At 35.9% G+C, this 57,671-nt stretch carries 43 protein-coding genes and 1 tRNA gene (1 of these 44 running past the window's edge); 4 read left to right on the top strand and 40 right to left on the bottom strand.

The window, feature by feature from the left end:
• Positions 1-199: 199 nt before the first annotated feature.
• The 4 genes from G634_RS0105185 to G634_RS0105200 form a co-directional block, all read right to left on the bottom strand.
• Positions 200-2,452, bottom strand: a complete 2,253-nt coding sequence (locus G634_RS0105185; protein WP_026504395.1) for an AAA family ATPase — start codon at positions 2,450-2,452, stop codon at positions 200-202.
• Between the two features lie 67 nt (positions 2,453-2,519).
• Positions 2,520-4,034, bottom strand: coding sequence for a hypothetical protein (locus tag G634_RS0105190; RefSeq protein ID WP_026504396.1), 1,515 nt, complete (start codon positions 4,032-4,034; stop codon positions 2,520-2,522).
• A 31-nt stretch (positions 4,035-4,065) separates the two neighbouring features.
• On the bottom strand, positions 4,066-5,523 hold the full coding sequence (locus tag G634_RS0105195) for a glucosyltransferase domain-containing protein (RefSeq protein WP_026504397.1): 1,458 nt from the start codon (positions 5,521-5,523) through the stop codon (positions 4,066-4,068).
• A gap of 143 nt (positions 5,524-5,666) precedes the next feature.
• On the bottom strand, positions 5,667-5,966 hold the full coding sequence (locus tag G634_RS0105200; protein ID WP_026504398.1) for an ATP-dependent Clp protease adaptor ClpS: 300 nt from the start codon (positions 5,964-5,966) through the stop codon (positions 5,667-5,669).
• Between the two features lie 661 nt (positions 5,967-6,627).
• Between G634_RS0105200 and G634_RS20175 the strand changes: the two genes are divergently transcribed.
• Complete coding sequence (locus tag G634_RS20175; RefSeq protein WP_051233698.1) at positions 6,628-8,355, top strand: methyl-accepting chemotaxis protein; 1,728 nt, start codon at positions 6,628-6,630, stop codon at positions 8,353-8,355.
• Positions 8,356-8,832: 477 nt separating this feature from the next.
• On the opposite strand, the gene G634_RS0105210 is transcribed toward G634_RS20175, so the two are convergent.
• The 6 genes from G634_RS0105210 to G634_RS18100 form a co-directional block, all read right to left on the bottom strand.
• The gene (locus G634_RS0105210) at positions 8,833-9,528 is read right to left on the bottom strand and encodes an epoxyqueuosine reductase QueH (protein ID WP_026504399.1); all 696 of its coding nucleotides are present in this window, start codon (positions 9,526-9,528) and stop codon (positions 8,833-8,835) included.
• 342 nt (positions 9,529-9,870) lie between these two features.
• Positions 9,871-13,089, bottom strand: coding sequence for a carbamoyl-phosphate synthase large subunit (gene carB / locus G634_RS0105215; protein ID WP_026504400.1), 3,219 nt, complete (start codon positions 13,087-13,089; stop codon positions 9,871-9,873).
• A 96-nt stretch (positions 13,090-13,185) separates the two neighbouring features.
• A complete protein-coding gene (locus G634_RS0105220) occupies positions 13,186-14,391 on the bottom strand; it encodes a carbamoyl phosphate synthase small subunit (protein ID WP_026504401.1) in 1,206 nt (401 codons plus the stop codon).
• Positions 14,392-14,518: 127 nt separating this feature from the next.
• On the bottom strand, positions 14,519-18,322 hold the full coding sequence (locus G634_RS0105225) for a phosphoribosylformylglycinamidine synthase (protein ID WP_035799022.1): 3,804 nt from the start codon (positions 18,320-18,322) through the stop codon (positions 14,519-14,521).
• Positions 18,323-18,401: 79 nt separating this feature from the next.
• Positions 18,402-19,001: a TetR/AcrR family transcriptional regulator gene (locus G634_RS0105230; protein WP_026504403.1), complete on the bottom strand. Its 600-nt coding sequence runs from the start codon at positions 18,999-19,001 to the stop codon at positions 18,402-18,404.
• 29 nt (positions 19,002-19,030) lie between these two features.
• Positions 19,031-19,492, bottom strand: coding sequence for a hypothetical protein (locus G634_RS18100; protein ID WP_035799025.1), 462 nt, complete (start codon positions 19,490-19,492; stop codon positions 19,031-19,033).
• A gap of 395 nt (positions 19,493-19,887) precedes the next feature.
• Here G634_RS18100 and G634_RS18105 point away from each other — a divergent pair, with 395 nt between their 5' ends.
• Entirely contained in the window at positions 19,888-20,406 is a 519-nt protein-coding gene (locus G634_RS18105) for a VanZ family protein (RefSeq protein WP_051233699.1), read from the top strand.
• 324 nt (positions 20,407-20,730) lie between these two features.
• Here the strand turns inward: G634_RS18105 and G634_RS18110 are convergent, their stop codons facing one another.
• From G634_RS18110 to G634_RS0105265, 5 genes are all read right to left on the bottom strand, one after another.
• A complete protein-coding gene (locus G634_RS18110) occupies positions 20,731-21,546 on the bottom strand; it encodes an HAD family hydrolase (protein ID WP_051233700.1) in 816 nt (271 codons plus the stop codon).
• Positions 21,547-21,557: 11 nt separating this feature from the next.
• The gene (locus tag G634_RS18115) at positions 21,558-23,141 is read right to left on the bottom strand and encodes an alpha-amylase family glycosyl hydrolase (RefSeq protein WP_051233701.1); all 1,584 of its coding nucleotides are present in this window, start codon (positions 23,139-23,141) and stop codon (positions 21,558-21,560) included.
• Positions 23,142-23,215: 74 nt separating this feature from the next.
• Complete coding sequence (locus G634_RS0105255; protein ID WP_051233702.1) at positions 23,216-24,097, bottom strand: sugar ABC transporter permease; 882 nt, start codon at positions 24,095-24,097, stop codon at positions 23,216-23,218.
• The gene (locus G634_RS0105260; RefSeq protein WP_026504405.1) at positions 24,097-25,524 is read right to left on the bottom strand and encodes a carbohydrate ABC transporter permease; all 1,428 of its coding nucleotides are present in this window, start codon (positions 25,522-25,524) and stop codon (positions 24,097-24,099) included. The genes G634_RS0105255 and G634_RS0105260 overlap by 1 nt, the downstream gene beginning before the upstream one ends.
• A gap of 116 nt (positions 25,525-25,640) precedes the next feature.
• Positions 25,641-26,990, bottom strand: coding sequence for an extracellular solute-binding protein (locus tag G634_RS0105265; RefSeq protein WP_026504406.1), 1,350 nt, complete (start codon positions 26,988-26,990; stop codon positions 25,641-25,643).
• Positions 26,991-27,507: 517 nt separating this feature from the next.
• Here G634_RS0105265 and G634_RS18120 point away from each other — a divergent pair.
• Positions 27,508-28,593 (top strand): LacI family DNA-binding transcriptional regulator, encoded by a 1,086-nt coding sequence (locus tag G634_RS18120; RefSeq protein ID WP_081676506.1) that lies wholly within the window; start codon positions 27,508-27,510, stop codon positions 28,591-28,593.
• 141 nt (positions 28,594-28,734) lie between these two features.
• On the opposite strand, the gene G634_RS0105275 is transcribed toward G634_RS18120, so the two are convergent.
• From G634_RS0105275 to G634_RS0105380, 22 genes are all read right to left on the bottom strand, one after another.
• Positions 28,735-28,806 (bottom strand) — tRNA-Trp (locus G634_RS0105275).
• Positions 28,807-29,150: 344 nt separating this feature from the next.
• Positions 29,151-30,326: an iron-containing alcohol dehydrogenase gene (locus tag G634_RS0105280; protein WP_026504407.1), complete on the bottom strand. Its 1,176-nt coding sequence runs from the start codon at positions 30,324-30,326 to the stop codon at positions 29,151-29,153.
• A gap of 85 nt (positions 30,327-30,411) precedes the next feature.
• Positions 30,412-31,794 carry a DNA repair protein RadA gene (gene radA, locus G634_RS0105285; protein ID WP_242826770.1) on the bottom strand — a complete coding sequence of 461 codons (1,383 nt, stop codon included), beginning with the start codon at positions 31,792-31,794 and terminating at the stop codon, positions 30,412-30,414.
• 38 nt (positions 31,795-31,832) lie between these two features.
• Positions 31,833-33,572: a helix-turn-helix domain-containing protein gene (locus G634_RS0105290; protein WP_026504409.1), complete on the bottom strand. Its 1,740-nt coding sequence runs from the start codon at positions 33,570-33,572 to the stop codon at positions 31,833-31,835.
• Between the two features lie 96 nt (positions 33,573-33,668).
• Positions 33,669-34,139, bottom strand: a complete 471-nt coding sequence (locus G634_RS0105295; RefSeq protein ID WP_026504410.1) for a hypothetical protein — start codon at positions 34,137-34,139, stop codon at positions 33,669-33,671.
• A gap of 203 nt (positions 34,140-34,342) precedes the next feature.
• Positions 34,343-34,753, bottom strand: coding sequence for a hypothetical protein (locus G634_RS0105300; protein WP_026504411.1), 411 nt, complete (start codon positions 34,751-34,753; stop codon positions 34,343-34,345).
• 312 nt (positions 34,754-35,065) lie between these two features.
• Positions 35,066-37,648: an ATP-dependent Clp protease ATP-binding subunit gene (locus G634_RS0105305; RefSeq protein WP_026504412.1), complete on the bottom strand. Its 2,583-nt coding sequence runs from the start codon at positions 37,646-37,648 to the stop codon at positions 35,066-35,068.
• A 30-nt stretch (positions 37,649-37,678) separates the two neighbouring features.
• On the bottom strand, positions 37,679-38,053 hold the full coding sequence (locus tag G634_RS0105310) for a GntR family transcriptional regulator (protein WP_026504413.1): 375 nt from the start codon (positions 38,051-38,053) through the stop codon (positions 37,679-37,681).
• 119 nt (positions 38,054-38,172) lie between these two features.
• Positions 38,173-39,675, bottom strand: coding sequence for an SH3 domain-containing protein (locus G634_RS0105315; RefSeq protein WP_026504414.1), 1,503 nt, complete (start codon positions 39,673-39,675; stop codon positions 38,173-38,175).
• A gap of 151 nt (positions 39,676-39,826) precedes the next feature.
• Complete coding sequence (gene purD / locus G634_RS0105320) at positions 39,827-41,107, bottom strand: phosphoribosylamine--glycine ligase (RefSeq protein WP_026504415.1); 1,281 nt, start codon at positions 41,105-41,107, stop codon at positions 39,827-39,829.
• Between the two features lie 11 nt (positions 41,108-41,118).
• Positions 41,119-41,742: a phosphoribosylglycinamide formyltransferase gene (purN, locus tag G634_RS0105325; protein ID WP_026504416.1), complete on the bottom strand. Its 624-nt coding sequence runs from the start codon at positions 41,740-41,742 to the stop codon at positions 41,119-41,121.
• On the bottom strand, positions 41,736-42,767 hold the full coding sequence (gene purM / locus G634_RS0105330; RefSeq protein WP_026504417.1) for a phosphoribosylformylglycinamidine cyclo-ligase: 1,032 nt from the start codon (positions 42,765-42,767) through the stop codon (positions 41,736-41,738). The genes purN and purM overlap by 7 nt, the downstream gene beginning before the upstream one ends.
• A 49-nt stretch (positions 42,768-42,816) precedes the next feature.
• Positions 42,817-43,323 (bottom strand): 5-(carboxyamino)imidazole ribonucleotide mutase, encoded by a 507-nt coding sequence (gene purE, locus G634_RS0105335; protein WP_026504418.1) that lies wholly within the window; start codon positions 43,321-43,323, stop codon positions 42,817-42,819.
• A gap of 81 nt (positions 43,324-43,404) precedes the next feature.
• A complete protein-coding gene (locus G634_RS0105340; protein ID WP_026504419.1) occupies positions 43,405-45,495 on the bottom strand; it encodes an aminopeptidase in 2,091 nt (696 codons plus the stop codon).
• Positions 45,496-45,671: 176 nt separating this feature from the next.
• A complete protein-coding gene (locus G634_RS20180; RefSeq protein WP_051233703.1) occupies positions 45,672-46,103 on the bottom strand; it encodes a DUF6142 family protein in 432 nt (143 codons plus the stop codon).
• Positions 46,100-46,252 carry a hypothetical protein gene (locus G634_RS21340; protein WP_026504420.1) on the bottom strand — a complete coding sequence of 51 codons (153 nt, stop codon included), beginning with the start codon at positions 46,250-46,252 and terminating at the stop codon, positions 46,100-46,102. The genes G634_RS20180 and G634_RS21340 overlap by 4 nt, the downstream gene beginning before the upstream one ends.
• 20 nt (positions 46,253-46,272) lie before the next feature.
• Complete coding sequence (pyrE, locus tag G634_RS0105355; protein WP_026504421.1) at positions 46,273-46,959, bottom strand: orotate phosphoribosyltransferase; 687 nt, start codon at positions 46,957-46,959, stop codon at positions 46,273-46,275.
• Positions 46,960-46,975: 16 nt separating this feature from the next.
• Positions 46,976-47,902, bottom strand: coding sequence for an orotidine-5'-phosphate decarboxylase (gene pyrF, locus G634_RS0105360; RefSeq protein WP_026504422.1), 927 nt, complete (start codon positions 47,900-47,902; stop codon positions 46,976-46,978).
• 220 nt (positions 47,903-48,122) lie between these two features.
• Positions 48,123-48,677: an ANTAR domain-containing response regulator gene (locus G634_RS0105365; protein ID WP_026504423.1), complete on the bottom strand. Its 555-nt coding sequence runs from the start codon at positions 48,675-48,677 to the stop codon at positions 48,123-48,125.
• A gap of 32 nt (positions 48,678-48,709) precedes the next feature.
• Complete coding sequence (gene glnA / locus G634_RS0105370) at positions 48,710-50,029, bottom strand: type I glutamate--ammonia ligase (RefSeq protein WP_026504424.1); 1,320 nt, start codon at positions 50,027-50,029, stop codon at positions 48,710-48,712.
• Positions 50,030-50,307: 278 nt separating this feature from the next.
• Positions 50,308-50,538, bottom strand: a complete 231-nt coding sequence (locus tag G634_RS0105375) for a hypothetical protein (RefSeq protein ID WP_026504425.1) — start codon at positions 50,536-50,538, stop codon at positions 50,308-50,310.
• A 57-nt stretch (positions 50,539-50,595) separates the two neighbouring features.
• Entirely contained in the window at positions 50,596-53,637 is a 3,042-nt protein-coding gene (locus G634_RS0105380; protein WP_026504426.1) for a response regulator, read from the bottom strand.
• Positions 53,638-53,868: 231 nt separating this feature from the next.
• Between G634_RS0105380 and G634_RS0105385 the strand changes: the two genes are divergently transcribed.
• Positions 53,869-55,332: a methyl-accepting chemotaxis protein gene (locus tag G634_RS0105385; protein WP_026504427.1), complete on the top strand. Its 1,464-nt coding sequence runs from the start codon at positions 53,869-53,871 to the stop codon at positions 55,330-55,332.
• 77 nt (positions 55,333-55,409) lie between these two features.
• Here the strand turns inward: G634_RS0105385 and G634_RS0105390 are convergent, their stop codons facing one another.
• The 3 genes in view from G634_RS0105390 to G634_RS18130 are tightly spaced (at most 52 nt apart) and all read right to left on the bottom strand, a layout consistent with a single transcriptional unit that may run on beyond the window.
• Positions 55,410-56,252: a MetQ/NlpA family ABC transporter substrate-binding protein gene (locus G634_RS0105390; RefSeq protein ID WP_026504428.1), complete on the bottom strand. Its 843-nt coding sequence runs from the start codon at positions 56,250-56,252 to the stop codon at positions 55,410-55,412.
• Between the two features lie 52 nt (positions 56,253-56,304).
• Entirely contained in the window at positions 56,305-56,994 is a 690-nt protein-coding gene (locus G634_RS0105395) for a methionine ABC transporter permease (RefSeq protein ID WP_035799039.1), read from the bottom strand.
• A 3-nt stretch (positions 56,995-56,997) separates the two neighbouring features.
• On the bottom strand, positions 56,998-57,671 hold the 3' portion of the coding sequence (locus G634_RS18130) for a methionine ABC transporter ATP-binding protein (protein ID WP_051233704.1). Its footprint extends 409 nt past the window's final position; 674 of the gene's 1,083 nt are visible here — the last part of the coding sequence; its start codon lies beyond the right edge, outside the window — the gene reads right to left on this strand; the stop codon is at positions 56,998-57,000.

Below are 57,671 nucleotides of genomic sequence, written 5' to 3' on the forward strand. Positions count from 1 at the left end.
CTTGTCACTTACATTCAGAAACTCGCATTTACTGCGAGTTTCGTGAGAACAAAAGTCAAGTGGCAAACTGGTCCAAGGCGAAGCCTTTTTAAATGGCCAGTTTGCGTAGTTTTTGGAACGCAGTGACAAAAATCTATAATAAAAAGTTATCATATATCTAAAAAAAATAAAAAACCAGCAATATATACCGCTTAATCGTTTACTGATTTTTGCGAATTTTTCTATTTTTTGCAGACATTGTCACGAACTTTTTCTCTTTTACAGACAGTTTTATCTTGCCACCATTTTTTAATTTTCCAAATAAGATTTCATCTACAAAGAGAGGTTTAATTTCATTTCTGATAACTCTATCTACTTCTCTTGCTCCAAACTCTGCACTAATACCCTTTTCTTTTAATAAATCTCTAGCTTTTTCATCATATGTAAGTGTGATCTTACGAATAGATAGCTGACTAGAAAGTTCACCAAGCTTTTTGTCAACAACTTTAACAGCCATATCATCATTCATGCTGTTAAATACTACTATCTTATTAAGTCTGTTTCTAAATTCCGGCTGGAAAGTATTCTTAACAGCTTCTGACAAAACGCTATTATCAAGACTTGTACTATAAAATCCTATTCCGCTCTTGCCAAGCTTGTTTGCTCCTGCATTTGAAGTCATTATGATTATTACATTTCTAAAATCAGCTTTCCTTCCCTGATTATCTGTAAGAGTGGCATAATCCATTACTTGCAAAAGAACATTATAAATGTCAGCATGTGCTTTTTCAATTTCATCAAGAAGCAGTACACACGAAGGATTCTTTCTGACAGCTTCTGTAAGTATACCTCCATCTTCATATCCAACATAACCAGCTGGAGAACCAATCAACTTAGCGACTGCATGTTTTTCTCCATATTCACTCATATCAAATCTTACAAGTTTAACTCCAAGTTCGCTTGCAAGAGTTTTGGCAATCTCTGTTTTTCCCACTCCGGTTGGGCCTACAAAAAGAAGACTTGCAAGAGGCTTCCCTTCTTCTAACAGTCCAGCTTTAGAAAACTTAACAGAATTTACAACCTGAGTTATTGCTTCATCTTGACCAAAAATCTTACTCTTTATTCTATCTTCTAAGTTTTCAAGTCCCTTTACATCATCAGTTTCTACAGTTTCAATTGGAACTCTGCACACACTTGTTAAAATCTCATTTATTATCTTTTTATCAACAGTCTGAGTCTTTTTATCAGTTGGGTGAAGCTTTCTATATGAACCAGCTTCGTCTATTAAATCTATCGCCTTATCTGGAAGATATCTCTCATTTATGTATTTTGCACTCATTTTGACAGCATACTCAAGAACATTTTTAGAGTACTTTACTCCATGAAATTTCTCATATTTTGCTTTAAGGCCATTTAATATCTCCACTGTTTCTTCTTCTGAAGGTTCTTTTATCTCGATATTCTGAAATCTCCTGACAAGGCTTTTATTCTTTTCAAAATACCTTTTGTATTCTTCAAATGTAGTCGCACCGATGAATCTTATATGACCATCAGTAAGATATGGCTTTAAAATATTCGATGCATCAAAAGAGCCCTCTCCTACTGCGCCAGCTCCGGAAAGGTTATGAATTTCATCAATGTATATAATTGGTTTTTCTTCTTTGCCAATCTCTGAAAGAACCTTTTTAAATCTTTTCTCAAAATCGCCTCTATACTGTGTTCCAGCCAGCATTCCGCCAAGATCTAAAAGGAAAACTTTCGCTCCCTTTAGCGCCTCTGGTATTTTTCCTTTTTGCAGCAATTTCACAAGGCCATAGGTTATAGCAGTTTTGCCAACTCCAGGCTCACCTATATGAAGCGGATTATTCTTATCTTTTCTGCAAAGAATCTGTATAGTTCTTTCAAGCTCTTTTTCTCGGCCAATAAGTGGATTAACATCTTTAAGAGTATCATTCAAACATGGTGCATATACACTTATTCCAGATTTTTCATTAGAAGCCTTACTACTTTCATTTGTATCTTTCGCTGTCTTTTCCGAGATAATATCACTATCTTCTTCTACAACAGCCATCTGCTGCAATAGATCAACCTCCGTTATATCCTGTTGTTCCAAGTAATATGCTGCATAACTATCATCAAGATTCCAGATAGCATGTAGCAAATGTCTTATATGAATCTTGTCACAACCACTACTATATGCACTCTGTCCTGCAAAACTCATAATAAAATTTGAACCGATAGAAAATTCCACCTGTCCATCATTTGACTTTTCTACATAGGTCTGAATATACTTTGTCAACTCACTTTTAAGTATATTCAAGTCTCCGCCACATTCTTCAAAAGATTTAGAAAATAAATCATCTTCTGCAATCATAAGTAGAATCATTTCTGGAGTTACAAATTCATATTTATTAGTGCTTGCCATATTAATCGCCTTTTGAACGACAATTGAAGCTTCTTTCGAAAAATCCATATCATTCCTTTCTTGCCACTAAAGAAAACATTACTGCCGCCCAATTTGCGAATAAACAGTAATTTTTTTAATTCCTTACAAATAGGATATATTTCTGATTGAAGTTCTCAAAAAAAGCTTCTTTTACTTCAATTTCCTTATATCCACACTTTTTTATATATTCACGCCTTTTCTCTCCGTTGCCATGATCAAGTTCTGCAACAGATTTGGTGATAATAAACTTAGCCTTTTTTTCTTTAATATACTCGTTTTGACCATTTATCATTTTATCAAATTTTATATTCGTCTTACAAAAGAATCTTTCGTCTGGCATATTTCCAGATGCAAGATAAAACCCTTCATCCATAAATCCTACTATAAACAGGCTTTTGTCCTTATCTCCAAATTTCTCCATTTTGTCTGCAAACTGATATTGAAGTGTATCTGACTTGTCTGTAAGCATTAGATACCTGTTCGTCGTATTATGCCATGATGCGAATAAAGAAAAAATGCATAATGCCGCAAATGATATCAAAACGCCCTCTTTTGAAAGATTAACCCCCGCTCCTAGTCTTGAAGCTATCTTTCCAATAGCTACATATCCGAACACTCCGCATATCGATGCTACCAATGGATAATAATCATAACAATTCCCGCCAGCATATAATTCTATAAAAATGGATAGATAGACTCCAATATTCAGAATAATATGCTCATATTTTCTTTTATATGCAAGAAAAAGAATTCCAACACACATTAGAATCACAGCATATGCATTTTTATCAAAAATATGCAGTTTATACCACCACAAATAATTAATTGCTGATTTTCCATCTCCCATATTTGTGTACAAAAAAATATTATTATAAAAATATCCTTCCCACAAATATGAAAGAGATTTATTTAGTCCATAATATAGCACTACTACACATGTAGGTATACTAAAGCCTTCTGTAAGTTTTTGGAAAATTTTCAATATTTCCTTAAATCTTTTTTCTTTTACGTAATATGCAAGTACGAATATTCCTAGAAATATTGGCAATCCAACAAGAGGGAACTTAATCCAGAATATTATTCCTGTTACCAGACCTATAAGTACAGCATCTTTTTTCTTTATCTGTTTTGTTTCCAAAAAAACCAATACTTTGTAAAAGCAAAACATGTACATAGGAAGTATAAATTCTTCTGCGCTTCCTCCATGACAAAATGCCTTTGAAGAATACACAGAAAAAGCTATGAAAGGAAGCACTAATACTGCTGCCAAATCCTTGCAATATATTCTAATCATTTTATAAGAAATGAAAAGAAAAGCAAAAGCAGCTACAACTTCCAATACAAAAATACCAATGAAGTTTTTTTCGTTTATAAGTATTCCCAATAAATAGATAAAAAATATAAATGGTCCTTTTTGATCATACAAATCTCTATATGGAACCATTCCATGCAACAGTCCCTTAGACATAATAAAATAAATGTTTGCATCTCCCCAATCATTTATAGGATATAAAAACGAAGATTTCGAACATATCGCTATTGTACAAAAGCTAAGAAATAAAACAAAAATCACTAAAATTCTTTCCTGTCTTTTCATAATCTTTATCATTTTAGATTAATCCTCTACTTTATTTAGTCTTTTAATAAACACACAAATGAAGAACATTTTGGTCAAAATATAGCTGTTCTTTAGAAAAATGATTCCAATTCTTTGCATGGAAATAATCTTTCATCTTGTTTGTAATGTCTGCTTTCACATATTTTTTTCCAAGATAATAGTTAATAGCATTTACATCACTCCACTTTTCTGTAAATGAACTGACAATAAGATCTCCTCCATCATACAAATTTTCAAAGTACTGTTGACGACTATAAGGCTTAGCATCTCTATAAATAGCTATCTGAGTAACTTTGTTGCCTGTATTTTTCTCGTATTCGTTAATAATGTCTCCTATCTGGTAAATTCTGTATTCATCCAGACTATTCAATACATACTTGTCTTCATAAATGTGTGAAAAGCCAAAATATTGGAACACCAAAAATATACCAATTAGAGAAGCTATCATATATTTTCTCTTCATTGTGACAAAAACTGTGTCCCCATTTATCAAATAGTTGACAAAAAGAATTCCTGCAAAGCTCCCCAATGGATACACAACTCTTGGGGTATACCATCCACTGCTTAAAAATATGCTGATAATTGGAAGTAAATTTGAAATAGCAACAAGACTCACAAATCCTACTATAGATTTTTTCTTATCTTTAGTAGTTCCGAATATATCAAAAACATTTAGAATTATAGCTATCACCAAAACTGCCGCGTAAATTCCAGCAGGTATAATATTAAAAGTTCTAATAGTAGTTTCAATAAGACCTTTTAATGGATACTTTATGTTAAGCCCCATTTTCATACGACTAGAAACTGTGCATTTCAAAAACAGCGCATTTGCTAAATAGGTGATTCCAAATATTACAAAAACCCTGAAAAGTTTCTCTATATATTTTGATATCGTTGCTGAATAATGGTAAATAAACGGAATAGATAAAACTATATACATTGTCGACGCAGTCTGATATGTAAACGTAGCTAAAAATATACATCCCAGGATATAAATAGTATATTTATCAACAATTTTTGAACTTTTTTTCTTTAAATGCTCATGTTCAAAATATGTCCCCAGAACAGCCAAAAAGATTCCAAGCATCATGGCACCTTTTTCCATGAACATGAAATACTCAATAATGTATAGATTGGCTATTGTAACTACAGACAATATCATTACAATAAAATCTTCTGCAATGTATTCTTTTAAGATGAGTGAAAAAACATAGATAGAAGCACCTACCATAATCAATGCTACTATATTAGAACAAATAAGAAAGTTCTTTCCAGTTATTCCAAGAATATTGCATACAAGAAAAAAAGCCGCTATAACCGGTCTGCCATTTCTCGTAATCATACTATAGGCAGTTTTATTCAAGTTACCAATAGTTGCATACGTATCTGTTGCATACGAAACAAACATTATTCCACCGAACATTAAAAGTGTTACCATAAATACTAATACTGCAAGATTAATTTCTCTTTTCTCAAACATTACGTCTCCTCAAAAATCCATCTTTATGCAGTAAGAAGTCAAAAACACTTCCTGCTACCTCTTTAGCAGCAACAATATATTTAACAGCTTATTTTTGTTACTGCATGCCCTCCACAAACAGTTCCAATCATTAAAACTATATATTAAGATTCTTCCACAGTCATCCTGAATGGGAATCCTTCCTCTTTTGCTCTAGAAAGAGCAATATTCACTCTTGTAACTGCTATATCATAGGGATATTTTCCCACAACAGCCTGACCATTTTTATGAACATTCAGCATTATAGCCTCTGCACTAATCTGATCTTTATGGAAAATATCCACTAATACACTAACTACAAATTCCATGGTAGTAAAATCATCATTTATCATAATGACGTTATACTGCTTAGGCTCCTTTATCCTACTACTAGTCTTTTCTTTTGTTTGACCACTTGCCGGCATATTCCCTCCCTTGACATGAAAATAATAACATTAACTGTCACTAGCTTTTGTAACGATTTCGTACATTTAATCCAAGATTACTTACTATATACAAAAATAATAGTAAAAACCACTTTTCTAGAATATATCACTACTACCAGCAAATCAAGCAATCTTTGCCAATTCTACGTATTTATAATCTCTGTTTGCCAGTTTATAGCTATGTTCTGATAAATTATAAGTTCTTTCTAATCTTTGATTATTATATTAAATCTCAGCAAGAAGTCTTAGCATCATTCTTTATGCATTCTTTATATACACTTTATATTTGCATTTTTTGTTTATTTTATAGTCTAATTGCACAATTCTTTTACATTTAACGTATTCTTGTTTATTATGCACAAAAAAATATATATGTCACTCTACTATGCGAAAGTGAATTCGAGGAATTATTGCACAATTTTAGTTACCATTATCTCAAGCACGTTGTGCATTACGTTGCGATTGCCAAAAAAACATCGAATATGCTATTTTATTTGTCGTTCGCGAAAAAGACTATTTTTCGTCAATGAGTAACATACTTTCAAAGTAAATTTTCGACTATATTTAACTTGAACTTTGAAACAGAGAGTATTGCTGTTGTTTTTAATTATTATCATTTTCATGGAGGTTAGTTTTTTAAATGAAAGGAACAATCAAAAAATTCAGTATCAAAAACGTTAAAATCGGAGTTAAAATCACACTCCTCGTCGCACTTGGAATTTTGGGAATGTCATTAATCGGTGGAGCTGGTTATCGTGCAATGAGAAAAGCAAGCAATGATATCGACCAGATGTACAATACAAGACTTCAAGCCATTCTTCTATTAAGTGATGAATTAAACACAATGAGAAAGCTTCAATCTCGTTCTCTTGAAAGAATCGCAAGTCCTGAAGATGAACAGATTGTAAAAGATATTGATTCTCTTACAGCTAAATACAATGAAACATGGCCACAATATACTGAACTTGTAAGCTCTGTTCCTGACTTGAATGGAAAGCTTACCAAAACAGAGAAAGACTGGGAAACTTTCACAAAATTCGTTAATGAAATAGATACACTTGTTGCTAAAGGAAAGAAATATACAGCGTTAGAGTTATATCAAAATTCTAAAGCTACTCTTATCCATGACCTTATTGTTGACTTAGAAGAACTTCAGGCAGCAGCCCAGGATAGTGCTTCTGTTCTTAACGCTGATATTCAGAAAAATAATAAAAATGAAAGCATTTTCATTCTTGTTTGCATTGTTACATGCCTTGCAGCACTTTCAATTCTTTCATACCTTATCATTCGTGCAATCAACAAATCTCTTAAAGATATGATTACTGATATCGAGGATATGAAGAACGGAGATTTCCGTATTAAAGGCGAAAAAGTTGATAGACTGGATGAATTTGGACAGGTTGCAAACTCAATTTATGATATGCGTGCATCTTTGAATACACTAATGAGTGATGTTCACGCTTCTGCAACACAGCTTGCTGCTTCTTCCGAAGAGCTTTCTGCAAGTTCCGAACAGTCCGCTCAGGCTTCAACTCAGGTTGCAGCTTCTACAGAAAACGTTGTTACATCTGTTGAAAAACAGCACAATGCAGTGAATAGTAGTTCAGAAACAGTAAAAAATGTCTTAGCTTCTGTTGAGCAGATTAAGCTACAGTCAGAAAGAGTAGCCAAGAATTCCCAGGAAGCTTCTTTAGAAGCTGCTAAGGGCAATGAAGAAATTGCAAAATCTGTTCAGCAGATTAAGCAAGTTGAAGAAATCGTTGAAGAAACAGCACTTCTTGTTGATAAGCTCGGAAAACGTTCAGAAGAAATCGGAAAAATTGTTGATACTATTTCCAGCATTTCTAAAGAGACAAACCTTCTTGCACTTAACGCTGCTATTGAAGCTTCTCATGCAGGAAATTACGGAAAAGGATTCAACGTTGTTGCTTCAGAAGTTCGTGACCTTGCAAATGAATCAGCTAAATCCGCTGCACAGATTGAGTCTCTTATAAAAGCAATTCAGGATGATACAAGATCAGTAGTAGAATCTATGAACGCTGGAAAAGAAGCAGTTATAAAAGGTTCTGCAGGTGTTCAAAATCTAACTGGCGTATTTAGCAACATTAATGACCTTGTTGATAACGTATCTAATCAGATTTCAGAAGTATCTGAATCTATTAGCGGAATGTCAGAAGGCATGAGCCGAATCAGTGCAGATGTTGACTCTATCGAGAACTACGGAGTTAATGTTTCTAATGACATGAACGAAGTTTCTGCAGCTACTCAGCAGCAGTCAGCTTCCGCACAGGAACTTGCAGCAGCAAGCGAATCACTTGCTTCACTTGCTCAGGATCAGCAGTTGTCACTTTCATCCTTCAAGTTCTAAGGTGAAAACAAAAATCTATAGTTTTTTGTTTAATATAGTCCGTTTTGATGTTTGTATATTTCGTCGCAGACACGCTTTCGCTTGATTATAAACGTAATGGTTCATAAGATGCTAAAATACAGCATCTAAGAACCAACGTTTATAAACAGTTCTGCTCATGAAATATTACAAGCCATCAAAACTCAACTAATATAGATTAAAAAACAATAAAATATGACTCCTTGTCAACTTCATTCAGAAACTCGCATTTACTGCGAGTTTCGTGAGAACAAAAGTCAAGTGGCAAACTGGTCCAAGGCGAAGCCTTTTCAAATGGCCAGTTTGCGTAGTTTTTGGAACGCAGTGACAAAAATCTATAGGTTATTGTTTTCATCAGGAAAATCAAGAACCGTACCAGACCAAAATTTGTCGTTAAGACAAATTTTGTCCTGCAAAACAGGCTTCTTGCTGATGATTATCCTAAATCTCAGCAAAAAGTCATAGATTATCCCTTTCCTTCAATGCCTTTTCTCTTTGCCTTTGTGCTTTTGAAAATGCACATCCGCAGAAATCCTGTCTATACAAATCAAATTTATGCGATAGTTCTATTGATCTCTTATAACCATTTTTCTTTTTAAAATCAGATGGAAGAAAAAATGTACTATACTCTTCTGCTGCCTTGTTTCCGATTTCATTTAATGCATCAGCACTTTTCATTGGGCTTATTGTAAGAGTAGTCGTAAAAGCATCAAATCCCATTTCTTTCGTTACCCTTGCACTTTCCTCAAGACGCATTTTGAAACATACCATGCACCTTTCACCGCCTTCAGGAATATCTTCCATCCCTTTTACTTTTTCCAAATACTTTTCAGGCTCATATTTTCCTTCCAGAAAATGAATTTCTCTTGCATTCTCATCTGAGTTCATACCTTCAAAATTCTTTTCTCTAACCTGTCTGTTATATTCTGCAATCAGCCTTTTTTCTTCTTCAACCCTGTGATCATACTCTGTTTTAGAAGTAATATTAGGATTATAGTAAAACAAAGTAATATCAAAATATTGTCTTAAGTATTCAAGACAATACGATGAACACGGTGCACAACAGGCATGCAAAAGAAGTTTTGGGTAAATGCCATCTTTCTGGTACTTATTTATATACTCTTCTAATTTTTTTGCATAGTTTTCTTTATTCAAAGCTTTCCTCATTTCTTGCTTATTAATACGTTTTTAACTGATGTTCTTATTATATAAAAGCAAATTCAATATTATAATGGACTTTTTTGGATAAATCCATATTTTTGATTCAACAGAACTATTATACTGGGGTTCTATTATAAGCTCCACCCATTTTCTTTTTTTGCATAATTTAATTTTGCAAAGCTATATGTAATTCTATTTTTTCACAGTCTTGTCAATTGTTATGTCAATTCTTACATACTATGCAAGAATCAATATCATATAAAATAAGCCTCCAAAAGTTAGATTTCTAGTTCTAACTTTTGGAGGCCTGTTAAGTAATACTTTTCTGTTTTTTTATTACAGTTTTGCTACGTCTACGAGTTCAAGTCCTTCTTCATTATATGCATTCTCAAGTGATGTTACGAGTGCTCTTGCAGTATCAAGTGCTGTGATAACATTTACACCTGTCTCAATTGCTGTTCTACGAATAAGGAATCCGTCTCTACTCTTGTCGCGTCCCTGTGTAGGAGTATCAATTACAAGGTCAATCTTGTGTCCTAAGATAAGATCCATGATTGTTGGTGATTCCTGATGAATATTGTTAACTTTTCTAGCCTTTATTCCATTCTCTACAAGAACCTGATATGTTCCAAGTGTTGAATAGATAACATATCCAAGCTGTTCATAGCGTTTTGCAATATCAATGATTTCACCCTTATCTTTATCTTTAACAGTGATAATCATCTGCTTATGCTTTGGAAGATTGATTCCTGCTCCAAGGAAAGCCTTGTACAAAGCTTCATTGAATTTAGTGCTTATTCCAAGACATTCACCTGTTGACTTCATCTCAGGTCCAAGGCTTATCTCAGCTCCTCTTATCTTCTCAAAAGAGAATACTGGCATCTTGATAGCCACATGATCTGCTTCTTTCTGAAGTCCAGGTGTATATCCAAGATCTTTCAACTTCTTACCCATCATTACCTGTGCTGCAAGATCTACAATCGGAATTCCTGTAACCTTGCTGATATATGGTACTGTTCTAGATGACCTTGGGTTAGCCTCGATAATATATACTTCATCACCTACTGCTATAAACTGTACGTTGATAAGTCCTACTACATGAAGCGCCTTAGCAAGTCTCTTTGTGTATTCAGCAATTGTCTCTTTAACCTTTTGTGACAAAGACTGTGCAGGATATACTGATATAGAGTCACCTGAGTGAATACCTGATCTCTCGATATGCTCCATGATACCTGGGATTACAATATCTTCTCCATCACATACGGCATCTACTTCTGTCTCAATTCCCTGAAGATACTTATCAACAAGAATTGGGTGATCCTGCGCATAACGGTTGATGATATTCATGAACTCTTCGATTTCCTGATCGCAGATAGCAATCTGCATACCCTGACCTCCGAGTACGTAGGATGGTCTTACAAGTACAGGATATCCTAATCTATTAGCAACTTCTTTTGCTTCCTCTGCTGTATATACAGTTGCACCCTGAGCTCTCTTAATCTGAGTTTCTTCCAGAATTTGGTCAAAGATTTCTCTATCTTCAGCTGCATCTACATCTTTTGCATCTGTACCATAAATCTTTACTCCCATCTTCATGAGATCCTGAGTAAGCTTAATAGCTGTCTGTCCACCAAACTGAACAACTGCTCCGTCTGGTTTCTCTAATCTTACGATATTTTCAACATCTTCTGCTGTGAGAGGCTCGAAGTAAAGCTTATCTGCAATATCAAAGTCAGTTGATACAGTTTCAGGGTTATTATTAATAATAATTGTCTCAAATCCAGCTTTTTCAAATGCCCATGTTGCATGTACTGAACAATAATCAAACTCGATACCCTGTCCGATTCTGATAGGACCAGAACCAAGTACAAGTATTTTCTTCTTGCCTGAGCTCTTTTCTGCTGCCTCGTTCTCAGAGTCAGGTCCATCATATACCGAATAGTAGTATGGTGTCTGAGCCTCGAACTCTGCCGCACAGGTATCAACAAGCTTGTAAGTTGCTACGATATCGTTATCATATCTAAGCTTTTTAACTTCATCAACTGATAAACCTGTAAATCTTGCAATAACTGTATCAGGATATTCAACTCTCTTAGCTTCAAGAAGGGTATCTACGGAAAGATTCTTTCCTTCATCCTTTATCTTCTTTTCAACCTTTACAAGGTGATGTATTTTGTTAATAAACCAGCGGTCAATCTTTGTAATTTCAAAGATTTCATCATAAGAAAAGTTTCTTCTTAATGCTTCTGCAATAACCCATATTCTCTGATCATCAACTTCAAGGAGTTTTTCTCTAAGTTCCTCATCATCAAGTGCAGAGAAATCGTAGCTTGTAAGGCAGTCTACATGCTGCTCAAGTGAGCGGATTGCCTTCATCATTGCACCTTCGAAATTGGTGCAGATACTCATTACCTCACCAGTTGCTTTCATCTGTGTAGAAAGGGCTCTCTTTGCTGTAATGAATTTATCAAATGGAAGTCTCGGGAACTTAACTACGCAATAGTCAAGTGCCGGCTCGAAACTTGCATATGTCTTTCCTGTAATTGCGTTTGGGATTTCATCAAGTGTATATCCAAGAGCAATCTTGGCAGCAACCTTGGCAATAGGATATCCTGTAGCCTTAGACGCAAGCGCAGAAGAGCGGCTAACTCTAGGGTTAACCTCGATTACGCAATATTCAAAAGAGGTTGGATGAAGCGCAAACTGAACATTACATCCACCTGTTATCTGAAGTTCGTTAATAATATTAAGAGCTGCAGTTCTAAGCATCTGATACTCTTTATCAGTAAGAGTCTGAGAAGGAGCAACTACTATTGAATCGCCTGTATGAACACCTACAGGATCGATATTCTCCATATTACATACTGTGATGCAGTTTCCAACGCTATCTCTTATTACTTCATACTCGATTTCCTTCCAACCGGAAATACAACGCTCTACAAGTACTTCATGCACTCTGGAAAGTCTTAAACCGTTTGCAAGGATATCTTCAAGTTCCATCTGATTGTGAGCGATACCACCACCAGATCCTCCAAGTGTAAATGCTGGTCTAAGTACAACCGGATATCCAATTTTTCTTGCAAACTCAACACCAGCTTCAACATCATGCACTACGAGTGAAGCTGCACAAGGCTCGCCGATTTTTTCCATGGTATCCTTGAATTCCTGACGGTCTTCAGCTTTTTTAATTGTTTCTGCTGTTGTACCAAGAAGCTTAACTCCATGCTTTGCAAGGAAACCTGACTCAGCAAGCTCCATACCAAGATTGAGTCCTGCCTGACCTCCAAGTGTAGGAAGAATACTGTCTGGTTTTTCTTTCTCTATTATCTGCTCTAACACTTTAACAGTAAGAGGCTCAATATAAACCTCATCTGCTATATCTTTATCTGTCATGATAGTTGCAGGATTAGAGTTAACAAGGCAAACTTCGATTCCCTCTTCTTTAAGTGAACGGCAAGCCTGTGTTCCTGCATAATCAAACTCTGCTGCCTGACCTATTACTATAGGGCCAGAGCCAATCACCAATACTTTTTTTACATCTTTATTCTTAGGCATTATGCTTTCCTTCCATACTCTCATAACAAACTGGAAATACGTTACAATCTTTTTTATGATTAGTAACAGGCATTTCCAGTTATGTATCCAGATTTATTAACGTGTACGCATCATGTTAATGAAGCGGTCAAACAAGTATCCACTATCCTGCGGGCCTGCACTTGCTTCAGGATGGAACTGAACTGTGAATATGTTTTTTCCAACATATTTAAGTCCTTCATTTGTTCCGTCATTTACATTAACAAAAGCAGGAACTGCAACCTTCTCATCCAATTTGTCAGTATCAACTACATAACCATGGTTCTGAGAAGAAATGTAAACTCTATTGTTCTCAAGATCTTTTACAGGATGATTTCCACCTCTATGGCCATATTTGAGCTTGTAGGTATCTGCACCTGTTGCAAGTGCCATAAGCTGATGACCAAGACAGATAGCAAAAATCGGAACGTTACTGTCATAGAGCTTCTTAACTTCCGCAATAATCTGTGTACATTCCTTCGGGTCTCCAGGACCATTCGAAAGCATGATTCCATCAGGATTTGATGCAAGAATCTCCTCTGCACTTGTATGGCAAGGATATACTGTTACATCACATCCTCTTGCTGCAAGAAGATTCGCTATATTGTACTTTGCTCCTACATCCAGCAAAGCAACCTTTAATCCTTTACCGTTTAATTCTCTTACAAGGCTTGGCTTCTTTTCTCTCTTTGAAGTATCACCTTTTAATGAAGCTTCATAATTTTCTGCATTAAAAACTGCACTTCCTGAAATCGGTCCGTTTTCAGAAAGATTATCTACACCTTTTACAAAGTATTTTTCCTTGCAGGAAACCTTCTCTACTACCTTGCCGGTTGTATATGCCTTGAGCTTTGGAATAACATCTTCAAGGCTATAATTCTCGTTAGTAGTAATCATTCCGTTCATAGTACCTTTTTCACGAAGAAGTCTTGTTAATCTTCGTGTGTCGATTCCCTCAATTCCAGGAATTTCATATTTTTCAAGGAACTGCTGCAATGTCATGTCACATCTGAAATTAGATGCAACCTCTGAAACCTCTCTGACAATAACTCCGTCGAGCCAAATTCGTTCTGATTCCATATCATCAAGGCACACTCCATAGTTACCAATCAAAGGATATGTCATGCAGACAGCCTGACCGGCATAAGAGGGATCTGTGAAAACCTCTGTATATCCAGCCATGGTTGTGTTAAAAACTATTTCGCTTATAACTTCCTTTTCTGCTCCGATTGATTTTCCTTTGAAAACTGTTCCATCTTCAAGGATCAAAAAGGCTTTTTTCATCTCACTGTTCCTTCCGTAAATTTAATTTAAATGTTGCGGCTTACCTAGCCAGGTATGCCTGATAAGCCGCGTAGAATTCCAATTACCGCTAACTTTTTGTAAATTATTAAAGTAACGGACTCTATGATTATTCAAAGTAACGAACACCAGATTCAAAGAGTTTCAAATCCTGCTCGCCATAGATATTGACTGCAACACCATTTCCGCGACGTTCACTATGGCACATCTTACCAAGACAACGTCCGTCAAATGAAGTAATACCTTCAACTGCTCTATATGAACCATTAATATTCCACTCATCATTCATTGTAACATTACCATCAACATCACAGTACTGGAATGCAACCTGTCCATTTTCAAAGAGCTTGTCAAGTACATCATCATTTGCAACAAATCTTCCTTCTCCATGTGAAGCAGGATTTGTATAAACTTTTCCAAGTTCTGCACCCATAAGCCATGGAGACTTATTGCTGACAACTTTCAGATAAGCCATCTTGGAAATATGTCTTCCGATTGTATTGAAAGTAAGTGTCGGGCTGTCAGGTGTCTGACCTGTAATCTTGCCGTTTGGTACAAGTCCAAGCTTTATGATAGCCTGGAATCCATTACAGATACCAAGAACAAGACCATCTCTTTCATTAAGAAGCTTTTCAACTGCCTCTTTAATCTTTGCCTGCTGGAAAGCTGTTGCAAAGAACTTCGCAGATCCATCAGGTTCATCACCAGCTGAGAATCCACCTGGGAACATGATAATCTGAGCATTTGAAATTGCTTTTTCAAACTCTTCAATACTGTCTCTTATATCATTTGCATTCTGGTTCTTGAATACATGGATATCTGCTACTGCACCTGCTCTCTCAAATGCTGCAGCACTATCGTATTCACAGTTTGTACCAGGGAATACCGGTATAAATACTCTTGGCTTTGCCACCTTATTCTTGCAGATATAGATATCACCCTTTGCATCATAAAGCTTTGTATCAACCTTTGTATCATCATCGCAAACCTTTGCAGGGAATACCTTATCTAATTTCTTAGTCCAGCTACAAAGAAGCTCTTCACCGGATACAGTTACATTTTCTACTGTAAATTCGTTTTCATCTGTTATGGTTGCTACTACTCTGCAGTTCTTAACACCAAGAACCTTCTCAACATCTTTTACTGCAACTTCTGCAACAATATTTGCAATACCATTTGCAAATATTTCTTTTGCGGATATGGACTCATCGAATCTTACACCTTTTTTGTTACCAAATGCCATCTTACATACAGCTGCTGCAAGTCCATAGCTGTCTTCTGCGTATGCTGCCCTGATAACGCCTTCATTCATAAGTTCATGAATCCTGTCATATAATTCAATTACCTTGTCATATACTGGAAGGTCATATTCATCTTTTTCAATAGCGAACTCTACAAGTACATCTCCTGACTCTTTAAGTTCAGGTGTTACTACGTCGCTAAGCTTAGCAATATCTACAGCAAAAGAAACCAATGTTGGTGGAACATTTATCTCATTAAATGAACCTGACATGGAATCTTTTCCACCAATTGATGCCTTGCCAAAGCCAAGCTGTGCATCAAATGCGCCAAGAAGTGCTGTAAGAGGCTGACTCCATCTCTTTGGATCTTCAGTCATTCTCTTGAAATACTCTTGGAATGTGAAGTGGAGATTATCTACTTTACCGCCACCTGCTACTATTCTTGCAACTGACTCTGTTACTGCATATACAGCTCCGTGATATGGGCTCCATGTAGAAAGATATGGATCATAACCATAAGCCATCATTGTAACTGTATCACTCTCACCACCAAGAACAGGAAGCTTTGCTATCATGTTCTGTGTTTCTGTAAGCTGGTATTTACCTCCATACGGCATCTCTACAGAAGCAGCTCCTATAGAAGAGTCAAATCTTTCTACAAGACCTTTCTGTGAGCATACATTAAGGTCTGACATTTCTTCAATCCATGCCTTCTTGATATCACCGTTCTCAAGCTCTTTGGAAGCTTTTTCGCATGCTACTTTATCAAAATATTTATCAGACTTTGAAGGAATCTCAACTTCTACATTGGTCTCCTGATGAGCTCCGTTTGTATCAAGGAAAGCTCTGGTAATATCTACGATTTTCTTTCCTCTCCACTTAAGTACAAGACGTGGCTCCTTGGTTACAACTGCTACCTTTGTAGCCTCGAGGTTTTCCTCAGATGCATACTTTAAGAATTCATCAGCATCCTTAGGATCTACTACTACAGCCATACGTTCCTGAGATTCAGAGATTGCAAGCTCTGTTCCGTCAAGGCCGGCATACTTTTTAGGAACAAGATCAAGGTTGATATCAAGACCATCTGCAAGCTCACCAATTGCAACTGAAACTCCGCCTGCACCAAAGTCATTACACTTCTTAATAAGCTCTGATACCTCTTTACGACGGAAAAGTCTCTGAAGCTTACGCTCAGTAGGTGCATTTCCCTTTTGTACTTCTGCACCGCAACTGGAAAGTGACTTGTTGGTATGTGCCTTGGAGGAACCTGTAGCACCACCAATACCATCACGGCCTGTTCTTCCACCCAAAAGAATGATGATATCTCCTGGCTCAGAACTCTTACGCATTACGTTAGCCTGAGGTGCTGCGCCCATAACTGCGCCGATTTCCATTCTCTTTGCTACATAGTTTGGATGGTAAACTTCTTTTACATATCCTGTAGCAAGACCAATCTGGTTTCCATAGGATGAATATCCCTGTGCTGCACCTCTTACAAGCTTTTTCTGGGAAAGCTTACCCTTAAGTGTTTCAGATACAGGAACTGTAGGATCTGCTGCGCCAGTTACACGCATAGCCTGATATACATATCCTCTTCCTGAAAGCGGATCACGGATTGCGCCACCAAGACATGTAGCAGCACCACCAAATGGTTCAATTTCTGTAGGATGGTTATGTGTTTCATTTTTGAAGAAAATAAGCCAGTTCTCTGTAACTTTGCCCTGACCATAATCAACTTCAACAGGAACAACTACTGTACAAGCATTGTTTTCTTCAGACTGCTCCATATCTGTGAGCTTTCCGTCTTTCTTTAATTTCTTCATACCCATAAGAGCAAGATCCATAAGAGAAATGAACTTCTCTTTGCGCTTTGCTTCATCAGCATATATTTCATCTCTTGCTACAAGGTAATTCTGATATGCCTTTTCAATAGGCTCTTTATAATCACCTTCACCAAAACTAACAGTCTTAAGTTCTGTTCCAAATGTAGTGTGACGGCAATGATCTGACCAATATGTATCGAGAACACGAATTTCTGTCATAGAAGGATCGCGTTTTTCTTCGTTTTTGAAATATGTCTGTATCCACAAAAAATCCTTAAATGTCATTGCAAGACCAAAAGATTCATATAGTTTTCTAAACTCATTCTCTTCCATAGCACAAAAGCCATCAAGAATCTTAACATCTTCTGGTTCAGGATAATCAAGTGTAAGTGTTTCAGGAACGCTCTCGTCTACAATTCCTGAATCAACAGGGTTAACAACATAGTCTTCAATTTTTTTCTTTTCATCTTCTGTAATGTCACCAATAAGCATGTAAGTTACAGCACTCTTTATTACAGGCTGCTCGTCCCCCTTAATGAATCTTACACACTGCTCAGCAGAATCAGCTCTTTGATCGAACTGTCCAGGAAGTGCCTGAACACTGAATACAACTGCACTTGCTGGTACTTCAATTTCATCTCTATAAAGAATATCAACAGGTGGTTCAGAAAATACGGTTTTACATGCTTTTTCGAAAACTTCATCTGAAACATTTTCAACATCATAGCGAATAAACACGCGTACTTCTTTTACGCTGGAAATTCCAAGATATCCGGATATTTCCTCCCTAAGTTCCTTTGCCTGCCCAGCAAAAGGCGCTTTCTTTTCTACATAGATTCTTCTTACCATCTTATATCTCCTCTTTCCCGTTGATATATTTTCTGAAAAAAAGTGCTCTGGTAATTTCCAAAGCACTCTTAAACATTCATTAATTAGACACTACCCCCACCGGCGCAAGTCCTGCAAGGATATAGTTAATCTCACTATCAAAGTTTTCTTCTGTAAGTCCTACTGTATCAGAAAGGTAGCGAAGTCCCTCAAGAATATAGCAAATGCTTACAGCTTTACTATGAGCATCCTCGCAAACAAATTCTCCATCCCTAACTCCATCGTCGATTAAACCTTCTATGATTCCCACAGAAGTGTCGAATGATTTCTTTATTAAATTGTTCTTTGGAATTAATGAATGACTTGCACAATATTCGTAGATAGCTAGACCCAAGTTATTATCTCGACAAAGAATTTCTTTTTTCTGCTCATTTAAAAATAAAACAAGCATATCAGAAGCGGAAGCATTCCCCATAAGTGCCTGCTCAATAGCAGCATCACTGTCCTTCTTCACTAAAGAAGACAGTACCGCCATGAAAATCTGTTCTGTACTGGAAAAATGGAGATAAAGTCCTCCACGGCTGATATTACACTCTTCAACCAAATCTTTCATCGTAACATTTTTGAACCCTTTTCTGGCAAAAACATTACGAGATTTTTCAATGATGTAGTTTCTCTTTCTATCAGACTTCGCTCCCATTTTTCTCCCTCGAAGTTACAAGTAAACCTTTAAGTACCTGACCAGTAATTAATAAGCTCTCGCATCTTTACTATTGTAGCATGAATAACACCATTGCGAACACCTTCTGCCCATACTCTTCCTTTTGTATTTCCTTCCAGGACATACTTTGAAATAATACCCATCAGGTCTTCCATTTGCATAATCTGTGCTTTCTCTATAAAAGACAATTCATCTTTACAAGTTTCAAGCCCATTTCTGCGATAAACATAGACATAATTACGATCCATTTTTCCTGTTGCCATTGCAGTCTTCACAAATGATAGAAGATTAGAATCATATACTGGAAACGGAATAGTGTGTTCCATCTGTGCTCCGCCATAATCATTGGCAACGGACTGATCAATATTCTGCGATAGCCATGGCAAATAAGCTGCCATTTGAGAAACAGGTTCTTTATACTTGTTAATAATATCTTCAATACTGTTCTCATGAAAATCGACATCTGACATAACTACGCCTTCCTGTCCATGCTTCCGGACTATTATAGCAATTACAAATAAAAAAGTATATGGGACGAATTTCCAAATATTTGCCCTCAAAAGGTGTCATTTTTGAACAAACGTTCTAAATATAAGTATTACAGCTAACTTCTGCACGCTTCCTGCATTAAGTTTACTTACTATTCGATTTTTTTTGCTTACTTCGATAACAGAATATACACCTTATAAACATTTATTCGGTAGTTTTCAATTTAAATTAAGCGTATTATAATAGAATATCGTTTAATTTTAAAAGTTTAAGCTGCTTTTTAGAATTTATTTATTTTTCAATTAAAAATATTTGGGTTATCAAAAGATTTTTTCAATTGGATTACATTTTTATGTTTTTAAGAGGGAGAGTTTTCATGATAAACACATTAAAACAAAAAATCCAGTATCACAGACAGCTTTTTAACCTGCTGTCTTTTGTTCCTATGCTGTGTATGGCATACATTATTTTCTCTTTTTCTGCACAAAATGCGGATGAATCCTGTGAACTAAGCTATGGTTTTGGATATGAGTTTATTAGTGGAGTATGCAGAATTTTAAAACTTTCATTCTCAAGTGAAAAGATTGCGCAAATAACCTATAACACTCAATACCTTTTAAGAAAATGCGCGCACATGACAGAGTATTTTGTTTTCACGCTTACAGTAATACTTCCGTTATACGTAAACAAGTTCAAGGCAAAGCAAATTTGCATCTTCGCATTTATTATATCTGTAATGTACGCATCACTTGACGAATTTCACCAGACTTTTGTACCAGGAAGATCTGGACAGATAAGTGATGTATTTATAGATAGCATAGGAATTGCAGCTTCTGTTTTTTTCTTCCATGTGGTTCTTTCCATGGAAAAAGCTGCAATTAACAAAAACCTATAGATTATTGTTTTTATATAGTCCGTTTTACTGTTTGTATATTTCGTCGCAGACACGCTTTCGCTTGATTATAAACGTAGTGGTACGTAATGCGCTAGAAAACAGCGCATAAGTACCAACGTTTATAAACAGTTCTGCTCATGAAATATTACAAGCCAGTAAAACTCATCTATCAAATATAAAAAACAAAAATCTATAGGTTCTTGTTTTCATCAGGAAAATCAAGAACCGTACCAGACCAAAATTTGTCGTTAAGACAAATTTTGTCCTGCGAAGCAGGATTCTTGCTGATGATTATCCTAAATCTCAGCAAGAAGTCATAGTTTTTTACTCCTGTACAATACTAAGCATTTCCTTAATATCACCTGACTCGATTATATAAGGCCTATATCCTTCAAAATGATCATCTATGATTCTTTTCATCCTTGCCTTTCTTTCAGTAAGGCTTAATTTGTCTGTGTTAAGAAATATGCTGTCGACTTTACAGGATGCAGAAACTCCAATATCTGACTGAAAATCGTTTCCAACCATTATACTTTCTTCCGGATTACATTCCTGTTCCTGCAAAAGTTTTTTCATAAACTGAGGCTGTGGTTTGCGCATTCCTTCATCTGAAGATATATAAATCGCATCAAAATAATCCATAAGTCCCGCTTCTTCTAATTCTGCCATAGTAAAAAGATGCTGGGCGTTGGATAACAGATAAATCTTTCCTCCGTTTTCTTTTAATGTCTTAAGGGTAGAAATCGTATGTGGAAAAAGTTTTAACTTTTTTCTGGATAAAGCTCTGAACGTATTTGCTATCACTTTAACCCATTCACTTTTTTCTAAATCCTCAAGTTGCATTGCAGCAACTTTTTCCATGCATGCATGATGAGCTGGAGCATTTATTAAAAGCTTAGATAAAACTGTCTCAATCTTTATCTCAGGATAGTTAATGCACATTTTAAAAGAAAGTTCCTGTTCTTCTTCTCTACACAAATCAAAATACTGTTGCTGCATTTGCTCAGGCTTATAATCGGCTCCATATGCGCTATAGATTTTTGTCATCTGACTCCAAAATGCATTATCATTTTCATCAGTATGAATATCAACAAGTGTTCCATACAAATCAAAAATATAGTTTTTATATTTTAATTTCATTCTTTGCTCCATCATCTAAGAATAATAATTGACTGTTTAGGTAGTGTAATTGATTTATCACTCATGTCAACTACATCTTCAAAATTCAGTGTAAGAGAAAATTTCATTTTCATGTTTGCAAATTTTTGAGATGAAATGTCAAGAATCTTTGCTTTATCACTTAAGTTGTAGCATATAGCAACTTTTTTTCCGTTCCACTCTTTAAATGCAACAGCAAGATCCTTATCACTTAGTTCCTCGCAAACTTCAAATTTGCCTCTGGCAATTTCAGGATTAGTATTTCTCATAAAAAGAGCTCTTTTATAGTAATTCCAGATAGAGTTTACGTTTTCTTCCTGTTCCTTTACTGAAGGGAAAGATTGTTTTGCATTTTTTTCTGCATTTTCGGGTGGATTACATATTCCTTTGGTATCTTTGTCAGACCAAATCATAGGAAGTCTTTTATTCTCATCATTTTGTCCAAAGCTCTTCATTCCCACTTCTTCGCCATAGTAAACAAACGGACTTCCCCCCATAGTCATCAGAATTCCTGCTGCCATTTTCAAGTCATCTTCGTTACACATAAGATTATTAGCGACTCTAACCTGATCGTGATTTGTCAAAAAAGGAGCATCAATATAATCTTTATACACTTCTCCATATACCTTCTCATCTTCTGCAAAGGACTTAATAAGCTTTAATGCATCATATTTTCCTCTTGCAGCCTTTACAATCACACCTTCTGTACTAGAATCCGGAAAATTGAACATGCTCGGAGTTTTACTTTCATAATACGAAGCAATTACTGATTTTCCAGCCCATACTTCTGAAACCATATAAAAATCCGGATTTTGCTTCCTGCAATATTCATAAATATCACTAAGCGTTTTTTTATTAATTTCTTGGTTCTTATCATCATAGTGGAGTGCTGCATCCATTCTGAATCCATCAACTCCTTTTTTTATCCAGAAATCAGATATTTTTTCAAACTCTTTTTTGACATTTTCATTAGAAACATCCAAATCAGGCATTTCTGACCAGAAACTTCCTTCATAATACCAGTTTGTTCCTTTAACGTTATACCATGCATCACTTTCTTTTTTCTTAGAAAAATGATAGTAACCCGCATACGGGCACTTACTCTCGTCAATTTCTCCATCACCTATTGTTCTTAAATAATCAGTAGCTTTAACAAACCACTCATGTTTTGATGATGTATGATTGAATACCATATCAATAATAATGCGAATTTTATTCTTATGACATTTTTTTACTAGGTTTTCAAAATCCTCCATTGTGCCATATTCATCACTTACCGCTTCATAATCTGTAACATCATATTTGTGGTAAGTTGTAGAAGGCATTATCGGCATTAGCCAAATTCCATTAAAACCTGTATCCCTAATATAGTCCAGTTTCTTGGCTACACCATTAAAATCTCCAATTCCATCATTATCTGAATCATAAAAGGAGCGTACAAATATTTCATAATAGTTTCTATAGTTATCATCTACTATATCTTGATCCGCTTTAAAAATTCCTTCTTCATATAAGCCCCATAAACCTATACCTAACAGCAAAAAAACTAGTATAATTAGTAAATATACCTTTTTCATATTCGAATCCTTCAAAAAAGGACGGCAGCCTGAGTGCTACCGCCCGCTTATTAGTTTTATAGTTTACAAAAATATCAACCTTTAACTGCTCCGCCAGTAACACCTTCTACATAATACTTCTGTAATGCCATAAACAATAATGTTACCGGAACAGCTATCAGAACACCACCGGCACAGAATCTAGTGAAATATCCCTGATAATCGTTTGTATTAACCCAACGAGCCATAGCAACGGCGACGTTGTAACTCTTATCATGACCAAATGCAATATAAGAGGCAAAAATATAGTCACACCATGGTCCCATGAATGCTGTAAGAGCCTGGTAAATAATAATAGGTTTAGAAAGAGGAACTATCATCTGGAACATAATCTGTGCTCTTGTAGCTCCGTCAATTCTTGCTGCTTCATCCAATGCCTTCGGAATTGTATCAAAATATCCTTTACATACATAATATCCCATACCAGAGCTTGCAACACTTACAAGGATAAGTCCAGGTACTGCACCGGCCTGAGTAAGTCCGAACTGTTTTAACAAAAAGTACAGACAAATCATCGAAAGGAATCCTGGAAACATTCCGAGGATAAGCCAAAATCTCATAAGAAGATCTCTGCATTTAAAGCGCATTCTTGAAAGTGCATAAGATACACACAAAATCACGCAAGTCTGAAACAATGATACAAAGAATGCAATGATAATAGTATTCATGTACCATAAAAGAAAGTTTGTCTCCCCTGAAAACAGGAATTTGTAGTTATCAAGTGAAAACTGTTTAGGTACAAGATAGTTAACCATTCCGCCGTATTCTGTATCAAAAGAACGGAAGCTCTGAAGCACGATTCCTACAAAAGGAAACAGCCAGATAATACTCATAAGTATCAATATAATGTAAGCTACAATGTTACCTGCTCTTCTTTTAGCAGCCATTGAAGCAGTTTTTTCTTTTTTATTAGCCATTATTGGAAGCCCTCCTCATCTTTTACAGAAGGAAGCATATTATAAACCTTACCAAATGTAATTGCAGTAACAAGGAATACCATAATACCGATGACTGCTGCCATACAATAGTTAGTATCATTAACTGTCATCTTATAAAGCCATGTTACCAAAAGATCTGTCTGTCCGGCATTTCCTGCCATCTTCATAGATTGTGGACCGCCACCAGACAAGAGATAAATAACGTTGAAGTTATTAAGATTGCCTGTAAACTGTGACAACAAGAACGGTCCTGTAACAAAGAGCATATATGGAAGTGTAATGTACCAGAACATCTGGAACGGATTTGCTCCGTCAATCTTGGCACTCTCATACAAATCTTCCGGAATATTCATTAAAAGTCCTGTAGCAATAAGCATAAGATATGGAATACCAATCCAAATATTAATTACTACAATTGTTATCTTTGCAAGTACTGGATCTGTCCAAAATGGTATTGCATCATCAATGATATGCATTCTTAATAAAAATCCATTTATCAAACCATCGTTTGCAAAAAGCTTTGATATATAAAGTAATGAAACAAACTGTGGAACTGCGATTGTTAAAACCAAAATCGTTCTCCACATTTTTTTGAATCTTATTCCCTTTTTATTGATAAGCATAGCTACAGCAAGACCAAGGAAATAATCGATAAACGTTGCAAGTAAAGCCCAAAGGATGGTCCATCCTAATACTCTTACAAATGTTCCACCAAATCCATCTGTTGCAAATGAGAACAGATTTTTGAAATTCTGTAATCCAACCCATGTAAAAAGATTAGTCGGAGACTGATGATTCTTGTCATAATTTGTAAATGCTACACAAATCATGAATAAAATAGGAAGGACAGTAAAAAGGAACACACCAACTACAGGAAGTGTCATAAGAGTCTTATCAAAGTTTTCATCAAGGAAAGATCTTATAAACTTCTTATTAGTAGGAAGCTTTTTTCCTGCAGAAATTAATTTTTCCTCTTCAGCATTCTCACATATATTCAAATACCAAACGAGCAAAAACGCTACTACGATAATAATTGTTAAAACACCAAAAAGTAGAATCATAAAACTGTTATCACCATACACTGTTTTACGTCCAACCTTTTTAGTTGCAACATTACCTAATGTAGTAATTCTAGTTAAATAGCCTAATCCTATTCCTTCTAAGCTTTCATTTCCTGGAAAAGCCATCTGAGGAACGAACATATAATATAAAAATGCTATTTCTGCTGCAAGAAAAGCAAGTCCTTTTACGATCTGACCGCGAAGCAGCGGACCAAATCCTAAAATAAGATAAGATATCTTTGTTTTCCAATCACCTTTAGCAAAGGTACTTCCTATCTTCTGAAATACTGTAAGAACAGCATTGCCTTTTTTCTTAGCAGACGGATTTGAAACCGCACTTGCCATGGATTTTATCCTCCCGAAAATTTCTCAAAAGTGTACCGACAAAAATCGTCTGCCGGTACACTTTTTTATTTGTTGCTATTTAAAAAACAGCGATTTATTACTAACTATTTTGCAATTTATTTATTTACATAAGAATTGCATGTATCCTGGAACTTCTGAAGAGCCTTAAGAAGATCTTCATCACTTGTCTTGTCTGTAAGCTTTCCAGTAATAACATCATCACCAAGACCTGTAGCAAGTGACCAATAGTCACCAGGATACTGACCCTGAGGAATGTCAAGAAGAAGCTGCTCTGAAAGAGCTGAAAGAGCTTCGTTTGACTTTACAGCATCAGATTCCTGAGCCTTTAAGTTTGATGGTCCCCACTTAATTGCTTCATAACGAGCAAGCTGTACTTCTTCAGAGGAGAGATAGAATGCAAGATCATCACAAATCTGAAGTTTATCTGCATCTTCCTGTGGCTTTACACCAAGAAGCTTATAACCAGAGAAACCTGAAAGCTGATATGTCTTTCCATCAGCGCCTGTGAAAGATGGAAGTTTAGCACAAGCATAGTTGTCACCAAACATCTTCTTTACAGCTTCAGCATCCCATGTTCCGTCTACTATTGCAGCTGCGTCTGTAGCCTTATCTGCAGAAGAACCATTCTGGAAAGCCTTAGACTTAGAAAGTTTAATCATTTCTTTTAATGCAACTACACCTTTTTCGCTTGCATAGTCAACGTTGCAAGCTGTGAAGTTCCCCTGATCATCTGTATCATATGTAAGTGTGCAGCCAGTTCCGAAGAAGAATGATGGCTGATACCATCCAGAATTGATTTCATAATAAAAGTTCTTACCAGCAGCTTCGCAATCAGCTACAATCTTATCTATATCAGAAGGATCTTTTACTACACTCTTATCATAGTAAAGGAAATATCCGTTATCAGATGTAATAGGATAAGCATAAATTGTAGATCCAACTGTTGAAGCCTTTATTGCACCTTCATCATTTGCAGACTTAACATCAGCTTCATAGTCTGGATTTACTGCTTCAAGAGCACCAGCTGTTACAAGACGAGCAATCTGATCCTGAGCAAATGTAAATACATCAGCACCAGCCTGTACATCTGTAAGCATGTTGGAAGCAGCATCTCCCTCTCCTACTGGCTCAACTGTAAAATTAACGCCTGCATACTGAGGATATGCTGTTTTAAAGCTGTCAACCTGCTTTGTTGTAAAATCTACTGCATTATCAGCTACCCAAACTTTAACTTCCTTACCGTTATAAGTAGCTGGGTCTGTGCTGACTTCTGACTTTTCTTCAGTTTTATCATCAGAAGCAGAATCTTTATCATCAGCATTATTCTCAGTATTCTGAGCATTGTCAGATCCACCATTTTCTGCTGGAGTAGATTTGCCGCAGCCAGCAAGCATTCCGGCTGTCATTGTCGTAGCAAGTAAAACCGTTAATACCTTCTTTTTCATTTTATCCTCTCCTTTTCTTCCCGAAACTTTCGTTTGTTAATTATGTTGTACCACGTTTTGGTGATATTTGTCAATATTATTCATTTTTTTATTTAACCTTAGTTATGTTTCACAAAAATATGTCGCCAATTTTATTCATTTCTCTGATTTCTTTTCGTCATTTTTCGCAAACTATTGTTTTTTTCTCAGTAATCACTTATACTATTTATACATTATGGTATGTCGCTTTAATAAAATATCGCTATTACGTTATTTTTCTTTGATTTATCGTAATATTATATTACTCTACGAAAAAAAGCGAATTTCTATAGGTTCTTGTTTTCATCAGGAAAATCAAGAACCGTAGCAGACCAAAATTTATCGTCAAGAGAAATTTTGTCCTGCGAAGCAGGATTCTTGCTGATGATTATCCTAAATCTCAGCAAGAAGTCATACTTTTTTGCTTAATGCTTGCTTTTATATTAAAGTATTGGGTAATAAAGAAGCTATCGCTCATAGTATTCGCTGAAAGGAACATATGGCTACAATTAAAGATATTGCAGACAAACTAGGTGTTTCGGTTAGTACTGTCTCCAAAGGTCTCAATGGTGCAAAAGACATCTCGGCTCAGCTTCGCCAACAAGTCCTGGAAACAGCTGTAGAACTCGGTTACACAGGTCGCAAAACAGCAAAAAAGAATCTAAAAAAACTATGTATTTTTATAGAAAATATGGATTATGAATCTGCCAGCCAGTTTGGTTATGATATCGTACTGGGTTTTCGTCAGGCAGCTTATAAAGAACAATGGGAAGTTTTTGTTCAACCTATCAGTCACGAATTTCAAGTGAATGAGAAATACGATACATATATGTTAGGAAACGGATTTAGCGGCAGCCTTATGCTGGGACTTTCACTCGAAGATCCGTGGATGGAACAGATAAAGACCACAACTTTCCCGACTGTATTATTAGATAATTTCATTGAAAAAAATCCAAACGTTGGTTGCATCGGAACAGATTCAGATGAAGGCATCGCTCTTGCAATTGAACATCTGATTTCTCTTGGTCATGAAAAGATTGCTTTTCTTGATGGATCAAGAGGTTCGATGGTATCAGACCAGAGAATGATTGCATATTTGGACAACATGTCCAAGCATAGACTTCCTGTAGATCCAAACCTTGCCGTTTATGGATATTTCGTAGCTGATGCAGCTCATTATCATGTTCCAACATTTTTAGATTTGGGAGCAACTGCTATACTTTGTGGAAATGATTTGATTGCATCTGGCGTAATAGAAGAATGTAAAAGACAAGGTTTTAAGATTCCAGAAGATATTAGCATTATAGGATTTGATGATTTGCCGATTGCCCAGCGTTTAGACCCTCCTCTAACGACAATCAGACAGGACAGAGTTGAACTTGGAAAATGCGGATACTACATCTTGTTTGCAATGATGGCTCATGTTTCTTTATCCAAGAACCTTTTAAGACCATCATTTGTTGTCAGATCTTCCACTGCAATTGCAAAACCAAGAATCGCCAAAAGACATTGCAATGAAAAGGATTCTGTCAACAAAATAAATACACAGCTTTATAATCAGTTCCTCCAACATAGACAAATATAAAAATAACTCAGTCAAGTTTATTTCTTGGCTGAGTTATTTTTAATTTGATTGCTTGCGAAAATCAGGACACATCTGCTATAATGATAGAATGGTATAAAAAAAGACGAAACTCTTATCAAATTTCGCCTTTTAAACATTTAGCAGGGGAAGCAGGATTCGAACCCGCATGAACGGTTTTGGAGACCGTGATACTAGCCATTGTATGATTCCCCTATTTAGTTATTTATTTGTGTCAGCGCTTTCTCTTGCCGACAGATGTTATTATAGCAAAGGGTATCTATGTATGCAAGCACTTTTTTTATTTTTTTCAATAAATCGTTATATGGTTTATTTATTGTCTTTTTATTGTTTTTTGGTTGGTTTTATAACTCAGTGCTGCATTTTTTGTGCAATGTAATAATGCCCTGTTTCCCAACAAGCTAACGTGCACAGACACACTACACTATTAGCTTCAAAGGAAAACAGGACATTTTCCATAAAATATTCGAATAAGTAACAGTATTAAATGTCACACCTTTTTAACAAGCTATTTAACTTATTTTCCAAGCAGGTTAATTTCATCTTGCCATTTCGAAGATTTTCTTTGCATCATCAGTATCCAATGGACGGATACGAGAAAGCTTCATAGTTCCATTAGCTGTTGCAAGAAGTGCAAGTTCACCAATTTCTTCCTTGCTAGGATTTAATCCAAGTCCTGAAATTGAAGTTGGCATTCCAATCAGACTAAAGAACTCAACTGTTTTCTTAATTCCTTCCTGAGCAGCTCTAACTTCATCACTCTCTTCTATGCCCCAGACTTTTCTTGCAAATCTTGCAAATCTGTCTGCAGCTCCCATATACAATTCATTTGCCCAGGCTCCCCAAACTGCTGAAAGTGATGCTCCATGTGTTACATCATATTTTGCACTAAGGGCATGACCAAACTTATGAACTGAGAAATCCTTACCTCTTCCAAGCTCCATCAGATTATTATGAGATAAGCTTCCTGCCCACATAATCTCTGCCATGGCATCATAGTTTTCCTGATTTTCCATCAGAATCTTAGCATTACTTATAACTGTTCTAAGGAGTCCTTCTGCAAGTTCATCTGTAAGCTGACATGAAATTCCCGGAATAAAATATCTTTCCATTGTATGCATCATAATATCAGTTATTCCAGCAAATAGCTGATACTTTGGCAATGTAAAAGCAAGTTCAGGATTCATGATTGCAAATTTGCAACGGTTAAATGGGGTATTAATTCCTGACTTTTTACCAAGTTCCTCATTTGTAAGTACTGCAGAATCACTCATTTCACTTCCTGCTGCTGGAATTGTAAGTACTGCTCCCACTGGAAGAGATTTTGTAACTGGAACTTTCTTGCTCCAAATATCCCAAAGATCTACATCTTTATTAGCTGTTCCATGAGCAATAGCCTTAGCTGTATCAATAGTACTGCCTCCGCCTACTCCGATAACAATATCAATGTTTTCTTTAACAGCAAGCTTTATTCCCTCTTTGGCATGAGCAACCGTAGGATTTGGCTTTACTCCGCCAAACTCTACATACTCAATTTCGTAGCCTTCAAGTGACTTCTCTACTCTTTCCATTAAGCCACTTTTTATAACACTTCCACCGCCATAGACCAAAAGAGCTTTCTTCATTCCTAAATTCTTTACTTCTGCACCGATTTTTTCTTCAGCATTTTTTCCGAATATAACCTTAGTAGGTGCCTGATATTCAAATGACTCCATAATTTCCTTCTCCCACAACTATAATTTAGCAGAGCCTTTCTAACCGAGTCTGCACGACAATTATACCACCAAAAACAAAAGTTTTTTAAAAGATTCTCATTGCATCCTGAACACTTTTAACTCCAATTATTGTAAGTCCCTCTATATCTTTTAGCTTACTTTCAAATGCCTTAGGCAAAATAATAGTTTTAAAACCAAGCTTCTTAGCTTCCATTACTCTTTGCTGTGTCATGGAAACGCTTCTGACTTCACCTGATAATCCCACTTCTCCAAAGGCTATCACATCAGGAGATATTGGTCTATTCCTAAAGCTGGAAATAATAGCAAGACATATTCCAAGATCAAGTGCCGGTTCCTGCAGTTTCATTCCACCTGCAAGATTCACATATGCATCACAGTCAGACATCTGGAGTCCAACTCTTTTTTCCAAAACTGCCATAAGAAGATTCACACGGTTATAATCTGTTCCGTTCGCCTGTCTCTTGGGAAATCCAAAATTCGTCCTGCAAACAAGTGCCTGTATCTCAATCAGTATTGGTCTTGTTCCTTCAACAGAACATGTAACAATAGAGCCACTTGCATCCTCTGGTCTTCCATCAAGCATAAATTCTGATGGATTTTTTACTTCCGCAAGACCGCTCTCTCTCATCTCAAAAACGCCAATTTCATTAGTTGAACCAAATCTATTCTTAACAGCTCGAAGCACTCTGTAACTAGCCTGTCTGTCTCCTTCAAAATACAACACTGTATCAACCATATGTTCCAAAACTCTAGGTCCTGCTACAGTTCCTTCTTTAGTAACATGTCCTACAATAAATGTGGAAATATTCATACTCTTGGCAATTCGAAGGAGTATAGCAGTAGCTTCTCTAACCTGCGATACACTTCCAGGTGCTGCCGAAACATTTTCACTAAACATTGTTTGAATCGAATCTATTATTACCACTTCAGGATTCACCCTTGTAATAACCTCTTCTATTATGTCCAAATTCGTTTCACACAAAAATTTCAGATCATCTGTAAATTCTCCAACTCTGTTCGCACGAATCTTAATCTGTTGAAGAGATTCCTCACCTGAAATATATAAAATGCTATGACCATCTTCTGACATATTTCTAGCTGCTTGAAGTAAAAGAGTAGATTTTCCGATTCCAGGATCACCTCCTACAAGGGTAAGCGAGCCTTTAACAAGTCCTCCGCCTAACACTCTGTTAAGTTCCCCGATATGCGTATCTGCTCTATCCTCTTTAGTAAGTTCTATGTCTTTAAGTGATTTTGGTACAATCTGTGTATGTCTGCCTTTGTCAGGAGCTGTTGCTGCTCCTAGTCCTGTTCTTGTATTCCTTGCCTGTGGTTTTACAACTTCTTCCACCATGGTATTCCATTCTTTACACGAAGGGCACTGCCCCATCCACTTAGATGATTCATATCCGCAATTCTGGCAAAAGAAAACTGTTTTATTCTTCATGCTAATCTCCATTCCGCCTTTTCTAGACTACCTCTAGCTTACAACAAAACGGAAACTAACGCATCACTTAGTTTAAAATTTGTTTCTTCTGGAAAATAATCCTTGAAGACTTTTATAAGCTTAACAACAAAACAATTATCCTTTTTTATTTTTTTCAGACATAACGCATATATCTCCATTATAAATAAAGTTACATGCAGATCGTACAAATATATGTCATATTCTCTAGACTCTACAAATTTAATTATTTTATCAAACTTTTTTTCTCTGAAAAGAGCATATGAATATAGCATTACTGTGGTTGGAAAAACTGTATTCGAATATGATAAATCTATAATCGTATTTCTATAATAAGATAGTTGTTTTTCCAATAAACAAATGCTTTCACTTACACGATTACACATAATTAATGAAAATGAAATATTATTCAAAATCATCATTTCAAGGCAGGAAAAATGGTAGGCATTAAATGTAGAAAATGAAATTCCTGAGAGCGTCTTATTAAGTATATTCCATAATCGAATAATCTTTTTATCGCTGCACTTTTGCTTTTCTATATCTATAAAACCCTTTAGTTGTTCATAAAAAATACCTTCTGAAAATTCTGGAATATTCTCATTTCTTATCATTTTATCCGGTACGGCTTCATCAGTTTTTATTTTTTTCACTCCATATGGAATATCTAATATCATTTCTGTTTCATTACCCCAATATACAAATGTATCCATTGAATAGCCTAGACGTTCAATAATTGTCCTAAAAACTATTGGCGAAGGCATAAGTATATCACTTTCCATTCTATAATAGTTCGATTTACTACATATTCCATTTATAGCTTTCTCAATAGGAACGTCACTAATATTTCTATAATATTTAAGTGCTTTTCCTATTGTAAAGCTTCTACAATCCGATCTATTTGTAAATTGTAAATCATCTGACATCTTTTTTAAAAAAAGAAGTTTATCATCTTCTAACTCTGAACTTTTGCCAAATGCCAAAAAAACATCTTTAGCAGACCATTTAAAGTCCTTGTCATTTGTTATCATTTCACGCACGGTAAACAGATGACAATACTTTTGTGAACGCACTGCGTAAATTTTGGATTTCTTTGCATATTCTTTTGAATTTGATAGATCATTGCAACTCGCACAAGAAAAAGAAAGAAGTGCATACATTGACATTTTAAGATAATCTTTCTCATATTTATTTAGAGGTGAATCATTAATAACTGCAGTCAAACTATTGAATCTTTCTTTCATAAGATAAGATTCTTCATACATATATCTATAAATATATACCTCAAATTGGAGAACAGATGTATATCTATCTGTTGAGATTTCACTTAGATTCATTCCTTCAAAAGCCTGACAGACATATTTTTGAGCATCTAAAAGAAACTTATTAATATTTCTAAAAAGGCTTGAAACCAACAATAAAAACTCCGCCTTTAGTCTTATATCTGAATTATCAATATCCTTGCACATTAGAAGATACTTTAGTGCAGCACCATCATTTCCACAGGTCAAACATAGTCTTACATTTTTAAAATTCCTGGCAATCAGAAAATCATTAACAGATGCGAACTCACTTATAAAACTTTCTTTTACACCAGCTTTTTTGCAAAAAAGATCAAAGTATTTTTTACTAATTCTTCTAGAACCATTTTCAAACTTACTCAAAGTAACAGTAGAACATATTCCTTCAGCAAACTCTTCTTGAGTCATTCCAGAGATCCTTCTCATTTTTTTCAGCAAAACCGCAGCATTTCTAACACACATAGTAGTCTCCATTGCTCTATTAGTATAGTACAAAATTGCAGGAATAATAATTATTATCCCTGCAATTTTGTTGAAAACATTTTTCCGGTTCAGACGTCATTCAAAAACAGAAGCACCTCCGTAATAATAAACGCCTGGAACATTATATGTCTCTTTTCCTTGCTTTAAAACAAGATGACCAACAGCAAGAACACTTCCATCATTAACTTCTGCAGAATCTAATTTATATTCATAACTAAACCCTCTGTATTTTTCTGGTTCAGAGGAAACCCATACATTTTCTATTTGTTCACCTTCAGGTTCAGACTTTCGTGTAACAACATTCAATTTTAATTTCACTTTTCCATCTATAAGAATAGGATTACAGTAATATCCAAATTCATCTTCAGGAGAAACCTTCTTCTCGCCGTACTCTTCAGCTTCTTTTTCAGATAAAATTTTATGCTCAGTTAAAAGCTGCTTTCTATTTTCAAGATTTAGTTTTTCTCCTTTTGTTTTAACAATAAAAAATATGGCAACTGCTATTACTGTTATTATCAACGGTACAACTAATATACGTTTGCACATTTTTTACCTCCTAAAACAACGTTTTAATCTTTATATATTGATTTTATCTTTTTTTCATACTTAATTCCATTAACTTTTCTGCGAAAATTATAAACTTTTATTATCTTATGAAGTTGTCTGTAAACAAAAATACACGAGGATACATAATATATCCTCGTGTATTACTATATTCTGTTTATTTTATTCAAAAGAAATACTGTTGTTTAGCATCTTTCAATTTCAACAGAAACAGGTTTGTCAGACATCTCAACGCTTACTGAAAGCTTTCCGCCAAGACCTGTCTTCATTCTACCTTCGCTAAGTCCATTAACTAAAACGTTATATTCAGTATTATCTTCCATGCCAAGTGTTATCTGCGCATCATTAGGACCTTCAACGCTAAAACTAACACCCTTTTCTGTTTCTTTGAATCCTGTGACAGCTGTACCTGGAACTGATTCATAGACAAACATATCATTTGATTCGAGTCTGGTGATATCCTTGAATGTCTTAACCTTAAGCAAATCTCCATTATGTTTGAAGCCTTCAAGCTTCTTCTTGTCAGGTAACATATAGTTACCAAAGCTCAATGTACCATCTGCTTCTGCGCGTAATAACTGTTCTACAACAGCCATAAGTGGAACCTCCTATATACTACATCAATATGAAAAGCCGCAACTGTCATTAGAAATGACAATTACAAAATTTATAATATTTCTTGCCCTCATTATAGCACATCTCCAAGAAAACAATAGCCAAAATAAATGCTTATTTTTTTGTCAATTTGCTATAAAGCCGCATATTTATTGACCTTCTTAAAACACATTAAAAGGGAGTTCATACTTTTTTAATGTTTTCTACTCATTTTTTTCTGATATTAACAAAATAACATCAGAAAACAACCTGAATAGTAGCATTGATGAACTCCCTTTAAAAAACATATCCTATTAATTTTCTGTAACTTCTGCTATCTCTTTTTCAGTCGCTTTTGAAGTAGATTTCTTTGTTACTTTTTTTCTTCCTGTTCCTGTTTTTGAAGCAGTCTTTGAAGACGTCTTTTTCTTCTTTCCTTGCTCCTTACTCTGACCAAGAAGTTTACTACTATATACAATCTTGTTATCTTTAAGTGATACAGAAACTTCGCTATCCCTTTTTATCTCACCTGACAATAAAGCCTCTGCCATAGAATCTTCTATTTCAGTCTGAATAGCACGTTTTAGCGGTCTAGCACCCATCTTAGCATCAGAGTGTTTATCAACAAGATATTTTTTAACAGCTGGGGCAATCTTAAGGTCTATTCCAAGCTGCGCCTTACATCTGTCTGAAAGTGTCTTAGACAAAAGAGTAACAATTTCCATCATTTCGTTTGTTCCAAGCTGATGGAATACAAGTATTTCATCTATTCTATTGATAAATTCTGGCTTAAACAGGCGTTTAACCTCTTCCATAACACCTGACTTCATTGTTTCATAATCTTTATTAGGATCTGAATGGGTATCAAATCCAAGCTTCTTAGGTTCTACAATTCTCTGTGCGCCTACGTTAGAAGTCATTATAATAATTGTATTTTTGAAACTGACCTTTCGTCCTTTTGCATCTGTAACATGTCCATCATCAAGAACCTGAAGAAGAACATTAAATACATCAGGATGTGCTTTCTCTATTTCATCAAACAATATAACAGAATACGGATTACGGCGAACCTTTTCTGAAAGCTGTCCTCCATCATCATATCCAACATATCCTGGAGGTGAACCTATCATCTTTGATACACTGTGAGCTTCCATATATTCGGACATATCTACACGAATAAGAGATTTCTCCGAACCAAACATTGCTTCTGCAAGAGCTTTTGAAAGTTCTGTTTTTCCAACACCAGTAGGTCCAAGGAAAAGGAATGATCCTATAGGTCTGTTTGGATCCTGAAGACCAACTCTTCCTCTCCTTATTGCCTTGGAAACAGCTTTAACAGCTTCTTCCTGACCAATCACTCTCTTGTGCAATGTTTCCTCAAGTCTTAACAATCTTTCGGATTCCTTCTCTGCAATCTTTTTTACAGGAATCTTAGTCCATAAAGCTACTACTTCAGCGATGTCATTTTCACCAACAGTAATTGAATTGCTCTGCTCTTTCTTCTCATTAGCAGCTTTCAGTCTATTATACTTTTTAATCAGAACACTCTGTTGACGATTTAGTTCTCCTGCCTGCTTGTAATCTTCACTTCTGAGAGCTTCCTCAACCTGATCATCAAGATCTTTTATCTGAGCATCCAGTTCTCTCATCTTGGTATTGTCACCCATCGAGCGAAGACGAACTGCTGAAGATGCCTCATCGATAAGATCAATAGCTTTATCAGGAAGATTTCTATCGTTTATATAACGACTTGATAATTCAACCGCTGCCTTAATCGCATCTGGAAGAATACGAACATGATGGTGCTCTTCGTATTTGTACAAAATACCATTAAGAATATCTGTTGTTTCTTCCTGCGTTGGTTCTTCTACAGAAACTGGCTGGAAACGGCGCTCCAATGCCGCGTCTTTCTCAACATACTTCCTATACTCATTAACAGTTGTTGCACCGATTAACTGAATCTCACCTCTTGCAAGTGAAGGCTTCAAAATATTAGAAGCATCAATTGCTCCTTCTGCACCGCCTGCGCCTATAAGAGTATGCATTTCATCGATAAAAAGAATAATATTTCCATCTTCTGAAACTTCATGAATAACTTTCTTTATTCTTTCTTCGAACTCGCCTCTATACTTAGAACCTGCTATCATTCCTGACAGATCTAAAGTTAAAAGACGCTTATTCTGGACAGTAAATGGCACTTCACCTGATACTATACGCTGTGCAAGACCTTCAACAACCGCAGTCTTACCTACACCAGGTTCTCCAATCAGACACGGATTATTCTTGGTTCTTCTGCTAAGTATCTGAATTACCCTCTTGATTTCTGTCTCTCTACCTATTACAGGATCAAGCTTTCCAGATGCTGCAAGTGCCGTTAAATCTCTGCTATACTGTGCAAGAGCAGACCCTTTCTTTCTACCATTTTGTCTTCTTCCAAGATCTTCTTTTACCAGGTTAGGATCTTCTCCCATAGCAGCAAGAGTTTCAGCATATAACTTCTGAACCGGAACATTTAAAGTACTTATGAGACGAACTGCAACATTTTCTCCATCTTTTATCAAAGCAAGCAAAATATGCTCTGTACCCGTTTTTGATGCATGAAAACGATCTGCCTGTCTATGTGCTTCTGCAAGAACCTGCTGAGCACGTGGTGAAAAGCCATCTCGATCCATGGTTGTAACACTTCCATCCTGGACGATCAGATCTTTCACAAGGTCCATCAGCTTTTTCTCGTCAATTCCATTATCTGCCAAAATTCTGGAAGCTACACTTCCCTCCTCACGAATTAAACCAAGTAAAATATGCTCTGTACCAATATAGTTTAATTTTAGAGTTTTGGCCGCCTTTCTGGCAGAACGAAGTGCATTGCTGGCCTTATCTGTGAACTGTGAATTCATCTGCCTAACTCCCTTCTCAATCTTTAACTATCAGTTGCCCTCAAAGCTATCATATATTTGGTCTACAAGACCGTGAATCTCGTCTCTTGTCACATTTTTGCAAAGAGCTCTAGCAAGAACAACAGCCAGTTCTTCTCTGGCTTCTTCTAATGCCTCTAATTTGTTGATATCAACTGCAATAACAACACCTTTTCTGCGGTCAATCTTAACAAAACCTTCTCTTTGCAAAATCGAATATGCTTTATTGACTGTATGCATATTTATGCCGATTGTATCTGCAAGAGTTCTGACACTTGGAAGCTGCTCGCCTTCTCTAAGCTTAGAGGTGGCAATTCCAAGTATAATCTGATTACACAACTGAATATAAATTGCGTCATCACTGTTAAAATCAATTTCTATTATCACTATCCCACCGCCTTTACCATACGGAGAATGCCTCTGTGATATAAATAGTATAACAGAATCAGAACTATGTCAAATCCTACAAATACTCTTTCGGCATACGTTGCTGTTATGATTAGCTTTTATCTTCCTCTGCGGTCACTTTTTCCATTCCCAAGATCAAGAAAACCAAATTCATCTTCGTCCATATCATCATCAACGAAGTTTCTGGCTCTTCTAGAAGACATTTTTGAACTACGCTCTGATTCTTTTGGAATATCAAAATCATCTTCATCAAATGGTCTTCTTCTATCATCTCTTCTTGAAGACATTCTTGCGTCTCTTACATTACTTCTATCTTCTTCAATTTCTTCATCAGAATAATCATCCTGATATTCCTCATCATCTACATATTCTTCATCTTCCGGATACTCTTCTACTTCCTGTTTTGCATGATGCCCCAAACCTGCAAATCTGCCTCTCTTTTTTTCCTTGGGTTCTTCTTCAGGAATATCCTCTTCAGAATAATCTTCCTGATCCTGTCCATATTCTTCACTATCATCATAGTAAAGAAGACTTCTTAATCTAAAGAACAGGAAAATAACAGCTCCACCCAAAATCACTACAAGAATACCAAGAATGATTGTAAGAAGTGAAAGCTTTGAACCTGAGTTTTTCTTACCATGTGTAAGTACATAATCATTTGCACTTAACACACCTGAAACTTCATACTGAAGCATTGGATCTTTTGTAGTATCAACAAGCTCATATTTTCCCTGCTCATCGATATAAATGTAATAAGTATCTGAATCTGTAGCAAGTCTCTTTGTTGGCTGCTGAGCTTGTTCCTGTGGCTGCTGTGAACTTTCTGCCTGAGGAGCATCCTGAGCACTCTCTGCCTGTCCTGCATTATCAGACTGACCTGCATTTGGATCTGCACTTGCATTCGGATCACCATTTGCATTTACGTTCGGATCACCATTTGCATTTGCATTCTGATTAGCTTCCGGAGCTGCACCTATCTGTACAAGATCAGCTCTAATAAAACCCTTTGCACCATTAGAAAGTGTAATATACAACCATTTCTTATTGTCTGTACCTGTAGCTGATCCGTATACAGTTACGCTATCATTTTTTACAACATGTCCAGCTACTGAATATGCTGTGCCTGCTCCTGAACGAACATTTGCTCCTTTAGTAGTAACAACTGCGTTCTGAGGATCCATAGATGTAACCTGTGTCTCTGGGAGCTGCTGCGCAGCAGGCTGTGTTTCGGAAGTAACCTGATTATTCTGACCATCTGTCTGAACAGTCACCTGAGCGCTGTTAGCATCTGTATTGACACCATCAGTCTTTGATACTAAATCTCCACGAACATATCCTGTTCCACCAGCAACATTTACCTTATACCAAACCTGTCCGGACTCATCAGTTGTTTCCTGAAGAATCTGAACTTTATCATCTTTCTTGAGGCTGCCTACAACATTGCTGCCTGTGTTTGTTTCTGAACGAACTTTTGCAGTCTGAGCAGAAACTGTACCATATGAATCTGCAAAACTAACTAAAATATTACTTGCGCTAAGTGTCGCTACTGTACAAAAAGCAGCTACTGTAAGCGCAAATCTCCCATGAATGTTTTTCTTCATATTATTCCCTTCCTCAAAATACATATTTCAGTTTTGGTAATATAAACCATGTTACCATTATAGCCCCAAATACGCAGAATGTCTCGGATAACTTTACCAAAAAATTACCCGAGACAATTTTTTTGTTAAAAATCACTACAAAAATTACAGTTTAAGCTTCATCTATTGCCTTACCAATATCATGACGCATATATTTTCCTTCAAAGTCAACCCAGTTTGTTGCTTCATAGGCTTTTTCTCTTGCTTCTTTCAAGGTTGCGCCCTTGGCTGTTATTCCAAGAACTCTTCCTCCATTTGTTACAACGTTTCCTTCCTCATCGAACTTAGAACCAGCATGGAAGCAGTAGTATCCTTCTTTGTTCTTGAAATTCTCAAGACCAGTAATTTTCTTACCCTTTTCGTATTTAACAGGGTAGCCGGCAGAAGCAAGTACTACACACACAGCTGCCTGATCTTCAAATTCAAGATTAAGCTTATCAAGTGTTCCATCAATAACTGCATCAAAAACATCAATAATATCTGTCTTTAATCTCGGAAGAACAACTTGTGTTTCAGGATCACCAAAACGTGTATTATACTCGACAACCTTTGGACCTTCACTAGTCATCATAAGGCCAAAATACAGAACGCCCTTGAATGGACGTTTTTCACTTGCCATTGCATCTACAGTTTTTTGATATATTCTCTCCCATCCCATTCTATCAATTTCTTCAGTATAGAAAGGACTTGGTGAGAAAGTTCCCATTCCACCAGTATTAAGACCAGTATCTTTATCTCCAATTCTCTTATGATCCTGTGAAGAGCTCATGAGCTTTATATTCTTACCATCAACAAATGCAAGAACCGAAACTTCTCGGCCTGTCATGAACTCCTCAATTACCATTTCATTTCCGGCACTTCCAAACTTTTTATCAGTCATAATCTCCTTGACACCATCAATAGCCTCTTGAAGATTATTGCAGATAAGAACTCCCTTTCCAAGTGCAAGACCATCTGCCTTTAATACAATAGGAAACTTTGCATTTGTCTCAAGGTATGAAATAGCTTTTTGCGCATCAGTAAATACTTCATAAGCAGCTGTCGGAATTCCATACTTTTTCATAAGATTTTTCGAAAAAGATTTGGAACCTTCTATTATAGCAGCATTCTTTCTGGTACCAAAAACTCTAAGTCCAGCCGCTTCATGCGCATCAACAAGGCCTGCACATAACGGATCATCCTGACTACATACTACAAGATCTATATCATTTTCTTTTGCAAATGCAATTTGCTTATCAAAGTCCATTACCCCGATTGAAGGGATGCACTCTGCAAGTTCAGCAATTCCAGCATTTCCAGGCATGCAATAAATTTTACTTACTCTTTTACTTCTGGAAATAGCCTCTACCATAGCATGTTCACGACCGCCGCCGCCGATTACCAATACTTTCATTTTTCTTCCCCTTAATCTATATATACTTTTCTGTCTTCAACACGTACTTTCCCCTGCGCAATAAGGTTAATTGCTTCTGGCAAAATCTTCCATTCTGCCTCTTCCATTACTCTTTGCTGCAGTATTTTTGGTGTATCATCCTGCTTAATCATAACAGCTTTCTGCAGGATAATTGGTCCTGTATCAGTTCCCTCATCTACAAAATGAACTGTTGCACCAGTAACCCTTACTCCTCTTTCAAGTGCCTTTTCATGAACATGTATTCCATAGAATCCTGTTCCACAAAAAGAAGGAATAAGTGAAGGATGAATATTGATTATCCTGTTCTTGAACTTACTTACTACTTTTTTAGGAATAACAACAAGACATCCTGCAAGTACTATCAAATCCGGATTAGCCTCTTCTAATGTATTAAGGAATGCTTCATTAAACAATTCTCTTGTTTCAAAAGATTTTGGAGAAATGCATTTTGAAGGAATTCCTGCATTCTTTGCTCTTTCAAGTGCATAGGCATTGGGATTGTTAGAATACACTAAAACAATCTCTGTATTCTTAATATTACCATCTTTTATGGCATCTATAATTGCCTGAAGATTAGTGCCTCCGCCAGAAACGCATACAGCTATTCTTAGCATAACTTAACACCTTTCTGACCTTCTTCAATATGTCCTACAACATATCCCTTGTCACCACTTGCTTCAATAGCTTTAAGGCATGCATCAACATCTTTTTCATCAACACAAAGAACCATGCCAAGTCCCATATTGTATGTGTTGTACATCATCTGTTCATCAACCTGTCCTTTTTCTTGCATAAGCTTGAAAATAGGTGGAATATCATAGCTATCCTTCTTAATAACAGCAAGTGCATTTTCTGGAAGCATACGAGGAACGTTTTCATAGAAACCGCCTCCTGTAATATGGCTGCAGCCTTTAACTCTAATTCCTGCATTCTTGATGGACTTCATCATATGAACATAGATACGAGTTGGCTCAAGAAGTGCCTCTCCAAGTGTTTTTCCCAGTTCATCATAATATGTTTCAAGGCTTTCCTTGGTCATATCGAAAATCTTACGAACCAGTGAAAAACCATTTGAATGAACTCCTGAAGATGCAACTCCTATAAGTACATCTCCAGCCTTAATAGTACTTCCATCTATAAGATCTTTCTTTTCACAAACACCTACGCTAAAACCTGCAAGATCATAATCATCTTCAGGCATAAGACCTGGATGTTCAGCAGTCTCTCCGCCTACAAGTGCACAATCTGACTGTTTGCAGCCTTCTGCAACACCCTTTACTATTGTAGCAATCTTCTCTGGATAGTTTTTGCCACAAGCTATATAATCAAGGAAAAACAACGGCTCTCCCCCTGCACACGCTACGTCATTTACGCACATTGCAACACAGTCGATACCGATTGTATCATGCTTATCCATAAGAAAAGCTAATTTCAACTTAGTACCTACTCCATCTGTACCAGATAAAAGAACAGGATGTTCCATATCCTTAATTGTTGCCAAATCAAAAGCTCCAGAGAATCCACCGATTCCTCCCATTACTTCTGGTCTGTTTGTAGCCTGTACAAACTCTTTCATAAGTTTCACGGATTCGTATCCAGCCTCGATATCAACGCCTGCGTTCTTGTAATTAAGTGCCATTGTTTTCTCCTTTTATAACCCTTAAACTATTTGGAATATCACTAAAAAATCAGTTATTGTAATTCTTATATCCAACTTTCTGAAGCTTCTCATCTTTCTTCAACACAGTAAGTCTTAAAGAATCTTTGTAATCCTTAAGTCTTTGAAGAAGCTCCGGATCAGAAGTTGCCAATATTTTAGCTGCAAGAATTCCTGCATTAGCTCCACCATTAATGGCAACAGTTGCAACTGGAATGCCTGTAGGCATCTGAACTATGGAATAAAGCGAATCTCTTCCACCAAGCGATGTTGTATGCATCGGAATTCCAATAACTGGAAGTGGGAAGATTGCTGCGCACATTCCTGGAAGATGTGCTGCCATGCCTGCACCTGCGATTATCACTTTAAGCCCACGTTCTTCTGCAGTGTTTGCATAATCAAAAAACTCTGAAGGCTCTCTATGCGCAGAAATAATATTCATCTCATATGAGATACCAAGCTGATCCAAAATATCAGCTGCCTTTGCCATAACGGGCATATCTGAATCAGATCCCATTACAATTCCAACCATTGCCATTTTTCTCTCCTCCTCTTGAAAAAGCAAAAAACAAAATAATTACTGCTTATCTGCACTAAGCTTTAAAGCAGAAAAAGTATATCACTGCAACTGCTCGAAAGGTTTGTTTAGTTCTTGTGTCCCTTCGAGTACAAAGCGACCATTTTGTATAATTAATATTTTATCTCCATCCTTAGTAACTACTGTGATTTCTCCAAGTTCGTTATAAGGAATAGTAATATCTGTATGACAACCAAAGTAGGCTTTTTCAGGATCAGTATCTCTTAAATCAGAGATTTCATTTGAACGGGCAATAATATTTTTGCCATCAGGATTACGTGTGATAATATCCTCTTCATGAGAATAACAGGTATCACCCACTGCAAAATGCGGTCCTGTTTTTTCTGCAATAAGTATTGGAAGCTTATCCTGAATATCAAATTTCCTTGCCATTACGTATGCTGTTGTATTAGTTCCAATTGCAAATTCTCCAATCGGAAGTGTATCATGATGAAACAAAATATTATCATCAATGTATTTCTTATTTTCTTCTTCAGAATCAAAATTTGAGCAGCTGTAGGAACTGATAACTCCATCTTTAAACTCAATAGTCAGATCTTTGAATAATAAACCGTTAAGATAAACAGATGAAACATACAAAGTTCCATTTGTATTCTTTAATACTGGGGATGTAAATACTTCACCAACAGGAATATTAACATCAGCTACACAGTTTTCAAAATTTGTTTCTTTTGATGCATCTTTAAGTTCATGAAGTTTTACGACAATATCCGTCTTGTTCTGCCCCATTCCCTTAACATGTACATAATCACCCTTATCAAGTGCATCAATAAGTGTCTGCTGAGTTCTTTGATAAAGCTTATAATCCAATGTATTAAGCTTAACAGTTTCATTGAATATCTCTTCATATCTGTCCCCAATTGATGGAACAGGAAATGCTATAATAGTGAAACTTCTCTCATCACCAGGAATATAATCGTTTGTAATAACTGCTGCCTGTACACGATATTTTCCAAGCTCTTTGGACTGTTCACTATCAAGATGAACAGCATCTTCGTTGTTTACAGGAGTAAAAGTCTTTTCTCCAAATACCTCGATTACTGCTGGTCCTGCGAAAGTTTTTGCAGAATCTTTGTATTCTTCTCCAGCACTCTTTAATGCTTCGAACTTCCTGTTAATTAAAGCCTTATCGAGAAACAGTCCATTATCATCTTTGTGATCATATAAATACTGCTTATTAGCTCCATCACATGCAAAACCATTCTGATTAATGCTATTACCTGTATAGAAAGTACTTGGATTAGCTCTGTAAATAGACGGCTCAAGTCCCATCTTTCTAAACTGGATAACTGCTGCCTTTACCATTCTTTCAAATCCAAGGTTGTAACGAATAGCAACAGTCTTTTTGATTGAAAGATCTTTTCCTGTGACTTCAAAACCAATTCTATAGCCTTCTGTATATGTTGAAGCCATTTTTTCGATTTCTTCATCAGACATGTTATTTAAATGCCTTGCAGTCTCAATCTCATTAACTCCGATATATTCCCCAAAAAGATAAAGATAAGAAACATCACTAAGATCACTATTCATAATAATGTCTTTTGCAAACGTATAACTTGATGGTTCTACAAGACTTGCAAAACGTTCTTTGCGACATTCCTCTTCATAATCACTATAGAAATAGTACATTATCTGTCTGATTTTTTCCTGTGAAGGGAGTTTTTTATCTTCTTCAAGAGAAGATGAGAATAAATAATAGATTTCCAAAAACAGTTCAAGACGAATAACAATCTGCCAAAGATTTTTCTCATATGCAAAAGCGATATTGCTTCGAAGTTCGTAGTAAAGAGATGATAAAAGTCTTCCATACTCTTGTCCTAACATCTTTACAGCATAAGTTGGATTTGCAAAGCTTTCTCCATAGTGTTCTGGAATTATATCACTGTAGATATCTTCCATAAGCTTTTTTCTGGATTCTTCATCCATTTTTAGAAGATCACCTTTAGATGAAAGACCATATATATTCAAAGTCTTTAAAAGAAATTCTGCTATGACATGAAAATAAACATCCAAAGCGCCCTTTGTTGCATCCAGGTTCTTTAGATGTTCATTTTCAATTTCTGAAATTCGGCTTTTAGCCAAATCCAGACGTTCTAAAAATAATTCGTTCATATAAAAAGTTCCTATCTAAACATTTTAAAATTCTTCTTTTATAAACAGGATTATAAATAAAAAAATCCTGCCTGATACAGATATCATTCTTCAAAATAGAAAAATGACATCCATACCCATGCAGTAAATATATTATTTCTGACTGACCATTCAGTCAAGTGTTTTTTTAGATTTTTTTAAAAAATAAATCCAAATACTGTGAGAACTATAATAAGTACCACATTTACAGTTCCCAAAAATATTCCCAAATTTGGAAACATATAAAAGATCTTGTTCTGCTTTCTGGATTGAACAGATAGAATTATTCCTGCAATGCTATAGCAAAGTGCTTGAAACATAGCTACACCATACTTGGCATCTGCCTTACCGCCAGCTTTAAATGCTCCATTGACACTAGATGCTATAAGGAATATTCCAACAAGCCCTAACACAAAAGACAAAATACCTTTCCTAGGATGAACATGATCTGTGAAGATAAGCCGTCTTCTTTGTATTTTTTTCCAAATCGACTGGCGTTTTTTCTTCTTTTTCTTTTTGCGATAGTGTGCTATTTCACCATCGTTTTCCCATTCGGGGGTTGGAATTCCCCTATCTACCTGCGTGTTCAAAATAAAATCTTCTTTCGGCCACTAAGAAGCTTTGCTCCGCTGATAATAAGCAATACGCCTGCAACTGTTCCACAAACAATCGATAAAATACCAAATGCAAGATTCAAAGCTCCAGAGTTACCCATCAACTTATAAGTTTTTTCTTCCATGCCGTAATCTCCTTTTCTTTTTACATTTTTACAGCGCCATACTGATTGTAGTAATCACTGATTCTGGATTTAATTTCATCATCCAATACTATTTTACCACCAATTTCACGATTATAAAGATATTCTACAACATCACTCATGGTAACAATTGCATGTGCATCAAATCCATACTTATCATGAATTTCATCAAGAGCACTTTTATCTGTTGTAAGACCTTTCTCCTGGCGATTCAAAGAAACAATAAGCCCAACAACTTCGATATCTTCTCCCTGAGCTTTTAAGATAGGGTATGTTTCCTCTATAGACTTTCCAGAAGTTGTGACATCCTCAATAATAAGAACTCTGTCATTTTTTTGAAGCTTGCTTCCAAGGAGAATACCTGTATCACCATGATCTTTTACTTCCTTACGATTAGCGCAATATCTGATATCCTTGCCATAGAGCTTGCTAATTGCAATACAAGTAGCAACACTAAGCGGAATTCCTTTATACGCTGGTCCAAACAATACATCAAAGTCTAGTCCAAAATTGTCATGAATTGCTTTAGCATAGTATTCGCCAAGTTTCATAAGCTGTGTTCCTGTTACATATGCTCCTGCATTCATAAAAAATGGAGATTTTCTACCACTTTTTAAAGTAAAATCGCCAAACTTTAATACATTGCTGTCAACCATGAAACTAATAAACTCTTCTTTATAGTTTTCCATTATCAAACCTCTTCTCTTATCTATTCAAAGCATTAGAAATATCATTTTTCATATCGATTACAGCTTTTCTTGCAGCTTCACCAATATTGTTTTCTCCGTATTGTGAATACTCTTCTTTTTGCCATGCTGCAATTATTCCTCTTGAGCTATTAACAATCGCGCCAAGACCATCTTCATTAAAGAATCCCACAAGATCCTTGCCTGTTCCGCCCTGAGCACCATAGCCTGGAACTAAAATGTAAGCATGAGGCATAACTTTTCTAAGAGCAGCTCCCATTTCAGGATATGTTGCACCTACTACACATCCAACATTTGAGTATGCGCCGTCCATAGAAGTAAGTCCCCATTCTTCAACTTTTCTGGCAACTTCTTCATAAAGAGGGATACCATTTTCAATTATACGATCCTGAAATTCTCCACTTGAAGGATTTGAAGTCTTGACTAAGACAAAGATGCCTTTATCTTCGGCATTACAAACATCGATAAATGGCTTTACACCATCACTACCCAGATAAGGATTAACTGTAGCGAAATCCTCATTAAAACCAGTGCAACGAGTATTTCCAACCTGCACGCTTCCCAAATGTCCAAGAGCATAAGACTCTGAAGTCGAGCCAATATCTCCACGTTTAATATCTCCTATTACAAGAAGACCTTTCCCGTGACAATAGTCAACAGTTTTCTGGAATGCAATAAGTCCCGGGATACCAAATTGCTCATACATAGCAATCTGTGGTTTAACAGCCGGAATCAAATCATAAACACCATCAACAATCTCTTTGTTAAAATCAAAAAGAGCGTTTGCTGCTCCTTCGGCGTTTTCTCCATATTCCTTAAAGTTCTTCACTTTGATTCTCTCAGGAATCATGGAAAGCTTAGGATCAAGCCCGACCACTATAGGAGCCTGTGTTTTCTGAATTGCATTTACTAATTGCTGAATCATGCGGTTGTACTGCTATTAAAAAATAATAGCTTTTCCTTTCCTAGATTATGATATGATGTTGGCATTTGCCATACAAACACTGGGAAAAGTCTAGAAATTATAGTAAATCAGACGTTCCCAATTGTTTATTAAATTGCCAAATGGCTTTGACCATGAAGCAATTCTATATCATATTATCATAATTTTAGAAAAATAGAACTCCCAAAAATTTTTTAATTTATCAAACGCTGTTAAGCGATATTACCATCTCTGCTGCTTCTACAATTCCGGTACCAGAATCCATAGAACACTTCTGCAAATACTTGTGAGCCTGTGGTTCTGTCATATTATGCCTTTCCATTAGAAGTTCTTTTGCCTTATTGATTGTCTCCTGCTCTTTGGGACTTCGCCCTGCTTTTTTCTTTTCCTTTAACTTCTTCCTGCGGTTATACAATTCTCCTAGCATCATGGTGATTGTGGATGCCAGTACATCCCCCTGAAGGGGGGTTGCAAGAGTCATGGCATTTCCGGCAAGCTCTATTCCGTCAAGCCTTGCCGGAGAAGCAACAACAAGCATTTGAAAATATGATGGTATATACTCTGACAATTCTTCGCATAGCATGTCACTTAATCTATAACCACAAACAAGAACACCGTTTCCAAGATTTTCCATGGCTTCAAGAGCCTGAGCTCCTGACGTACAGATAGCAGAAACATCTATGCCTTTTCTCATCAAAACTTTTTTAAAATTTGCAGCATCTGTCTCTTTAGCAAATGCAATAATAACATTCTGCATTTAGGAAAACCCCGACTTTCCCAATCTATAAATCAATACTTACCAAGATACTCTTTCATTTCCCATTGAGTTACGCAGCTTCTGAACTCTTTCCACTCTCTAAGCTTAGCATCCAGATACTTGTTATAAACATTTTGGCCAAGAACACTCTTTACAAATTCATTACTCTTGTAACTTTCTATTGCTTCTCCAAGGGTTTGAGGAAGTGTTCTTATGTCCTCTTTTTCTGCATCAAGCATTTGTATTTCTTTAGGCGGCATAATCTTTTTGTTTATTCCGTCAAGTCCAGCAGCTATGCATAAAGCTATAGCAAGATATGGGTTACAGGTTGCATCAGGATTTCTAAGTTCAATCGTTGTCTTCTTTTCTCTGGTGAAAGGAATACGAATAAGAGAAGTATGGTTGGCACTTGATGCTGTCCATGACATATTTACAGGTGCATCATATCCTGGAACAAGTCTCTTATAGGAATTAACCAGCGGATTTGTAACAAGAGATATCTCTTTCATGTGTTCCAAAAGTCCGCCTATAAAATAATATGCTTCTTCTGAAAGGCCTCGATTATCACTGGCATCTGTAAAAATATTGTTTCCTTTATCATCAAAAGCAAGAATTCCAATATGCATTCCAGAACCATTGACTCCCTCAGAAGGCTTTGGCATAAATGTCGCATAATAACCGTGTTTTCTGGCAATTGTCTTAACCGCCATCTTGAAAGTCTGAATCATATCAGCGATATGACCTGCTTCATCTGCTGCAAAATCAATCTCATGTTGCTGAGGTGCGATTTCATGATGAGATGATAGAATATTGAAATTCATATCTTCAAGATTTAATATAATATCTCTTCTGACATTTTCTCCCATATCTGCTGGTGCCACATCAAAATATCCTGCTTTTTCCTTAGTTGAAGGGACTGGATTCCCATCATCATCGCATCCAAAAAGGAAAAATTCCAATTCTGGAACAATTTTAAAATACATATTCTTTGAAGCGGCATCTTCCAAAACTTTTTTCAGAACATATCTTGGGTCACCATCAAAGGGCTTTCTATCCATTGTATATATGTCACAGAACATTCTGGCTACTTTCCCTGACTGTGGTCTCCATGGATAAATTTCAAATGTATCCATATCAGGATAAAGATACATTTCACTTTCGTTTGTTCTGACAAACCCCTCTACAGCAGAACCATCAAAAGTCAATTCATGATCAAGTGCCATTGCAAGCTGAGATGGAGTAATTGCTATATTCTTAGGTGTTCCAAAAATATCGCAAAACTGAAGTCTGATGAATGCAACATCTTCCTCCTCTACCATATTAAAAATATCTTCTCTTGTGTACTTTGACATAATACTCTCCCATTAGTTTTTATAATAAAAAAGGCAAAGCTACCGTTAATGAAAATATCATTTCGGCACCTTTGCCTGCTTATTGCAAGATTTATAAACACATCACTATTCTAAATGCTTATCATTTATTTTGCAAGTTTTTTTGAAATTTTTGATACCATTTTGCCGGCAAATCCCAAAATCACCATAAAAAACCCAATTCCATCATTTTTTCGCCCGCTGCATAATTAGCTGCATATTGTATCTTCATTTGCTACCATAAGTAATAGTTGCTATAATTACAGCACTGTGCAACTGTTTCTTTCCGGTCTATCATCATTCATTACATAATGAGCATTGAATTCCATATTAATGTCTCTTAATTCTCTTTTTCCATCAATATAATCCTGATACATATCAGCAAGACCTGATGCGCAACCATCACAACTTCCAAGCATGTTTCCAAGAGACTCTTCAACTATTTTTTCTCGTTCTTCTTTTGTTGTATCTTTTATCAAATATCCTGACATTTATTTTTCTTTCACCTTTTCCTATTTTTTTCACATCTTTATCATGTTATCACAATTTCACTCAAATATCTTCTTTAAATTTTGCAATATATCATTTATATTGGCCATGTCACCAAGTTCGGCAGATTTCTTTATCTTTGTTATAAAACTCTGAGTTACTTTGTCCATTCTATAATCATTAAGTGAATCCATAACACTTATTATACTGTCAAAATCAAATACACTGGCAAATTCATCTGCATATTCAATTGCTTCTTTAATCTGTTTACATGAAATGCACTCTTTTCCATCTTCCATGCCACTATTAGAATCTTCGCTGCATGTTTCAAACAAAGAAAATCTATCCAGAAAACTGCGATAAAACTCTATTAAAGCTTTAGCTTTTTCCTTCATTATATCTGTTTCTTGATTTTCTCCAAGATTTTCAACTTCTTCTGCATTTTTAGATAATTCTATTGCTCCAATAAGTCTAGCGCTTGACTTAAGTGCATGTGCCTGGATTGTTAACAATTTAAAGTCTTCGCTTTCAAGACTTCTCTCCATATCAGAAGCTTTAGCATCAATCTCTTCTATAAATTCTGGAATGATGATAGAAAGAACACTTTCACCACCACTATTATCAATAGCTGCATTAACATCTATTCCTTCAACCTGCGATAGCTTTCGTGTAAAATCTTCTTCCTTTTCCTCTACATCGACAAAACGACTGACTTTTTCTTCTGGAATGTATTCTTCAAGCATCTGCTCTAAAAGTGATGACCGCACAGGTTTTGACATGTAATCATTAAAACCTTTACTAATATAATTTTCTCTTGCACCTGCAATAGCATTAGCTGTAAGTGCTATTATCGGAGTATCATAATTAGGGTTTTCCGTTTGAGGAATTTTCTTAATCTCCATAAGAGTTTCAATTCCATCCATTTCAGGCATCATATGATCTAAAAAAATAATGTCATATTTCGTCTTTTTTATCATATCAATTGCTTCTTTTCCACTTTGAGCAGTATCTATATTTACCAGTGTCTTTCTTAGAAGTTCTTTCATTACTGTAAGATTAATCTGTGTATCGTCCACTACCAGTATTTTGGCTTCTTCTGCATGGAAGCTTTCCTGATACTTAGAGCCAAGCTTATGTTCTTCTTCCATCTCGAAATGCATTTGGCCAACACCTTCCCACTTTATAACCTTCTGCGGCAAAACAAGTTTGAGTATTGTACCGTTTTCCTTTGTTTTTTCAAGACTCCCATAAGCGCCCATTAATTCCATAACTTTTTTTATTACCCCAAGATTTAATCCAATTTCCTGAACCAGAACATCTCCTTCATCGTCTCCACTTAATTCCCCAAGACGAAATACATGCTTTAACTCTTCAGGTGAACGGTAAATTGCCTTTCCTCCAAACTCTATTTTCAGAATAATCTCATCTTCTTTATTTTCATCTTTGGAATACGAAATTCTAAACATGAGATTTCCTTCATCATTAGAATATCTTACTCCTGTATTAATAATACTAAACAGCATCTGCTTGATACGAGGCGAATCACCACACAGAAGATGCGGGATATTTTCATCTATTTCAATATCAAGATTAATATTTTTTTCTCTTATTCCATGCAAAATTTTGCTGAATACATCACCTAAAATCTGACTAAGCTCATATTCAACATTTTTTATCTCCAAATTTCCTTTTTCAAGTCTTGAATAATCTAAAATATCATTGATAAGAGAAAGCATATACTCAGATGACATAGCTATTCCACTTGCATATTCCTGAGTAGCTTTTTCTTTCGAAGTTCTTCGTATTATCTCTGTAAGACCTACTATGGAATTTATTGGTGTACGGATTTCATGTGACATATTAGATAAGATGATAGTCTTTGTCTCATTTCTAACATGGCTCACTCGAAGATCTTCCTGTAATTTTTGATTTTTTTTAAGCTCATCAACATATGCAATAGAAGCTTCTTCTGCCTGAAGAGAAGCTTCAAAAATATCATCAACTTCTGTACCTGTTTTTATATTAAGATCATGAAGCATAATGCCATTATCTAGCAGTTTATCCTGATTTTTTTGACTTAAAGCAAAGTTTTTTTCTGCAAGCGCAATCATTGATAATGGTGTAACTACAATAGTCCTTAGATAGAGATTAAGAAAAACTCCAAGAGGAAGTACTGCTGTTAAAATCAGCAAAAAAAGCTTTAGTTCAATTGATATAAGATATGCTGCGGGTGTAATAGGTGCAACATACTCTGGATTTTTGGTGTAGGTAGATAAATTGTAACTTATAGGTCTTTTTGAATAATCTTTATCATCTTCATCACCTGCACCCATATAACTGTTAAAAACGTCTCTTGAATGTCTTGCTAGATATGGAGATACAGAACCAATCGTATATTGAATATTTACAGCCGTTGCAACTCCTATAAGTGCTACAGCCATCATCATTATGATGACGATTTTTTTACCAAGCCGCGAAGTTTCATGAATTACACGATTATCTCTAAAGTAGAATTTTCCCATGGGAATATATGCAAGAATTTTATCTTTTGAATATTTAAATACAGCAAACGGGACAAGGCATCCGCAAAAAGCGCACAAAAATCCGCTACAAAAAAATCCCAAATACGTCATAAACGATGCTTTAAATACAGGAATCATAGTAAGTCTATTAATTATAAAAAATCTTGCACATCCTCCAATCAAGCTTAAATAGGCTGAGAGATAAATAAGCTTTTTAATTTCCAGAAACCATCGTCTTTTGTTGACGATACCCACGATTATCGCCATGAGCATATACAGCATTATAAAATACAGATTTCCTTTACTAATAAACATTTCCTGATAGAATCCAACTGCCACAGCCAGTACAAAACCAGAAAAGTAGCCCGAAAAAGCTACAAAAGGAACCATCAGCATATCCTGTATAGGTATTTCGATATCAATACCATTAATCGAAATTCCGGTATAGGTACTAGAAATATTGATATATAAAAGGAATGCAAATATTATAAGCACTGCCTGAACTACCAATCTAGCATAAAACCTATAGCTTTTCTCGTTTTTAGCTATCATAAATCTGTTTTCGAGATTTGTTATCATTTATTTTTCCTAATTTCTTTCTTTATTCTTCTGCTTTTTGCATTATGGAAATACAATATACAATTAGCTGTTTCACAGTTATTTTCAAAAAATCCTAACTTCATCTTTTAATATTGCCGATTATATGTTTGTCAGAAGTTTTTCTTTTTCTTTTACAAAAATATTATCGGTTTATTTTCTATATTATTTATGCAATAACCCGTGTCTACGAAGCAAAGAAAGGAAATGACTATGAATGAAATGCAGTACAAAAGAGCCAATAAAGTAAGTTTCTATGTATGTACCATTATTATTGCAAGTGGTATTGTAATGACTTTAGGAAGCGCCATCCAGCAAACTGGTTTTACGCTTGCTAAAATTTCCATTTTATTAAGTGCCGTTATTGGTATCGCGATGCTTTGCGCTGGAAATTTTAAATACCCTGAAGCCAAGATGGGATCTATTCTTATTATGGGTGGATCCACCATTTTTTACTTTGTCTTATTAATCGCAGAAGATAATATTATGTATTTTGCCTTTGGATTACCGATTCTAATATCCAGCATAATTTACCTTAATAGAAAATTATGTAAGATTGGTATAACTGCCATATGTATTTCTTTTGCTATAACGTGCATTAAAACTTATGTAACAACTGGAGAATTAGATATGATTCACGTTCCTGCCTTTATTACACTTGGCCTTGCTTTTATTACAACACTTAACGTTGTTGCTCTTCTTACCAAATTTAATAATGAGAATAATGAAGTAATTCAAGAAAACGCTGAAAAGACTCAGAAAACAGGTCAGCAAATGGCTGATATAGCAAATACAATAACAAATCTTTTTAACAATTCTCAAAGCAATATAGATGGTCTTTCCAAAATTATAGAAAACCAGCACACCAGCATGCAGGAAATTGCCTCAAATATGGAACAGACAGCAAATGCAGTTATCAGTCAGGCCGAAAAAGTTCAATCTATTCAGGGCGAAACAGATGTCACCAGGGAACTTAGTGATGAAATGTCAAAAGCATCAGAAAATACTCAGGCCACTGTAAAAGAAGGTGCAAAAGTTATTGATGAATTAAAAAATACATCAAAGCAGGTTGCCTCTACTAGTCAAATTACTGTTGAAGCCACTAAAGCCGTTATAGATAAAGTAGATGAAGTACAAAAAATAGTTGGTGCTATTCTTTCAATTTCAAAACAAACTAATCTACTTGCCCTAAACGCAAGTATTGAAGCCGCAAGAGCTGGTGAAGCCGGTAAAGGATTTGCTGTTGTAGCTAATGATGTAAGAGACCTTTCAGAAGAAACCAATAACGCTTCAACTGAAATAACAAGAATAATCAATGAACTAACAGAAGATGTGCAAAAAGCAATGGCCAGCATCGATGATACAGTTTCTTCTGTTGCTACTCAAAATGAAATGATAGAGACAGTTGGAAATAACTTTGACAGTATCAATCATAACGTTACAGACATGATTGAAAGATTCGGAGAAATAGGCGAAAGAATGCAGTCAATTGCAACATCCACTATAGAAATAAACGATGGAATTTCAAACCTTTCAGCTACCAGCCAGGAAGTATCTTCACTTTCCAATGAAGGAGTAAGAGGTGCAGATGAAGCTGTAAGCAGGTTTGATGAGTTCAAGAAGACTCTTAGAGATATATTTGATCAGGCTAAAAAACTGGAAAAAATGGATATTTAACATATCTAAAAACGGCTACCACTTTATAAGTGATAGCCGTAAGTTTTCATTGGCTGAATTTTGCTGTTTTATCTTTATTATTTACCTGTATATGGAATAACAGAACCATCATACTTTTCTTTAATCCACTTTGTTACTTCGTCTGACTTTAATACTTCCACGAGAGCTACAACGCCTTCGTTCTTTTCATTTCCTTCTTTTACAGCAATAACATTTACATAGTTCTCTGCTGCCTGTGAATCCTGCTTCTCATAAGCAAGTGCATCTGTTGCAACCTTGAATCCAGCTGCCATTGCATAATTACCGTTCATAACAGCATAAGAAACACTTTCGAGCTGGTGAGGAACCTGAGCTGCCTCGATTTCTACGATTTCAAGCTTCTTTGTATTCTCTACAATATCATTCTTTGTAGCATCAAGACCTACTCCGTCTTTAAGTTTTATAAGCCCATTATCCTGAAGTAAAAGAAGTGCTCTTGCTTCATTAGTTGTATCATTTGGAACAGCAATTGAATCACCTTCTGCTATATCATCAAGAGACTTTTTCTTTCCTGCATAGATTCCAAATGGTTCATAATGAATGTTTCCTACAGAAACAAGTTTTGTCCCATTTTCTTTATTGAAATCATTAAGATATGTTATGTGCTGAAAATAGTTTGCATCAAGCTGTCCCTGATCTACAACCATATTAGGCTGTACATAATCATCAAATACAGTAACTTTCAATTCATAACCCTTTTTCTCCAACGCACTCTTAACAACATCGCTCTCAAGAATCTCTGCGTGTGGCGCTGCTGTTGCTGCGATTGTGATTGTCTTTAATCCCTTAGATGACTCCTCATTACTACTCTTAGAGCATCCAGAAATTGCCATTAAAGAAAATACACCTACCAAAGCAACAGATAACAATCTTTTTTTCATAATTTTCTCCTTCCTCGCCATGAATGGCAATGCTTCATTAGTGAATGCTATATTAGTGAATACTTCTACGGTCAAGCTTATGTCCAAGCCACATTCCAAATGCCTGCATAACCTGAACTAATACGACCAGAAGTACTACTGTTATTATCATAACTTCGGTCTTGTATCTATAGTAACCATACTGAATAGCTACATCACCAAGACCTCCGCCACCAACAGAACCCGCCATAGCTGAATATCCTAGAATAGTTGCAAGAGCAATCGTCACACCAATGATAAGTGAAGTTCTGGCTTCTGTTATCATAACTTTAAATACGATAGTAAAATTAGATGCACCCATACTTTGAGCTGCTTCAATAACTCCTTTATCCACTTCCAAAAGAGAAGATTCAACCATACGTGCAATAAAAGGCGCTGCTGAAACTACAAGAGGTACAATTGTTGCAGTTGAACCAAATGTAACACCAACTATTTTCTTGGTAAGCGGCATAATCAAAATAAGCAAAATCAAAAACGGTATACTACGAACTATGTTTGTTATTGTATCAAGTATTCTGTACAATACCTTATTTGAACAAAGACCATTTGGAGCAGTAACAACAAGGCCTATTCCCATAGGGATTCCTATAACATACGCTACAAGTGTTGAAACAAACACCATATATAACGTAACACCTGTATTACTCACTAAAAGTGTTCCATACTGATTCCAAAAATCCGAAATTTGACTACTAAAACTCATTTATTATTCCTCACCTTCATATTTCTCAAAATCAGCCATAGATGAGAGAATCTGAACCTCAAGACCATGCTCTTTCAAAAAGTCTATCATCTGAAGACTAAGTTCCTCATCTTCCGGAAGCTGTAATACCATCTGTCCCTGAGCTGTTCCACCAATATCTCTTGTATCTGCTCTCATAATATTAACCGGACTTAAGAACTTAAGGACCATATTAGCAACAACTGGTTCATATGAAGAATTTTTGGTAAATACTATACGAATAAGCTTTCCGCCCTTCATACGCGCAACTGTTCCTGCACCTTGATTAAGCATAAGCTTAAGCGCTGCATCAGACTTGGGATTTGCGAATACATCCAGTACATTACCCGTCTCTGCAAGTTTTCCATGATCAATAATTGCAACTTTATTGCAGATCTCCTGGACTACATTCATTGCATGAGTGATTATTACTATAGTAATACCATGCTTTTGATTAATATCCTTTAATAATTCAAGTACTTCTTTTGTTGTCTTAGGATCAAGGGCACTTGTTGCTTCATCGCAAAGAAGAACTTTAGGATCATTTGCAAGTGCTCTTGCTATAGCAACTCTTTGCTTCTGACCACCAGAAAGCTGTGAAGGATACATTTTAGCTTTTTCTAAAAGTCCAACTTCTTCAAGAAGTCGCTCAGCTTTTT

It is taken from the genome of Butyrivibrio sp. NC3005 (assembly GCF_000424545.1).
Classification (GTDB): domain Bacteria; phylum Bacillota; class Clostridia; order Lachnospirales; family Lachnospiraceae; genus Butyrivibrio.

Excerpts from the sequence above, each read along its gene's own strand:
- radA (WP_242826770.1), bottom strand. The coding sequence starts at position 31,794 with ATGAAGAATAAAACAGTTTTCTTTTGCCAGAATTGCGGATATGAATCA.
- G634_RS20175 (WP_051233698.1), top strand. The coding sequence starts at position 6,628 with ATGAAAGGAACAATCAAAAAATTCAGTATCAAAAACGTTAAAATCGGA.
- G634_RS0105220 (WP_026504401.1), bottom strand. The coding sequence starts at position 14,391 with ATGAAAAAAGCCTTTTTGATCCTTGAAGATGGAACAGTTTTCAAAGGA.
- G634_RS0105225 (WP_035799022.1), bottom strand. The coding sequence starts at position 18,322 with ATGGTAAGAAGAATCTATGTAGAAAAGAAAGCGCCTTTTGCTGGGCAG.
- purE (WP_026504418.1), bottom strand. The coding sequence starts at position 43,323 with ATGGCAATGGTTGGAATTGTAATGGGATCTGATTCAGATATGCCCGTT.
- pyrE (WP_026504421.1), bottom strand. The coding sequence starts at position 46,959 with ATGGAAAACTATAAAGAAGAGTTTATTAGTTTCATGGTTGACAGCAAT.
- G634_RS0105200 (WP_026504398.1), bottom strand. The coding sequence starts at position 5,966 with ATGCCGGCAAGTGGTCAAACAAAAGAAAAGACTAGTAGTAGGATAAAG.
- carB (WP_026504400.1), bottom strand. The coding sequence starts at position 13,089 with ATGCCTAAGAATAAAGATGTAAAAAAAGTATTGGTGATTGGCTCTGGC.
- G634_RS0105340 (WP_026504419.1), bottom strand. The coding sequence starts at position 45,495 with ATGAACGAATTATTTTTAGAACGTCTGGATTTGGCTAAAAGCCGAATT.
- G634_RS18105 (WP_051233699.1), top strand. The coding sequence starts at position 19,888 with ATGATAAACACATTAAAACAAAAAATCCAGTATCACAGACAGCTTTTT.
- G634_RS21340 (WP_026504420.1), bottom strand. The coding sequence starts at position 46,252 with ATGGAAGAAAAAACTTATAAGTTGATGGGTAACTCTGGAGCTTTGAAT.
- pyrF (WP_026504422.1), bottom strand. The coding sequence starts at position 47,902 with ATGATTCAGCAATTAGTAAATGCAATTCAGAAAACACAGGCTCCTATA.
- G634_RS0105395 (WP_035799039.1), bottom strand. The coding sequence starts at position 56,994 with ATGAGTTTTAGTAGTCAAATTTCGGATTTTTGGAATCAGTATGGAACA.
- G634_RS0105185 (WP_026504395.1), bottom strand. The coding sequence starts at position 2,452 with ATGGATTTTTCGAAAGAAGCTTCAATTGTCGTTCAAAAGGCGATTAAT.
- G634_RS0105365 (WP_026504423.1), bottom strand. The coding sequence starts at position 48,677 with ATGCAGAATGTTATTATTGCATTTGCTAAAGAGACAGATGCTGCAAAT.
- G634_RS0105300 (WP_026504411.1), bottom strand. The coding sequence starts at position 34,753 with ATGGCTGTTGTAGAACAGTTATTACGCGCAGAAGCAGATGGTACATTG.
- G634_RS0105295 (WP_026504410.1), bottom strand. The coding sequence starts at position 34,139 with ATGTGCAAACGTATATTAGTTGTACCGTTGATAATAACAGTAATAGCA.
- G634_RS0105305 (WP_026504412.1), bottom strand. The coding sequence starts at position 37,648 with ATGAATTCACAGTTCACAGATAAGGCCAGCAATGCACTTCGTTCTGCC.
- G634_RS18120 (WP_081676506.1), top strand. The coding sequence starts at position 27,508 with ATGGCTACAATTAAAGATATTGCAGACAAACTAGGTGTTTCGGTTAGT.
- G634_RS0105255 (WP_051233702.1), bottom strand. The coding sequence starts at position 24,097 with ATGGCTAATAAAAAAGAAAAAACTGCTTCAATGGCTGCTAAAAGAAGA.
- G634_RS18110 (WP_051233700.1), bottom strand. The coding sequence starts at position 21,546 with ATGAAATTAAAATATAAAAACTATATTTTTGATTTGTATGGAACACTT.
- G634_RS0105195 (WP_026504397.1), bottom strand. The coding sequence starts at position 5,523 with ATGTTTGAGAAAAGAGAAATTAATCTTGCAGTATTAGTATTTATGGTA.
- G634_RS0105190 (WP_026504396.1), bottom strand. The coding sequence starts at position 4,034 with ATGATAAAGATTATGAAAAGACAGGAAAGAATTTTAGTGATTTTTGTT.
- G634_RS0105280 (WP_026504407.1), bottom strand. The coding sequence starts at position 30,326 with ATGGAGTCATTTGAATATCAGGCACCTACTAAGGTTATATTCGGAAAA.
- G634_RS0105385 (WP_026504427.1), top strand. The coding sequence starts at position 53,869 with ATGAATGAAATGCAGTACAAAAGAGCCAATAAAGTAAGTTTCTATGTA.
- purD (WP_026504415.1), bottom strand. The coding sequence starts at position 41,107 with ATGAAAGTATTGGTAATCGGCGGCGGCGGTCGTGAACATGCTATGGTA.
- G634_RS18115 (WP_051233701.1), bottom strand. The coding sequence starts at position 23,141 with ATGAAAAAGGTATATTTACTAATTATACTAGTTTTTTTGCTGTTAGGT.
- G634_RS0105265 (WP_026504406.1), bottom strand. The coding sequence starts at position 26,990 with ATGAAAAAGAAGGTATTAACGGTTTTACTTGCTACGACAATGACAGCC.
- G634_RS0105230 (WP_026504403.1), bottom strand. The coding sequence starts at position 19,001 with ATGGGAGCGAAGTCTGATAGAAAGAGAAACTACATCATTGAAAAATCT.
- G634_RS0105390 (WP_026504428.1), bottom strand. The coding sequence starts at position 56,252 with ATGAAAAAAAGATTGTTATCTGTTGCTTTGGTAGGTGTATTTTCTTTA.
- purM (WP_026504417.1), bottom strand. The coding sequence starts at position 42,767 with ATGGCACTTAATTACAAGAACGCAGGCGTTGATATCGAGGCTGGATAC.
- G634_RS0105315 (WP_026504414.1), bottom strand. The coding sequence starts at position 39,675 with ATGAAGAAAAACATTCATGGGAGATTTGCGCTTACAGTAGCTGCTTTT.
- purN (WP_026504416.1), bottom strand. The coding sequence starts at position 41,742 with ATGCTAAGAATAGCTGTATGCGTTTCTGGCGGAGGCACTAATCTTCAG.
- G634_RS0105380 (WP_026504426.1), bottom strand. The coding sequence starts at position 53,637 with ATGATAACAAATCTCGAAAACAGATTTATGATAGCTAAAAACGAGAAA.
- G634_RS0105375 (WP_026504425.1), bottom strand. The coding sequence starts at position 50,538 with ATGTCAGGATATTTGATAAAAGATACAACAAAAGAAGAACGAGAAAAA.
- G634_RS0105290 (WP_026504409.1), bottom strand. The coding sequence starts at position 33,572 with ATGTGTGTTAGAAATGCTGCGGTTTTGCTGAAAAAAATGAGAAGGATC.
- G634_RS18100 (WP_035799025.1), bottom strand. The coding sequence starts at position 19,492 with ATGTCAGATGTCGATTTTCATGAGAACAGTATTGAAGATATTATTAAC.
- glnA (WP_026504424.1), bottom strand. The coding sequence starts at position 50,029 with ATGTCAAAGTACACAAGAGAAGATATTTTTAATATGGTAGAGGAGGAA.
- G634_RS0105260 (WP_026504405.1), bottom strand. The coding sequence starts at position 25,524 with ATGGCAAGTGCGGTTTCAAATCCGTCTGCTAAGAAAAAAGGCAATGCT.